Source organism: Agromyces sp. CCNWLW213, from assembly GCF_037199545.1.
Taxonomy (GTDB): domain Bacteria; phylum Actinomycetota; class Actinomycetes; order Actinomycetales; family Microbacteriaceae; genus Agromyces.
Window position 1 is genome coordinate 112386 of the sequence record NZ_JBBBDX010000003.1, and the last position, 57671, is coordinate 170056.

Genomic DNA, 57671 nt, shown 5'->3' on the forward strand with positions numbered 1-57671 from the left:
CGATGCGATGCACGGACACGGTGGTCCGCACCGCCACGGGGGTCCCGGCTCAGGTCCCTGGGCATTCCGCTTCGGCCCGGTCGCCCGGCACCGCCTGCTCGCCACGCTCGACGCCGAGGGGCGCGCGATGTCCGTCACCGAACTCGCGGAGGCCGTCGGCGTGGACCAGCCCCGCGCGAGCCGGTTGGTCCAGGGTGCCGTCGCCGACGGACTCGTCGCCCGGGAGGCCGACCCCGACGACGCGCGGCGCACGCGCGTGCGCCTGACGCCGGCCGGAGCCGCCGCGGTGCGCGCCGCGGGAGCGCGGCACCGGCAGGCGATCGAGGCGGCGCTCGCCGACTTCTCCGACGACGAGCGCGAGGTGTTCGCCGACCTGCTCGGACGCTTCTCAGCCGGGCTGCGTCGCGGCCGCGAGCACTGAGGTCAGGCCCGAGCGTCTCCGGGGTCCGGGACGGGTGCGGATGCGGCATCCGTCACCCGCTTCGGCACGCGCACGAAGAGCATGAGCACCAGGCCGGCGACCAGCACGAGCACGATGCCGAGGATGCCCCAGTAGGTCGCGCCGAACAGCGCGATGAACGACGACCAGAGCAGTGGCGAGAGGAAGCTCGCGGCGCGGCCCGTGGTCGCGTACAGCCCGAAGATCTCGCTCTCGCGGCCGGCCGGCGTGACGCGGGCCAGGAACGACCGCGACGCGGCCTGCGCCGGCCCGACGAACAGCGTGAGCACGAGGCCGAAGATCCAGAAGGGCGTCGTGCCCGCGTCGTGCAGGAAGAACACGACGAGACCGGCGCCGACGAGTCCGGTGAGCGACGTGAGGATCACCGCGCGCGGTCCGAAGCGGTCGTCGAACCATCCGGCCACGATCGTCGACACGCCGGCGAGCAGGTTCGCGGCGATGCCGAAGATCATGACCTCGTTCGCCGTGAAGTGGAACACCACCGCCGCGATCACGGCGCCGAAGGCGAAGACCCCGGCGAGGCCGTCGCGGAATACCGCACTCGCCAGCAGGAACCAGAACGTCGGGCGGGCCTCGCGCCACAGGCGGGCGATGTCCTGTGCGAGCACGCCGTAGCTGCGGAGGAATCCGACGCGCTCGCGACCCGGTGCCGGCGGCGCCTCGGGAACGAACACGAGCACCGGCCACGCGAAGAGCAGCGTCCAGACGCCGCAGCCGACCGCGATCACGCGGTAGACGAGGCCGTCCTCGGTGGGCATGCCCCACCAGTCGAACGTCGTCGCGACGACGACCAGGACGAGTGCCACGATGCCGCCGAGGTAGCCGAGGCCCCATCCGAGCCCCGACACCTTGCCGACGGTGCGCGGCGTCGACACCTGCACGAGCATCGCGTTGTAGTTCACGCCCGCGATCTCGCTGAAGACCGTGCCCGCTGCGATGAGCGAGATGCCGAGCAGGAAGTACGGCGGCGAGCCCTGCACGAAGAACAGGGCGAACATGCAGGCGACGAGCGCGGCCGTCGCTCCGCCGAGCCAGAGCTTGCGCCGGCCCGCGGCATCCGCACGCTGCCCGAGGACGGGGGCGAGCACGGCGATGAGGATGCCCGCGATCGTGATCGCCCACCCGAGCCCGCTCGCGAGGTCGGCGAGCCCGCGCTCGTACGCCGGGTCGCCCTCGCCGAGCTCGGCGATCGCGGGGTCGAGGAACCAGTCGCTCGTCAGGTAGAGCGCGGTGAAGACGAACGTGAGGATCACCGAGTTGAACGGCTGGGTCCCCCAGTCCCACAGCGCCCACGACCACACCTGCCTGCGGGGCACCGGGCGGTCGGCCGCCAGCTCGAGGCCCGTGAGGACGCGGAGCTCGCCGGTCGACAGGTGCGGGGCGGTGACGGTCGCGTGGCGGTCCGCCGGCGGCTGGGGATCGGTCATGGGGGGAGTCTTCCGGCGTGGGGTGAACGGGCGGTGACGGCGCGCCCGGCCGAGCCGATCCGCGTCGATCCCGTGCAGGCTAGCGCCTCCGCGCCGCAGTGCGACAGCCCCTCGCGGCATCCGCCGGCGCCATGGGCGCGGGCGCGCCCGCGCGGGGCGACCCGACGCGCCGCGCGGCCGTGCGCGCCGACGGCGTGTCGGGTCCCCGCCGACCGGATGCCGCGACTCAGCCGGTCACGTCGCCGACGAGTTCCGCGAAGAGCTCCTCGGCGTCGCACTCGAGCCGCTGCCGCGTGAACCAGTCGCACACGTTCACGCAATCGCGGTGCAGGAGGTCGAACCCGTTCGGGTTCGCGACCACGTCGACGACCTGCGGCAGGTCGATCGCGACCACGCGACCGCGGTGCACGAGGAGGTTGTACGGCGAGAGGTCGCCGTGCGCCAGCCCGGCGAAGGCGAGCGTGTGCATGAAGTCGACGACCTGCCGGAACAGGTCGCGCAGCTCCTCGCTCGAGGCCCGGACCTGCGCGAGGCGCGGTGCGGCGACCCGCCCCTCGCCGATGAACTCCATGAGCACCTCGGTCTCGCCGACCTGCACCGGGTACGGCACGGCGGCGCCGAGTTCCGCGAGCCGGCTCAGCGCGGCGAACTCGGCGTACGCCCACTCGGTGCGTGCGACCTCGCGACCGTACGTCGACGAGCGCTGCACGGCTCGGACGTCGCGGCTCCGACGCGGCGCCGCACGGCCCTCGGTGTAGACCGTCGAGCGATGGAACAGCCGGTGCTCGGCGCCGCGGTACCGCTTCGCGGCGAGCAGGGTCCGGTTGCCCGGCACGTCGGCGGGCGCGCCGGGCACGGCGCGCTCGATCAACCAGAGGTCGGCCTCCTTGCCGGTCTTCACGATGCCGAGCTCCGTGTCGATCGCGGCAGCGGACGTGACGACCCAGTCGGGCCGCGGCTCGGGGCCGCGTTCGCTGGGCTGGGTGGCCGGCCAGGTCGACCAGCGCTGGTCCTCGCCCGGCTCGACGTCGGCGAAGGCGAGGGAATCGGTCGCGGCGCCGAACAGCGCAGCGGATGCCGCGCGCGATCGCGCGGCGGAATCGTCGAGTGACGACAGCATGTTCACGGTGGTGTCTCCGAGATCGTGGAGGCCACCGCGCGGATGCTAGCGGGCGGCCTCGCAGGGAAGGGTGTCTGCGAAACGCGCGACAAGGACGGTGTTCATCGCTCACTCCTTCCGGTCTCGAGCCCACTGGGCCGGGGTGCGCCCCCGATCGAGGCGACGGATGCCGCGTGGCGCGGCCCGCATGAGCATACGCCTCCCTCGGCCGGCTGTCCATGGCGGGGCTAGGGTCGGAACGTGCGCGACGCCGCGACGACCACGTCCGGCGCGGTGGTGCTCGTCGAGGGCGAGAGCGACCACCGCGCCGTCCTCGCGCTCGCGAGCCGGCTCCGCGTCGACCTCGGCGCGGCGGGGGTTCGCGTCGCGGCCATGGGCGGGGTCACCAACATGCGGCACTGCATCGGCGCGCTCGACGCCGAGCTCCCGGCGCCGCGCGTGCTCGGCCTGTTCGACGTGGGCGAGTTCGACGTGGTCCGGCGCATGCTGGACGAGTCCGGTCGCGGCCGGCCGGCCGACCTCGCCGAGGCCGAGGCGCTCGGCTTCTTCGCCTGCTCGCTCGACCTCGAGGACGAGCTGATCCGGGCCGCCGGACCCGCCACGGTCGAGGCGGTGCTGTCCGAGGCCGGCGAGCTCGCGAGGTTCCGGGCGTTCCAGGGGCAGGTGCTGCAGCGCGACCGGCCGGTCGAGGCGCAGCTGCGGCGCTTCGCGGGCACGGCGGGCGGCCGCAAGGCGTGGTTCGGCGCGGCCGTGATCGATCGGATGCCGCTCGACCGGGCACCCGCGGGGATCCTCTCGCTGCTGAGGGAGGCGGTGCGCTCCTGAGCGCGGGCGGGCGGCGGGCCGTAGGTCCCGGTCGCCGGGGCCGCCCGCGTGCTCGGATGAGCCATGGCCACGGCATCGTCCGGAGCGGCGGCCGCGCCATCCGGAACCGGCAAGTTCAACCTCGCGCTCGCGATCCTGCTGGCGATGGCCATGTTCGTGCTCGTGGTGGACACGTCGATCATGAACGTGTCGATCTCGGCCGTCGTGCGCGATCTCGGGACGACGGCGAGCGGCGTGCAGGGCGCGATCGCGCTCGAGGCGCTCGTCTCGGCCGCGTTCATCCTCATCGGCGGCAAGACGGGCGACCTCATCGGGCGCAAGCTCGCCTACATCCTCGGCCTGCTCGGCTACGCGATCGGCGCGGTGGCGATGACCCTCGCGCAGGGCCTGACCGCCATCATCGTGTTCTGGGCGATCATCGGCGGGATCGGCGCATCCCTGCTGCTGCCCTCGATGCAGTCGCTGATCCATGGCAACTTCAGCGGAGCGCACCAGAAGCGCGTCTACGCGCTCGTCGGCGCGGCGGCGGCGATCGCGGCCGCGGTGGGCCCGCTCATCGGCGGCGTCATCACGACCTTCCTGTCGTGGCGCGTCGGGTTCCTGATGGAGGCCGTGATCATCGCGATCGTGCTGTCGGGGATCCGGCTCGTGAAGGACGTGCCGTACACCGGCTCGCGCGCCGTCGACTGGGGCGGGGCGGCCCTGTCGGTGGTCGGCATGGGCGGCATCGTGCTCGGCATCCTCGTCTGGCAGGAGGGCGGCCAGTACGTCGGACTGCTCATCGGCGTGGGCGCGATCGCGCTCGTGACGCTCGTCTGGTGGCTGCGCGTCCGGAAGCAGCGGAGCCGGCCCACGCTGATCGATCCGGTCCTGTTCGAGTCGAAGGGATTCCTGACCGGCGTGAGCGGACAGCTGCTGCAGCAGGTCGCGCTCGGCGGGACGATGATCGTGCTGCCGCTGTACCTGCAGCTCGTCCTCGAGTACGACGCGCTGTGGGCGGGCATCTCGATCGCGCCGCTCTCGCTCACGATGTTCGTCGTGGCACTGCTCGCCGGCCGGCGCACGCTCGGCCGTCCGGCGAACGTCATCCTCTGGGGCTTCGGGCTGCTCGTCGTCGGAGTCGCCGCGCTGCTGCCGATCGTGCCGCGCGCCGACTCGGGCTGGTGGCTCGCGATCCCGCTGGTCGTGGCGGGCGCCGGCCTCGGCCTGCTCGTCTCGCAGCTGAACAACTACACCCTGTCGCCCATCTCGGACGAGCGCGTGAGCGAGGCGGCGGGCGTGAACTCGGCCGCCGGATCGTTCGGGCTGTCGTTCGGGCTCGCGTTCGCCGGCGCGATCATGCTGGCCACGCTCGCGTTCGCCTTCGGTGCACGAGCGGATGCCAGCACCGTGCTGTCCCCGGAGCAGCAGCAGCAGGTCGCGACGGTCCTCGAGGAGGACGCGCAGCTCATGTCGAACACCGGGCTCGAGGAGCTCCTGGCCGACGAGCCCGAGGAGGTGCAGGACGAGATCCTCGCCATCAACACCGAGTCGCGCCCGATCGCGCTGCAGGTCGCGCTGCTGGTCCCGCTCATCGCCGGGGTGCTCGGCCTCCTCAACGCGCTGCGGATGCGGCGCCTGCCCGACCCGGCTCCGTCGTCGTCAGCCGAGGGCATGGCCCTCGGCTGAGCCGGGCCCGCCGATCCGGAGGATGCCCGAGGAGCGGCGCGGTCAGGACAGGTCGGCGACGGACGTCAGGACCTCGGCGGTGCTGACGAAGTACGTGACCCCGTCGGCGTGCACCATCGACGGGACGTAGTTCGCGTCGTAGTCCGCGGGCGCGGTGAGCGTGCCGGGGAACGGTGCGTCGGCCTCGGTCCACCCCGCGGCGAGCAGCTCGGTCCGACGCTCCGCCCACGCCGCATCCGACTCGGGGAGTCGCGCGACCCACAGCGCCACGTCGCTCCGGGGCGCCGCCCAGGTGCAGTCGAGCGCGCCGTCGGCGATCAGGTCCGACGCCGCGGGGCCGAGCGGGAAGGCGTCCTCCTGCAACGCCAGCCCGCTCGAGGCGAGGCGCTCGTACTCGTCGTCCGTCAGGACGTCCTCGCACGTGACCTCGTCGGCCGGTGCGCTCGTGGGGTCGCGGGCCCGGTCGTGGGCGGCGGCGCCGCGGACGTCGTGGGCGAGCCGGGTGCCGGCGTGGCATCCGTTCGGACCTCGGGGGTGCACGCGGTGACGAGCACGGCGACGAGCGCGGCGCCGACCGCTGCGGGCAGGAAGCGGGCGGTCATGGACGAATGGTAGGGCTGCGGCGGGGAGGGCGGCTCAGGAGCAGCCCGGACCGGCGCCGATCGCCGGGTTCACGCCGGCGTCGCGGCGGCGGCGGCCGCATCCTCCTCGGTGGCGACGAGCTGACCGCAGGCGCCGTCGATCTCCTTGCCGCGCGTGTCGCGGATGGTCGTCGGGATGCCGGCGTCGGAGAGCCGCCGCACGAACTCGTGCTGCACGTCGAGATCGGACGCGGTCCAGATCGAACCGGGCGTCGGGTTCAGCGGGATCGGGTTGACGTGCACCCAGCCCCGGCCGCGCTCGTTGAGCTTCTCGGCGAGCAGGTCGGCGCGCCATCCGTGGTCGTTCATGTCCTTGATGAGGGCGTACTCGATCGAGACGCGGCGCCCGGTCTTCTCGAAGTACTCGCGCGCGGCGTCGAGCGCCTCGTCGACCTTCCAGCGCGAGTTCACCGGGATGAGTTCGTCGCGCAGCCCGTCGTCGGGCGCGTGCAGGCTGAGTGCGAACGTGACGGGGATGTGCTCGTCGGCGAGCTTCCGGATGGCGGGCACGAGGCCCACCGTCGAGACGGTGATGTTGCGCGCCGACATCCCGAGGCCGTTCGGCGCGGGGGCGGCCATGGTGCGCACGGCGCGCATGAGGCGCGCGTAGTTCGCGAGCGGCTCGCCCATGCCCATGAAGACGATGTTCGACACGCGGTCGGGCGTGCCGTCGTCGGCTCGCTTGCCGCCCAGCGCGCCCGACGCGATCACGCGGTTCGCCGCGACGACCTGGTCGAGGATCTCGGCCGCCGACATGTTGCGCGTGAGGCCCGCCTGGCCGGTCGCGCAGAACGGGCAGTTCATGCCGCAGCCGGCCTGGCTCGACACGCACAGCGTGATGCGGCCGGGGTAGCGCATGAGGACCGACTCGACGAGCGCGCCGTCGTGCAGCTTCCAGAGGAACTTGATGGTGTCGCCGCGGTCGGTCTCGAGACGGCGCACCTCGGTGAGCAGCGGCGGGAGCAGGCCCGCGACGAGCTCCTCCCGCCCGGCGGCCGGGAGGTCGGTCATGTCGGCGGGGTCGCTCGTCCAGCGCGTGAAGTAGTGGCGCGCCACCTGCTTGAGCCGGAACGCGGGGACGCCGAGCTCCTCGGCCTTCGCCGTCCACTCCTCTGGTGCGAGGTCGGCGAGGTGGGCCGGCGGCTTGCCGCGCTTGGGCGACGCGAACTGGAGCAGCGGGCGCCCGTCGGGCCCCTTGGCCTGCTGCCATCCCTCGGTCTTGGGCCGCACCTGGCGGGGCTTGGTCGAGCGGATGCCGCCGGCCCCCGCCTCGCGAACCGCGCCGTCGCGCGGGGTCGCTGCGGCCTCCGCGGGGCGCGCGGGCGTCTCGGGCGTGTCGGTCGGCATGCCCCCAGCGTACGCGGAGCCGCCCGAGCATCCGCTGGGCGCCCCGCCCGCCCCTCGTTCCGCCCCGACGCGGAGATGCCGCTTCCGCCGGGTCCCGGACGACGGAACCCGGCGGAAGCGGCGACGCGATCCCCAGCGGGCGCTAGGGAAGGGTCCAGGTGGCCGGGGGCTTCACCTGGTCGCGCAGCCAGATGTCGAAGAACTCATCGAGGTCCTGACCCGAGACCTCCTCGTAGATCTGCTGGAAGTCCTCCGACGTGCCCGTCGAGTCGTCGTAGCGCTCGAGCCAGAGGTTCGCGGCCTCGAAGAACGCCTCGTCGCCCACCTCGAGTCGGAGCGCGTGGAGGGTGCCCGCGCCGCGGTCGTAGACCGGGCCGGCGAACAGGCCGAGCGGGCCCGGGTCGCCGATCCGGATCTCCCAGTACGTCGCAGGCCGGTTCAGGTTGTACCAATTGTTGTACGCGGTCTGGGCGGTCCGGATGCCGCGCTCCTCGTTCCACATCCACGTCGCGTAGGTCGCCCAGCCCTCGTTGAGCCAGATGTCCTGCCAGCGCTCGGGACTGACGGAGTTGCCGAACCACTGGTGCGCCAGCTCGTGCGCGACCGTGCCCTCCGACGCCTGGGACGAGTACACCGGCCGCGTCTGCGTCTCGAGCGCGTAGCCCACGCTGTCGTTGTCGACGATCGAGCCGTATTCGACGAACGGGTAGGCGCCGAACTTCGACTCGAAGAAGTCGATCATCGCCACCTGCCGGGAGAGGCTCGTGTTCGTGGTCGCGAGGCGCGCGGCGGTCAGCTTGGTGTCGACGGCGTCGATGATGGGCACCCCGCTCGTCGAGGTGTAGGCGTCGCGCAGGTCGAAGTCGCCGACCGACGCGGTCGTGAGGTAGCTCGCCTGCTGGTCGGGGGCGTCCCAGAACCAGGTGGTCCATCCGTCCGCGGTGACCGGGTCGGCGGCGGGAAGGCCGTTCGCGACCGCGACCTTGCCCTCGGGCACCGTGATCTCGAACGAGTAGGTCGCCTTGTCGGTCTGGTGGTCGCTCACCGGATACCACGTCATCGAGCCCTCGGGCTCGCTCGCCACGATCGCACCGTCGCGAGTGGTCACCCACCCGTAGAGCGCATCCTCGATGTCGGTCGGCCGGGTCGTGGTGCCCCCGTACTCGACGACGACCTCGACGCTCTGGCCCGCCTTGATCTTCGGTCGCGGCTGCACCGTCAGCTCCCAGGTCCGCGCCTCGTCGTCCTGCACGTGCCAGAACGCCGCGCCGTCGACCTCCTCGCCCGCGCCCGGCGGTTCGACGGATACCGCGGGCTTCCCGTTCACCGTCACGGAGTGCACGTCCATGCCCCGCAGGTCGAGGTTGAATCGATCGAGGTCCTGCGTGGCCTCGAGGTCGATGGTCGCGACCCCCTCGAACTCGCCCTCCAGCGGCGCGGGCGCCGGTGCGGGCGGCGTGTAGCGGATGTCGAGGTCGTAGTGCTGCACGTCGTACCCGCCGTTGCCGGCGAACGGGAAGTACTCGTCGCCGACGCCGGCCGAACCCGCCGTGTATCGCGGCCCCGTGCTCTCCGGACCGTTGCCCGGAGCGGCCATCGCCGCCGAGGCGCCGAACGCTCCCACGACCACCATCGCCGCCGTCGTCCCGGCGACCACCCTGAAGTTCCTGCGGACCATGCTCTCCCCTTCGTCCCGGTGGGGGAACCCTAAGCGAGTGCCGCCGTCGCGCAACAGACCTCCGTGCGGAAGACGCACGAATCCTGCGCGTCGCGATGACCGCGCGGCGCGTCGTCAGCTCGCGGGCCGGATCCACTGCGCGAACGTCGGCGCGCTGACGAAGGTCACGGTGCCGTCGGCGACGACCACGACCGGGCTGAGCCCACTGCCCGGCTCGACCGGGCCGGTCCAGGCGCCCGTCACGGGGTCGTCGGTGCGGCGATACCCGGCGGACGTGAGCGCGTCCGTCCACCCGGCCTCGTCGGCGCCGACCTCGGCCTGCCGGACGTGGAGCAGGATGTCCGACTGCGGCTTCCCCCAGTTGCAGGCGAGCCCGTCCTGCTCGGCGATGCGCCGGGCGATCGGATCGGCCGTGTCGAACTCCATCGGCACGAGGCCGTCGGACTCGAGCTGCGCGTACGCCTCGGGCGTCATGAGGTCGTCGCAGGTCGCTGCGGACGTCGCGGGGTCCTCCGTCGGCGTCTCGGTGACGGGCTCGGCCGACGGCGTCGACGCGGGACTCGGCTCGGGGGCGGCGGTCTCGCCGGGGTCCCCGGCGCTGCAGCCGGCGAGTCCGATGGCGATGGCGAGGGCAGCGGATGCCGCGAGCAGGCGCGGCACGACGGTCGAGGTCATGTCGCTCAACGTAGCGGCGCGCGGCCCGGTCGCGCGCCGGTGCGCGCCCTGAGTCCACGCTCGCACACGTCCCCAGCCGCCCGCCGGCGTGCCGCTTCCGCCGGGTGCACGCCGGAGCGTCGAGGTTGAGTCGACCGCGCTCAAGTTTCACCGCGCCGACTTGACATCGATCGGATGCCGCTGCGAGACTTGAGCGGTCGAGGCTCAAGTCTCGACGAGCAGACTTCGGCCGCGGGCGGGCACCGCCGGGCCGATCGCCGGAGGGCAGACATCGCACCCCCCTCGGCAGAAGGAGAGACACACATGTCACGTGCAGTCGGAATCGACCTGGGCACCACCAACTCGGTCGTCAGCGTCCTCGAGGGCGGCGAGCCCGTCGTCATCGCGAACGCCGAGGGCTTCCGCACCACCCCGTCGGTGGTCGCGTTCACGAAGGACGGCGAGGTGCTCGTCGGCGAGACCGCCAAGCGCCAGGCCGTGACGAACGTCGACCGCACCATCGCGTCGGTCAAGCGCCACATGGGCACCGACTGGAAGCGCGAGATCGACGGCAAGCAGTACACGCCGCAGGAGATCTCGGCGCGCATCCTGCAGAAGCTCAAGCGCGACGCCGAGCAGTACCTCGGCGACACCGTGACCGATGCGGTCATCACCGTCCCGGCGTACTTCAACGACGCCGAGCGCCAGGCCACCAAGGAGGCCGGCGAGATCGCGGGCCTCAACGTGCTCCGCATCATCAACGAGCCCACCGCGGCCGCGCTCGCGTACGGACTCGACAAGGGCAAGGAGGACGAGCTCATCCTCGTCTTCGACCTCGGCGGCGGCACGTTCGACGTGTCCCTCCTCGAGGTGGGCAAGGACGACGACTTCTCGACCATCCAGGTGCGCGCCACGGCGGGCGACAACCGCCTCGGCGGCGACGACTGGGACCAGCGGATCGTCGACCATCTCATCAAGCGCTTCAAGGACTCGACGGGCGTCGACGTCTCGAAGGACAAGATCGCCCTGCAGCGCCTGAAGGAGGCCGCGGAGCAGGCCAAGAAGGAGCTCAGCTCGAGCATGAGCACGAGCATCCAGCTGCCCTACCTCTCGCTCACCGAGAACGGCCCGGCGAACCTCGACGAGACGCTCACGCGCGCCCAGTTCGAGAACATGACGAGCGACCTGCTCGACCGCACCAAGAAGCCCTTCGAAGACGTGATCCGCGAGGCCGGCATCAAGGTGTCGGACATCGCCCACGTCGTGCTCGTCGGCGGTTCGACGCGCATGCCCGCCGTCTCCGAGCTCGTGAAGAAGGAGACCGGTCAGGAGCCCAACAAGGGCGTGAACCCCGACGAGGTCGTCGCCGTCGGCGCGGCCCTCCAGGCGGGCGTCCTCAAGGGCGAGCGCAAGGACGTGCTGCTCATCGACGTCACCCCCCTGAGCCTCGGCATCGAGACCAAGGGCGGCATCATGACCAAGCTCATCGAGCGCAACACCGCCATCCCGACCAAGCGCAGCGAGACGTTCACGACCGCCGACGACAACCAGCCGTCGGTCGCCATCCAGGTGTTCCAGGGCGAGCGCGAGTTCACGCGCGACAACAAGCCGCTCGGCACGTTCGAGCTGACCGGCATCGCCCCGGCCCCCCGCGGCATCCCGCAGATCGAGGTCACCTTCGACATCGACGCCAACGGCATCGTGCACGTGTCGGCGCGCGACAAGGGCACGGGCAAGGAGCAGTCGATGACCATCACCGGCGGCTCGAGCCTCCCGAAGGACGACATCGAGCGGATGGTGCGCGACGCCGAGGAGCACGCGGCCGAGGACAAGAAGCGCCGCGAGTCGGCCGAGACCCGCAACCAGGCCGAGCAGCTCGTCTACTCGATCGAGAAGCTGATCAAGGAGAACGACGAGAAGCTCCCCGCCGACGTCAAGAACGAGGTGCAGGGCGACGTCGACGCGCTCAAGACGGCGCTCGCGGGCGACGACGACGACGCGGTGAAGTCGGCGTTCGACAAGCTCAACCAGTCGCAGGGCAAGCTCGGCGAGGCGATCTACGCGCAGGGCCAGCAGGCCGACGCGACCGCCGGCGCCAACCCCGGTGAGGACGCCAACCCGTCCGGCTCCGAGGGCGCCGAGTCCTCCGACGAGGACGTGGTCGACGCCGAGGTCATCGACGACGAGGACGAGAAGAAGTAACCATGGCTGCCGATGAGGACCGGAACCACGACGAGCCGATCATCCGCGACAAGCGGCGGATCGACCCCGAGACGGGTCAGGTTCGCAAGCCCGGCGCCGAGGGGTCCGAACCGGCGACGGATGCCGCAGCCGACGCTGCTGCGGCATCCGCTGCCGACGAGCTCGACGAGGAGTCGATCGACGAGGAGACCCTCACGGTCGACGACATCCTGAACGCCGCGCAGGCCGAGGTCGACGACCCGACGGCCGAGCACCTCGCCGACCTCAAGCGGGTCACCGCCGAGTACGCGAACTACCGCAAGCGCACCGAGGCGAACCGCGAGATCGAGCGCGAGCGCGCGATCGGCGCGGCCGTGGCCGTGCTGCTGCCCGTGCTCGACGACCTCGACCGGGCCGAGAAGCACGGCGACCTCGAGGGCGACACGCCGTTCGCGACGATCGCGGCCAAGCTGCGCGCGTCGGTCGAGAAGCTCGGCCTCACGCCGTTCGGCGAGGTCGGCGAGCCGTTCGACCCGCAGCGCCACGAGGCGATCTTCCAGCAGCACTCCGACGAGGTGGAGGTCGACACGGTCGGCGACGTGGTCGAGACCGGCTACCTGCTGGGCGGCACGCTGCTGCGGGCGGCGAAGGTCGTCGTGAAGACGCCCGCCTAGCGAACGTGCGGGTCGAGGAGCGGCGCCGGCCGCGTCTCGAGACCCCCTCGTCCGAGGTCTCGAGACGCTCCCGGCTCAGCCGGGTGCTCCTCGACCCGCAGCCGGACCACTAGATTTCGAGGAAGGAGGCGCCGATGGCCAGCCAGGATTGGTTCGACAAGGACTTCTACGCGATCCTCGGCGTCTCGAAGGACGCGAGCGACGCCGACATCAAGAAGGCCTACCGAAAGCTCGCGCGCAAGTACCACCCCGACCAGAACGCCGGGGACGCCGCATCCGAGGCGAAGTTCAAGGAGATCAGCGAGGCGCACTCGGTGCTCTCCGACCCCGAGGAGCGCAAGGAGTACGACGCGGTCCGCGCCATGGGCCAGGGCGCGCGGTTCACCGCGCCCGGCGGCGGCGCCGGCGGCTTCGAGGACGTCTTCGGCGGCATGTTCGGCGGTCCCGGCGGGCGCGGTGGCACGCGGTACACCTCGACGCAGGGCGCGCAGTACGACGACCTCCTGAGCGGCCTGTTCGGCGGAGGCCGCTTCGGCCAGCCCACGGGCGGCTACGGGGGGTTCGGCGGACCGACGCGCGGCCGCGACGTCACTGCGACCACGACGCTCGACTTCGTCACCGCGACCAAGGGCGATCGCATCACGCTGCAGACCGCCGACGGCCGCGAGATCACGGTCAACGTGCCCGCGGGCGTGGCCGACGGCCAGAAGATCCGCCTGCGCGGCAAGGGGCACCCGTCTCCCGACGGCGGCGAGGCGGGCGACATCGTCCTCACCGTGCGCGTGCGCAAGCACCCCGTCTTCGAGCGCGACGGCCTCAACCTCCGCGTCAACGTGCCCGTCACCTTCGCCGAGGCCGCACTGGGCGCGACCATCCAGGTGCCGACCCTCGGCGGTGAGCCGGTGAGGCTGCGCGTCGCACCCGGCACCCCCAGCGGGCGCGTGCTGCGCGTGAAGGGCCGCGGCGTCGAGACGAAGAAGGGCACGGGCGACCTCCTCGCCGTCGTGCAGGTCGCGGTCCCGTCGCACCTGTCGAAGGAGTCGGAGGAGAAGCTGCGCGAGTTCGCCGCGCTCCTGCCCGACGAGAACCCCCGCGAGGACCTCCTCGCCAAGGCGAGGGGCGCATGATGCAGGTCGACGGCGAGAGCCCCCTGTTCGTGATCTCGGTCGCGGCCGAGCTCGCCGGGATGCACCCGCAGACGCTCCGCCAGTACGACCGCATGGGGCTGGTCTCCCCGAAGCGCACCGCGGGCAAGTCCCGCCGCTACTCGATGCGCGACGTGGCGCAGCTCCGCGAGATCCAGCAGCTGTCGAGCGAGGGCGTGAGCCTCGAGGGCATCCGGCGCGTGCTCGGCCTCGAGAACGAGGTCGCCGACCTGCGCCAGCGCGTCCGCGAGCTCGAGCGCGCGCTCGCCGACGAGATGCTCAACCGCCCGGGCCGGCGCGTGTTCGCGGCCGGAGCCGAGGGCGAGGTGGTCTCGCTCAAGGCCGGCACGCGCGTGCGCCGCGAGAACGCCGTCGTCGTGTGGCGGCCGCTCGAGCGGGGCTGAGGTCCCCGGGTCGGGCGGGTCGCGTCCCTCGACCACCGGCGACCGCCCTTCAGTCCGGCGCCGGCCCGAATCCCTCGCTGTCGCGATCGCGAGCGGCCTCCTGCGCGACGACCGCGTCGCGGTCCGACAGCCGCCGGAGCCCGGCGAGCGGCTGCGCCATCCGGTGGTTGCCGCGCAGTCGGGGCTCCGCGCGGTCGAGGAACGCCCAGTATCCGGCGGTGACCGGGCAGGCGTCGGGACCCAGGCGCACCTTGGGATCGAAGCGGCATCCGCCGCAGTAGTCGGTCATCTTCGAGATGTACGCGCCGCCCGCCGCGTAGGGCTTGGTCGCGACGACCCCGCCGTCGGCGTGCTGCGACATCCCGACCACGTTCGCGGGCATGACCCACGGCGTGCCGTCGACGAACGCGCCCGCGAACCAGTCCGTGAGGGCGGCCGGATCGACCGCGCGCTGCAGCGCCCAGTTGCCGAGCACCATGAGCCGCTGGATGTGGTGCGCCCAGCCGCGGGTGCGCACGTCGTCGAGCGTGTGCCGGATGCACGCCGCGTCCACGCCGGAGGTGTCGAGCGCCGCGAACGGGCGGGGGACGGGCCGGGTCGACTCGAGGCGGTTGTTCGAGCGCGTGTAGTCGGGGCCGAGGTGCCAGTAGAGGTGCCACATCCAGTCGCGCCATCCGATCACCTGCCGCACGAAGCCCTCGACGCTCTGCAGCGGCGCACGCCCGGCCGCGTGCTCGGCGGCGACGCGTTCGGCGAGGGCGAACGGGTCGATGAGGCCGAGGTTGAGCGGCACGCTGAGCAGCGAGTGCGCCATGACCCAGTCGTGGGTGAGCACCGCGTCCTCGTACGGGCCGAAGTCGCCGAGGCGCGACCCGATGAAGTCGGCGACCGCCTGCTCGGCCTCGGACTCCGTGACCGCGAAGCGCCGGGGGCCGTCGTCGCCGATGAGCTGCACGTGCCCGTCGGCCTGCCACCGGTCGAGGTCACGGCGCACCTCGCGGTCGAGGTCGTCCTCCTCGGGCCACCACGGCTCGGGCAGGCCCAGGGTGACGGCGCCCTTCGGCGGGGGCTGCCGGTTCTCGCGGTCGAGGTTGAAGCGCCCGCCCTCGGGCTCGGGCCCGCGCATCAGGATGCCCGTGCGCTCGCGCGTCCAGCGGTAGAAGTCCTCCATGCGCGGCCGACGACCCTCGCGCGCCGCCATCCACCCGGCGAAGTCGGCCTCGGAGGTGACGAAGCCCCGGCTCGGCAGCATCCGGATGCCACGGCGCCGCAGGGCCGCCCTCGCGGCCCACGACACGGGCGCGATCGCCTCGAGGTCGTCGCGCCCGTCGACGGCGTCGCCGAACCGCTCCACCTGATGGAACTCCACGCGGTCGCCGAGCTCGGCGGCGCGGTGGCGGATGGCGGAGAGGTAGAGGTGCGCCTTCCGCCGGTGCATCGGCCGCCGGCCGAACGCCGAGCGGGCCTCGACGAGCAGCATCGGCCCGCCGTCGTCGAACTGCGATCCGAGCTGCTCCGCGAAGATCCACCGGACGGTCATGGACGAGTCCGCTCCGCTCAGCGACCCCAGGCCGACGGAGGAGCCGGCACGACGGGCACGGGTGCGGTCGACCACCACGCGCCGTAGCCGTAGTGGCTCTCGGCCCACGGCGAGGCCCAGACGGCCCGCGCCGTGGCATCCGCCGACGTGCCCGCCTCGAGCGCGGCGACGATGTCGGCGTAGAAGGTGCGCTTCTGCAGGTTGGACGCCGCGTACCGGGCGGCGTCGACGAGGGTTCCGTAGCTGCCGAGGCCGCTGCCGCCGCCCGACCCGTAGCCGTTGTTGAGCGGGTTGTTGCGGTTCCACCAGTTGTCGGGGCCGTTCTCCTCGCGCATCCACTCGACCATGAACCTCACGTTCTCGTCGGTCACGGGCCAGTCGCCGAACACGAGCACGAGCTTCGCCCAGTCGTAGTTGGTGCCGGATGCCACGAGCGTGTCGGGTCCGGTCGCCGTGGCGTAGCTCTCGCGGGAGACGCCCGCGACCGCGAGGTCGCCGGGGACGGCGTAGTCCTGCACGTCGCCGTGGAACGGCGACACCGAGGTCGACGCGGGGCCCGCGAGGGCGATCGACGGCCGCGGGAGCGGCGCGAGTGCGACCGTCGCGAGCATGCCTCCCACGGCGGCGACCGCCGCGAGCGCCGCGATGCCCCGACGCCGCGCCAGGCGGGGCCGATCGGCGCGCTCCGCCCGGTCCGCGGCCCGGCGTCCTCCGCGCACACGAGCGGGGCGCCGCGCGGTCGCTCGAACGGCCGCGCGACGCTCCCCCTGGTGCTGCGCCGGATGTCGCATCGGGGGCCGAGGGTAGCAAACCCGGCTGGACGTCGTCAGCCGCGGCGTCGTGCCGTGGCGCGTCGCGCCCAGAGGACGACGGGCACGAGCAGCAGCGAGAGCAGTCCCCCGACGACGGACAGCGTCGCGTAGTCGGTGGCGGCGAGCACGAGTCCGGAGAGCGCGCTGGCGCCCGCGCCGGCGAGGGCGATGAGCACGTCGATCGAGCCCTGCGTCCTGGCCCGGTGGGTCGGCGAGGTGGCGTCGACCACGAGCGCGGTGCCCGCGATGAGGCCGAAGTTCCAGCCGAGGCCGAGGAGGACGAGGGCGGTGATGAGCAGGCCGAGCGAGTCGCTCGGCGCGAGCGCGGCGACCCCGCCCGCCAGCAGCATCGTCACGGCCGCGGCGACCGCCATCGGGATGCGGCCGATCCGGTCGACGAGCACGCCCGTCACGAGCGAGGGCAGGTACATGGCGCCGATGTGCAGGCCGATGACGATCCCGACCGCCGAGAGCGCGTGGTCGTGCACCCGCATGTGCACGGGCGTCATCGTCATGATGGCGACCATGCTCGCCTGCGTGAGGATCATGATCGTCGCGCCGAGCACGACGCCCGGCGCGAACCGGTCGCCGCCGCGACCGCGGGCGGGTTCGGCCGCGATCCGGGTGGCGGATGTCGCGGGGGAGTCCGGTTCCCGGGTGGCGTCCGGGCCCGCGGCGGTGGCGGGCGGCGGCTCGGGGTCGAGGTGCTGTGCGACGAGGAACGGGTCGGGCCGCAGCAGCGCGAACAGCACGCTGCCGGCGGCGAGGTACGCGAGCGCGGCGAGGAGGAACGGTCCCGCCAGCGCGGGGATGCCCAGCGTGACGGCGAGCGTTCCGAGCGGCTCGACGAGGTTGGGGCCGGCCACCGCGCCGAGCGTGGTCGAGACCATCGCGACGCTGACCGCGGTGCCCCGCTGGGTCGGCAGGGCGAGGTCGGTGCCCGCGTACCGCGCCTGCAGGTTGGTGGCGGTGCCCGCGCCGTACACGAAGAGGGAGACGAACAGCAGCGCCACGTTGCCGGTGACCGCGGCGACCACGACGCCGACGGCGCCGGCGCCGCCCGCTGCGAAGCCGAGCCCGAGGCCGGTGCGGCGGCCGCGCCGCTGGGTGATCCGGCCGACGAGGAACGCGGTGAGGGCGGATCCGAGCGTGAACAGCGCGGCGGGCGCGCCGGTGACGCTGTCGGAACCGAGCATGTCTCGCGCGAGGAGCGCGCCGACCGTGATGCCGGCCGCCAGTCCGGCGCCGCCGAGCACCTGGCTCGCGACCACCACCGCGAGCGTTCGGCGCTGGACGCGGCGCCGCACGGCCTCGTCGGTGCCGATCGCGCGGGCGAGGCCGACGAGGTCAGTCGTTGGCATAGGGCGAGCGTACTCGCGGCACGGACCGTGCCGCCGCGAAGGGCGCGTACCGAGCGGACTCGATACGCGCCCTTCACGTGCTCCTCGGCCCGGGTGTCGTTTCCGCGCCCTTAAGGTGCTCGTCGATCCCCGGTGCGAACCGCTCGAGGGTCAGCCGACGGGCACGTCGCCGATCGTCAGCCACCAGGACTCGTCGGCGAAGTCGGCGGGATCGATCACGCCGCGCTCCTGGGCCCAGTCGATGAGCAGCTGGCGGATCTCCTTCTGCTCGTCGTACACCACCGGCGCCGACGCGATGTGCGGGAACCCGCCGCCGCCCGACCGACGGTAGTTGTTCACGGCGACCACGACCTCCTGGTCGTCGGCGAGGGGCGTGCCGTCCGAGAGGACGAGGTCCTCGATGCGCGAGCCGACCGGCTGCGACAGGTCGATCTCGTACTCGACGCCCGCGACGATGTCGAGGTTGTAGTCGGGCGTTCCGGCCGCGCCCGTGTGCACCTCGGGATCGAACGTGCCGCCCACGGGCACCTGGGCGTAGTACTTCGCCGAGTACTCGAGGTAGTCCTCCACCTGGGCCCCGGTCATGGTGACCGCCTGCAGCGTGTTGTCGTAGATGTAGAGCCCGGCGATGTCGCGCACGGTCACGTCGCCCTGCGGGAAGACGGCGGTGCGGCTGAACGGCGCGGCGATCGAGAGCACGGGCAGGTCGGCGTACGCCGTGCCCGCGAGTGAGCTCGCCACGGCATCCGTCTGCACCTGCTGGATGAAGTCGATGATCGCCGTGTCCTCGTAGCGCGAGGTGACGGCCGAGAGCTCCTCGGTCGACTGGGCCACCACCTGGTTCACGTAGGCGACCGTCGTGGCGTGCTGGTCGGCGACGAGGTCGACGATCTCGGGCGACTCCGGGTAGGCGGCGGTGCGGATGGCGGACGCCTCCGCGTCGGCGACATCCCACTGCCCCTTCGCCTTCTCGAGCGACAGGTCGACGCGCGTCACCGTCGAGCCCCAGCGGTAGGGCTGCGTGAGCAGGACCTCGTCGCCCGTGACCTCGTTGACGACGACCTCGCTCGGCCTGTCGAGGTGGGTGTGGCCGACGACCATGACGTCGATGCCCGGCACCCGGCGGGCGATGTCGGCCGTGGCGTTCTCGGGCGGCGCGATCGACTCGTCGTACGACGACGGGCCGTTGCCGGAGTGCGAGAGCACGACGACGACGTCGGCGCCGGCGGCGCGCACCTTCGGGACCCACTCCTCGGCCGCGTCGACCATGTCGCGGAACTCGAGCTCGCCCTCGACGTTGGCCTTGTCCCAGATCATCGAGCCCGGCGTCGTGAGGCCGAGGATGCCGACGGTGACGGGCTTGTGCCCCTTCACCTTCTTCGTGACGAGCGTGTACGGGTCGAACGCGGGCTCGCCGGTCTCGGCGTCGAGCACGTTCGCCCCGAGGAGCGGGAAGCCGAGGTCGTCCTCGTAGGCGCCGAGCAGGTCGAGGCCGTAGTTGAACTCGTGGTTGCCGAGGACCTGCGCGTCGTACCCGATCGCCGCGTAGGCGGCGGCCATCGGATGGTCGGCGCCGGTCTCGTGCACCGGTTCCTGCACGGCGTAGTAGTAGCTCAGCGGCGTGCCCTGGATGGCGTCGCCGTTGTCGACGACGAGCAGCCGGTCGTCGCCGACCTCGGCGCGGACCTCGTCGACGACCGAGGCGACCTTGGCGAGGCCCACCGAGTCGCCGGCGCGGTCGCTGTAGGCGCGATCGCTGAAGTAGTCCCAGTTCAGCACCCGGCCGTGCAGGTCGGTCGTGGCGAGGAGGGTCAGGTCGAGGTCGTGCGCCTCGTTCGGCGCGGCGGCGGCCGGCAGGACGGCACCGCTGCCGAGGAGGAGGGCGGCGGTCGCCGCCGCTCCGAGGAGTCGGGTCTTCACGTGTGGGGGTTCCTCTCGCAGTCGTGACGGTGGGCGGTCGCCCGCCCGGGCACACGCTGCCACGGCGGTTCCCCGCGGGTGAACGGTCGCGGACGGACGCGCGTCGGGCGATCATCGCGCCGACCACCGACGATGCGGAAGATCTTGACGGCCCGGACCCCGGTCCGGTACGCCCCGTCCGTACCGCGCGCTCGCGGCCGGGTCAATCCCGTGCCGCGGCGCTGGTGACGTGCCTACCGTGACGCTGTGGGTCGGGCGACGGATGCGGCGGAACGGAGCAGGAGCTTCGTGGCGGCGCAGCGCTCGCGGTTCGTCGAGGAGCTCGCCGAGTGGGTGCGCATCCCCTCGGTCGCAGGGGACCCGGACCGGGCGGAGGCGATGCGCTGGTCGGCGGCGCACCTCGCGGCCAGGTTGCGCGCCGTCGGCTTCCCGCGGGTCGAGGTCTGGCCGCAGGGCGAGACCTTCGCGGTGTTCGGCGAGTGGATGCCGCACCCGGGCGGGCCCACGGTGCTGGTCTACAGCCACCACGACGTCCGCACCGTGCATGCCGAGGACTGGAAGGAGACCGCGCCCTTCGAACCCGCGGTCCGCGACGGCGTGATGTTCGGCCGCGGGTCGTCCGACGCGAAGGGCCAGGTCGCGGCGCACCTCCTGGGCCTCGCCGCGCACGTCGCCGTCGACGGCGGTCCGGCGGTCAACCTGCGGTTCGTGGTCGACGGCGAGGAGGAGCTCGGTTCGCCGCACCTCGCGGATCTCCTCGAGGCGCACCGGGATGACGTGGCGGCCGACCTCGTGGTCTACTCCGACACGCTCCTCGCGGACGCCGAACGGCCGGCGGTCTGCACCAGCGTCCGCGGCATGATCGGTGCGACGCTCACCGTCCATGGACCGGACGTGGACGTGCACAGCGGCACGGTCTCGGGCACCGCGCCCAACCCGATCCACGACCTCGCGGCGGTCATCGCCGATCTGCACGACGACGAGGGCCGCATCGTCGTGCCGGGCATCGGCGACGTGCCGTCGCCCGATGAGCACGATCGCGACGAGTTCGACGGGCTCGGGCTCCGGCCGGAGGATTGGGCCGAGCAGACCGAGACGGCCCGCGTGGTCGGCGACGGGGAGCACTCCCTGCCCCAGCGGCTCTGGGCCCGGCCCGCGATCGAGGTCATCGGCATCACCGGGGGAGACACCGAGGGACTGCCGCGTTCGGTCATCCCCGCGACCGCGAGCGCCGACCTGAGCATCCGATTGGTGGGCGACCAGGACCCGCAGGCCGTGGCCGCGCACCTCGAGGCGTGGATGGCCGACCGGTTGCGCGGCATCCGCTACGACCTCGAGTTCGACCACCTCACCGCGGAGGCGCCGTATCGGACGCCCGAGCACCCGGCGCTCGACGCGCTCGCCGCGGCCATGGCCGTCGGCTTCGACGTCGACCCCGACGAGGTCGGACGCATGGGCAACGGCGGCGGCGGTCCCGCGGCCCTCGTCGCCCGTGCCACGGGGGCGCCCGTCGTGTTCTTCGGCACCGGCCTGCCGAGCGACCGGTGGCACGCGCCCGACGAGCGCGTGCGGCTCGACGTGCTCGAGCGCGGCGCCCTCACGCTGGCGGAGTTCTGGCGCCGCGCGCCCGGCGCCCTCACGGGGGCGCCGGACACGGACGACGCCGTCAGCGACGGTCGTTGACGGCCGGCCGGGCAGTGCCGACCCGGCGGCCGAGCAGGACGCCGAGCAGGATCATGCCGACCGCGAGGACGAAGTGCAGCCAGTCGTCGGCGGTGTTCATGGGCACGAAGTTCGCGACGCTGTCATCGGCGATGAACAGGCCGTACAGCCAGAGCAGCGCGTAGACGGCTCCGCCCCAGATGAGGTAGTTCCTCGCGCCGCCGGACGTGCGTGCCAGTGCGACGCCCGCGACCCCGAAGAGCAGGTGCACGATGTTGTGCAGGATGGACACCTGGAACACCCCGAGCAGCAGCGCCCCGGACTCGTGTCCGGCGAACTGCATGACGGCCACGTCGGTGGTCACCCCTGGGATGAATCCGGCGACCCCGACGACGAGGAACACGATGCCGACGATGAGCGCGGCCTTCTGGACCGGCGTCTCCGCGTAGCGGACCCCGGCCCGATCGTTCACGGTCATGATTGCCTCCTTCTCCGCGATGGTCCGGCGGTCGTCGTCCCGCCGACAGGGGCTTGACGGCGCCCGACGATCGTGGGCCGCCCGGACCCGCCCGGTACCATCTGGTGTGGCCATCGACCTCGGCGCCCTGCGGCGGTTCCCCGACCTGGAGGGGCCGGGTCTCATGGCGGCGGATGCCGCGGACCGGCTGATCCTCGACGAGGCCGCCGACGCGCTCGCCGAGGTCGGCGCGACGCCGGGCGCGGTCGTCGCGATCGACGACGCCTACGGCGCGCTCGCGCTCGGGGCCGTCGATGCCGGTGCTCGGGGCGTGCGCGTCCATCAGGACCCGATCACGGCGGAACGGGCGCTGGCCGCCAACGCCGAGCGGCTGGGCGTGCCCGACGGCGACCGCCCCCGCAGCGTGCCCCTCGACGCCGGGCTCGTCGAGGACGCCCGCGTGGTCCTCATGCGGCTGCCCAGGTCGCTCGACCGGCTCGACGAGGTCGCCGCGCTGGTCGCCCGGTCCTGCGCTCCCGACGTGCGCGTCTTCGCGGGCGGCCGTCTGAAGCACATGTCGCTCGCGATGAACGAGGTGCTCGGCCGCCGGTTCGGTCGCGTGGACGTGTCGCACGCGCGGCAGAAGTCGCGCGTGCTCGTGGCGTCGGCGCCGATCGATCCGGCGCCGGCCTCCGGCGGGTGGCCGCGCGAGGGACGCGATGCCGAGCTCGGCGTCACGGTCGTCGCCCACGGCGGCGTGTTCGCGGGCACGTCGGTCGACATCGGCACGCGATTCCTGCTCGGCGTGCTGGCCGGCGCCGTCCCGGATGCCGCGAGCGCCGTCGACCTCGCGTGCGGGTCCGGGGTCGTCGCGGCGTGGCTCGCGCGCGAGCGGCCCGGGCTCGTGGTGCGCGCGTCGGACCGGAGCGCCGCGGCCGTGGCATCCGCCGCCCTCACCGCCGCCGCGAACGACGTCGCCGGACGCGTGCACGTGACGCGCGCGGACGGCCTCGAGCACCTGCACGACGCGAGCGAGCGCCTCGTCGTGCTGAACCCGCCGTTCCACTCGGATGCCGCGGTGCACACGGGCATCGCGACGCACCTGTTCGCCGAGGCCGCACGCGTGCTCGAGCCCGGCGGCGAGCTGTGGTGCGTGTGGAACTCCCACCTGCGGTACCGGCCGCTCCTCGAGCGGATCGGGGGCGAGACCCGGCAGATCGCCCGCAACGCGAAGTTCACGGTCACGGCGTCGGCGCGCTGAATCCGCCCCGCCGCCGGGCGCGGGGGATGCGGCGGAGCCGTCGTCGTGCCACCCTCGAAGGGTGACCACCACGGCGTCGCGAAGCCGTCGTCGTCTCCCGACGGGGACGGTCACCTTCCTGTTCACGGATGTCGAGGGATCGACCCGCCTGGTGCAGGCCGCGGCCGATCGCTGGCCGGCGCTGCTCGCCGAACACGACCGCATCGTCCGGGAGGCCGTCACGGGGAGCGCCGGCACCGTCGTGAAGACGGAGGGGGACGGCTTCTTCGCGGCCTTCGGATCGGCGGTGGACGCCGTCCGGGCCGTCGTCGACGCGCAGCGCGCGATCGCCGCGCACGAGTGGCCCGCCGGACTCGCGGTGAAGGTGCGCATGGGACTGCACACGGGGCTGGGCATGCTCGGCGGCGACGACTACGTCGGCATCGACGTGCACCGTGCCGCCCGCATCGCCGCGGCTGCGCACGGCGGCCAGGTGGTGCTCTCGGCGGCGACCGCGGCGCTCGTCGACCACGGACTCCCCGACGGCGTCGCGATGCACGACCTCGGGCGGCACCACCTCCGGGACCTCTCGCAGGCCGAGCGGATCTTCCAGCTCGACATCGACGGACTCGAGCGCATCTTCCCGGCGCTGCGCTCGCTCGGGGTCGTGCCGAGCAGGCTGCCCCTGCCGGTCACGCACTTCGTCGGTCGCCGCCGCGAGAGCGCGCGCGTGCGCGCGCTGCTCGAGTCCTCGCACGTGGTCACGATCACGGGCACGGGCGGCACGGGGAAGACCCGGCTCGCCCTGCAGGTCGGCGCCGAGATCGGCGCTCGGTTCCGGGACGGTGCGTTCTTCGTCGACCTCGCGCCGGTCGACGATCCGGACGTCGTCCCCTCACAGGTGCTCCGGTCGCTCGGCGAGGACTCGGCACCCGGCAACCGGCCGCCGCGCGAGGCGCTCCTCGACCGGCTCGCGGACCGGGAGATGCTGCTGATCCTCGACAACTTCGAGCAGGTCATCGGCGCGGCGCCGGTCGTGGCCGACCTCGTGGCGGCATCGCCCGCGTCCCGATTCCTGGTGACCTCGCGCGGCCCGCTCCGCATCGCCGCCGAACAGGAGATGCCGCTCGAGCCCATGGGCCTGCCCGACCGGCACGACCCCGGCGCGGCGACCGTCTCGGACGCGGTCGCGCTGTTCGTCGACCGGGCGATGGCGGTGCGACCGGACTTCGCGGTGACGCCCGAGAACGTCGAGGCGGTCTCAGAACTGGTGCGCGGCCTGGACGGCCTCCCGCTCGCGATCGAGCTCGTCGCCTCGCGCGTCCGGCTGCTGCCCGTGAACGAGATCCTGGCGCGGCTCGACCCCGCGCGCCCCGGCACCGGGACCATCGACCTGCCCGAGCGCCAGCGCACGATCGAGGGGGCGATCGCGTGGAGCCACGACCTGCTCGATCCGCCCGTGCGTCAGCTCTTCGCGAGGCTCGGCGTCTTCGCGGGCGGCGCCGACCTCGAGCAGATCGAGCGCGTCTGCGACGACGTCGAGGTGGACCTGCTCACCGGGCTCGCCGAACTGGTCGACCAGGGGCTCCTGCGCCAGGTCCCGGCGCCCGGCGGCCGGGCCCGGTTCCGGACCCTGCACGTGATCCGCGAGGTGGCCCTCCTGAAGCTCGAGGCCGGCGGCTCGGCACCGGACGTCCACCGCCGCCACCTGGAGGCGTACGTCGCCTGGGCCGAGGAGATCGCCCTGCACGTGCTCGGCGAGGACCGCTCGGAGTGGCTCGACCGGTTCGATGCCGACCACGACAACGTCCGCACCGCGCTCGACTGGGCGGCGGTGCACGGCGAGACGGACTCGGCCCAGCGCCTCGCCGCCGCCTCGTGGCGGTTCTGGCAGTCGCGCGGCCACCTGCACGAGGGCCGGAGCCGGCTCGAGACCGTCGTCGCGCTGCAGGGCGGCGAGCCGCTGCACCGGGCACGGGCGCTCGAGGCCCTGGGCGGCGTCTACTGGTGGCAGGGCGAGATCGACCGCTGCGTCGCGCCGTACCGCGAGGCGCTCGCGATCCAGCGCGAGTTCGGCAGCCCCGCGGACATCGCCAACGCGATCTACAACGTCGCGATCGGGCAGTCCGTGGCGGCCGCCTCGGCGGGCATCACCGACGAGGTCCGGCGTGAGGTGTTCGCCCTCTACGACGAGGGGGAGGCGATCTACCGCGGACTCGGCGACGACGACGGGCTCGGCAACATCGCCTGGGGACGCGGCCAGTCCGTCGCCGACCTCGAGGACGACCGGACGGGCGCGCTCGCGCTCTTCCACGAGAGCATCGAGCACTACCGACGCGCCGGCGACGAGTTCGGCATGGGCTGGGGCATGTTCGAGGTCGCCGTCTTCAGCGCCCAGATGGACGACCTCGAGACGGCGTGGGACTACCTCGAGCAGGGACTCGAGCTCTTCACCCCGCACCGCGACGTGTCCGCGGTCGTCATGTTCCTCTCGCTCGCCGCGTCGCTCGCGCAAGCCGCCGGCGACGAGGAGCGAGCGGCTCGGCTCCTCGGCGCCGCGCGCGGACTCAGGAACTCGTCGGGTGCCAAGATCGTCGACCACGAGGTGACACGGATCCGGGGACTCTCCATCGACGAGCTGGACCCGACGAGCGAGGACCTCGCTCCGCAGTACCGGGCGGGCCTGGCGATGGACCTGCCGCAGGCGGTCGCCTTCGCGCTCGGGCGCGACGTCACGGGGGACGTGCGATCGGCCCCGAGTCCGTGACAGTCTGGAACGGTGGCGACCACGATCGAGCAGCTCGACGCCGACCTCGTCACCGACGAGGTCGTGCGACCCGACGTGCCCTGGCAGACCGTCGTGTGGGACGACCCGGTCAACCTCATGACCTACGTCACCTACGTGTTCCGCAGCTACTTCGGCTACCCGCGCGAAGAGGCCGAGCGGCTCATGCTGCAGGTCCACAACGAAGGGCGGGCGGTCGTCGCGACGGGCAACCGCGAGGCGATGGAACGGCACGTCCACGCGATGCACGGGTACGGCCTGCAGGCGACGGTGTCGAGGGCCGAGCCGTGATCGTCGCGGGCCGCGAGGGAGGCGCCGACGGCGTCCGCCTCGTCCTCGAGACCGAGGAGGCGATGCTCCTGTCCGAGCTCGCCGACCAGGTCGACTCGGTGCTGCTGCTCGGCGGCGAGGACGACCCGGCGCTCGACCGGCTGTTCCCCGCCGCGTACCGCGACGACGAGGCATCCGCCCGCGACTTCGAGCGGTACACGCGCGACAGCCTCGTCGACGGCAAGCGCCAGGCGGCGCAGGCGGTCCGGGATGCCACGGCGGTGCGCCGCGGCGACGGCGTCGTCGAGATCGAGCTCGACCAGGCGCAGGCGTGGGGGTGGCTGACGTTCCTCACCGACCTGCGGCTGATCCTCGCCGAACGCGTGGGCGCCACCGACCCCGATGAGGCGGAGCCGGCCGACGACGAACGCGACGACTACCTGCGCGCGGCGTACGAGTGGGCGGGCGTCGTGCAGGGATCGATGCTCGAGGTGCTCGACCCGATCGGCCGGTAGCTGGCAGTCTGGTCCCGCGAGCCGCGTACACGCGCCGGGGAACGGCGGGGCGCGGCCGCTGAGCGGAGGCCCACATGTCCCAGCCGGCGTCCATCCTCGGCATCCTGAGGGAGCCCACGCGCACGACGGAGTCGGTCGAATCATCGGCGCTCATCGTCGGCTCCGCGGTGTTCGTGCTCGCGGCGCCGCTCGGGCTGCTGCTGTTCTGGGGGCAGGCGCTGCCGATCGCGGGCCGGGGCTCGCTCGGCATGGCGGTCGCGCTCGGCGCCGCGATCGCCGCCGCGCTCGCCTTCGTCGCCGGCCGGCTCGTGCTGCGTCGCCGGTTCGGCGCGCCGTCCGCCGCCGAGGTCGACACGGGCGGCGTGCGGGCCGCGACCGGTTCACCCGGCGCTCCCGACCAGCCGGGACCGCGACTGCACTGGTTCGACGTGGCGGCGCTCGCGTTCGCCCACGCGGTGATCGCCCTGCTCGGCTGGACCGGCCTCGCCGACGTGCTCGAGCAGAGCTTCCAGGGCGCCGAGGTGTTCACCATCCCCGCGGCGCTGCTGTTCGGCGTCGCGCTCGCGGTGACCGCCTACGTGTGCTTCCTGTCGTCGGTGCGGATGACGCCCATGCTGCTGTCGATCGTGCTCGCCGTGTTCCTCGTGGTCGGGGTCATCACCGCCATGCTGAGCGCGAGCGATCCGCTCTGGTGGCAGAAGAACCTCAGCGCGCTCGGGATGACCGACGACCTCTCGTCGCTCGCGTTCAACCTGACGCTCATCATCGCGGGCGCGATCGTCACGATCGTCGCGCGCTACGCCACGAGCGGGTTGCCCGCCGGCACGGACCGCGAGCGGCGCGGCCGGGACCTCGTGCGATGGGGGCTCGTGCTCATCGGCATCCTGCTGGCGCTCGTGGGCGTGTTCCCGGTCGACCGGTTCTTCCTCGTGCACAACACCGTCGCGACCGGCATGGCCGTGGTCTACGCGGTCCTGGTCATCGGCCTGCCCCGGTTCCTGCCCTCGATGCCGCGCGTGTTCGTGGTGCTGGGCTGGGTCTACGTCGGGGTGATCGTGCTGCTCGGGGTCTTCTTCGCGACCGGCTACTACAACCTCACCGCGGTCGAGCTCGTCGCGGGCGTACTGATCTTCAGCTGGATCATCCTGTTCCTCCGCAACACGGGATCGGTCGCGCCGAAGCGGGTGGTCGCGGTCACCGCCTGACGCACCGGCGGGCGACGAGCGAACGCCCGTGCCGAGAACCGAGCGGCTCTCGACACGGGCGCTTCGCGTCGGCTCGACCACCGGGCGGGCGCGTCGCGTCCCGCCCGGCAACCGGAACGGTGTGTCAGGAGTGGGCGAGTGCCCTGGTCTTCAGTGCCTCGTACTCCTGCGGGGTGATGGTCCCGGCGTCGAGGAGCGCCTTGGCCTTGGCGATCTCGTCGGCGGGGCTGTGGGCGCCCGCGGTCTGCCGGATGTACTGGTCGGTCGCCGCCTGCATCTCCGAGGCCTGCTTCGCGGAGCGACGCGCCATGCCGTCGCCGCGGGCGATGAGGTAGACGAGCGCCGTCAGGAACGGCAGGAACACCAGGAAGATGATCCAGACCGCCTTGAGCCACCCGCTGAGCTCGTGGTCGCGGAACAGGTCGCCGATGATCGCGAAGAGGGCGAACAGGTAGGCGATGAATGCGAAGCTCCAGAAGAAGATCCACACGAAGTTCCAGAAGTTGTCCCAGAAGTCCACGGACGTGCGCCTTTCTCTCGGTCGTGAGGGACTGAGGACCTGCTCCCTCGAGCGTCACACTACCCACCGGCCCGCGACCCTCCGGGACTTTCGGCACGCGGGTCTCCGGCCCCGTCCTAGGGTGGTGCCGTGGACGCCAGGGGCGCTCGCGCGGAACCGGCGCCGAGCATTCGCAGCATGGTCACCGTCATCGCGGTCATCGCCGCCCTGGGCGCGCTCTGGTTCGCGCGCGAGATCGCGGCGCCGCTCGCGCTCGCCGCGGTGCTCGTGATCATCGTCCACCCGATCCGGCATCCCCTCGAGCGCCGAGGCTGGCCGCGCTGGCTCGCGACGACGGTGGTCGTCGGGGTCGCGTACCTGATCCTGGCGCTGCTTGCGGCCCTGCTCGTCTTCGCGGGCTTCGAGTTCGGCGCGCTCGTGACCGACGTGCTCGACGAGCTCGAAGCGGCGGCCGTCTCGTTCGGCGACTGGCTGGTGTCGATCGGGCTCGGCGGGCAGGCGGCGGATGCCGCGGCATCCGCCCTCGACCCCTCGGTGCTGCTCGACGTGGCGCAGGGGGTCAGCGGCTGGCTCATCGGATTCCTGACCGCCGCGTTCTTCGTGCTCGCGTACATCATCTTCATGGCGGCGGACGCCGCCCGGTACGGGCGCGCCGAGCGCGCGTTCGGGCCGGGCATCCGCCCCACGGTGGCGCGCATCCGCGACTACAACTCCTCGGTGCGCCGGTACTACGTCGTGAACGCCTCGTTCGGCGCGGTCGTGGCGGTCGTCGACGGGCTCGCGCTGTGGGCGCTCGGGGTGCCCGCGCCGGTCGTCTGGGCGATCCTCGCCTTCGTCACCAACTTCATCCCGAACATCGGGTTCGTGCTCGGCCTGGTGCCGCCCGCCGTCCTCGCGTTCGTCGTCGGCGGGCTGCCGCTCATGCTCGCGGTGATCGCGGTCTACGCCGTCGTGAACGTCGTCCTGCAGGTCCTGGTGCAGCCCAAGTTCGTGAGCGACATGGTGGATCTCTCGCTCACCCTGAGCTTCTTCTCGGTCGTGTTCTGGACCTTCGTGATCGGCCCGCTGGGCGCCATCCTGTCGATCCCCCTGACGCTGCTCGTCCGCGACCTCCTGCTCGACCGCGACCCGGGCGCCCGCTGGCTGCGCTGGCTCTCGGGCGACGCGCGCCCCGACCCCGTCACGCCGTGGGAGGCGCCCGGCGTGCCCCACGGCCCCGAGCGCACCCAGCACACTCCCGGCCGCGATCCCTAGACCCGCGCGCGGCCCGCTCGTTAGTCTGCAATCGGGAGAGGGGGCACCCATGCCGCAGCCAGGTACCGACCCGGGGACGACGGCGTGAGCGCGGGCGTGACCCTCCGCGGACTCTCGACCGTGGTGCCGCGCACGGAGCTGCCGCAGGCCGCCGTTCGGGACGTGTTCGCCGCCCAGCCCGGCCTCAACCGCCTCGCGCAGCGCATCATCACGACCTCGTTCGACGTGTCGGGCATCGAGCGGCGGTACACCGTGCTCGACGAGCTGACCTTCGAGGACGTCGAGGGCGAGCCGCTCTTCTTCGACCGCACCACCGGCGAGCTGCTCATGCCGGGCACCAGGACCCGCAACGACATCTACGCGATCGAGGCGACGAAGCTCTACGTCGAGGCGGCACGGGCGGCCATCGCGGCGACGCCCGGCGTCGAGGCATCCGACGTCACGCATGTCGTGACCGTCTCGTGCACGGGCTTCTACGCGCCGGGACCCGACTTCATGATCGTGCGCGAGCTCGGCCTCGGAGCCGCGGTGCAGCGCTACCACCTCGGCTTCATGGGGTGCTACGCGTCGATCCCCGCGCTCCGCACCGCGAAGCAGTTCTGCGAGGCCGACCCCGACGCGGTCGTGCTGGTCGTGAGCGTCGAGCTCTGCACGCTGCACCTGCGCTCGTCGAACGACCCCGACACGATCGTCGCGTCGTCGCTGTTCGCCGACGGCGCCGGGGCCGGCATCGTGACCGCGCGTCCGCTGGACGCGGGCGAGCGGGCGCTCTCGCTCGATCGCTTCGAGACGCGCATCACGCCCGTCGGCGAGGGCGACATGGCATGGAAGATCGGCGACCACGGCTTCGAGATGGTGCTCTCGAACGCGGTGCCCTCGATCATCGACGACCACATCACGGGTGCGCTCGAGCCGCTGTTCGCTCCGGACGACGACCTCGCCCGGGCGCTGGCGACGGATGCCGCGGGCGAGCACGTCGCCCACTGGGCGATCCATCCGGGCGGCCGCAGCATCCTCGACAAGGTCGAGTCGCGCCTCGCGCTCGCCGAGGAGCAGCTCGTGCCCGCGCGGTCGACGCTGCGCGACTTCGGGAACATGTCGAGCGTGACGGTCCTCTTCGTGCTGCGGAACATCCTCGACCAGGCCTCGTCGGTCGACGGCGACCGGGTCGCCGCGATGGCATTCGGGCCCGGGCTCACCGTCGAGTCCGCGCTGTTGACGGTGCAGGGCTGACGGATGCCGCGTCCCGCCGCCAGCGAGCCCGGCCTGCTGCGCGCCCTGGGCGGGATGCACCGGCGCGACGAGCACGCGATCGAGCTCATGGACGACCCCGCGGCCGACCCGGTCGCGCTCGACCGCACCTACCGCCGGTTCGGGATCGTGAACCGCATCGTGTCGCGTCCCGCGGCCGTGTACGAGGAGTGGGTGCGGCCGCATCTCTCGCCGACGCGCACGTCGCGACTGCTCGACGTGGGCGCCGGCGGCGGCGACCTGCCGCTGCAGATCCTGCGGCACGCGGAACGCGACGGGCTCCGGCTCGAGGTGCTCGCGATCGATCCCGACGAGCGAGCCGTGCGGTACGCGGCGCGTCACGCGGAACCCCGACTGCAGGTTCGCACGGCGACCACCGCCGACCTCGTCGCCGAGGGCGAGACGTTCGACGTCGTCTGGTCGAACCACGTGCTGCACCACCTCACGCCCGCCGAGCTCGGCGCGCTGCTCGCCGACACCGAGCGGCTCGTGGCCCGAGGCGGCATCGCCGTGCACGGCGACATCGAACGCAGCCGCGGCGCCTACCTGGCGTTCTGGGCGGCGACCCTGCCGTTCGCGCGGACCGTGTTCCGCGGGTCGTTCATCCGGCCCGACGGGCTCACCTCCGTGCGACGGAGCCACACGGCGGCCGAACTGGCCCGCGTGCTCCCGAAGGGCTGGCGCGTCAAGCGCGGGTTCCCCGCCCGCCTCGAGCTCGTATGGGGCAGCGAGATCGCCGATGACTGATCCGGCCGAGGCCGAGCGCCCCGACACCCGCATCCACGACGTCGTCATCGTCGGCGGCGGCGCGGTCGGGCTCCTGCTCGCGTGCCTGCTCGGCCGCCGGGGCCGCGACGTCGTCGTGCTCGAGCGTCGCGCGGCGCCGCCGCCGCCCGGGTCGACCTCGCGCGCCATCGGCGTGCACCCGCCCGGACTCAAGGTGCTCGACCACGCGGGCATCGGCGATGCGGTGCGGGAGCGCGCGGTCGTGATCCGCGAGGGGCGCGTCACGTGCGAGGGCCGCACGCTGGGTTCCCTGCGGTTCCCGCGGTCCGCACTCGTGCGCTCGCTGCCGCAGCGCGAGGTCGAGGCCCTGCTCGAGGCGCGCCTCGCCGAACTGCCGGGCGTGCGGCTGTGGCGCGGGGTCGAGGCGATCGGGCTCCGCGACCGCGGCACGCACGTCGTCGTGGCCGGCAGGGAGGGCGGTGTCGAGGTCGCCGTGCCGGCGCGGTACGTGGTGGGCGCCGACGGGGTGCGCAGCGGCATCCGCTCGATCATCGACGCACGCTGGCGACCGCGCGGGCGCGGCGCGACCTACGTCATGTGCGACACGCGCGACGACACGGGCGCGCGGGAGACCGCGTTGCTGCACTTCGAGCCGAGCGGCGTGGTCGAGTCCTTCCCGATGCCGGGCGGCATCCGTCGCTACGTCGCGCGCGTGCGGCGCCGCCCGTCGGTGCTCGACGCGTCGGCCGTCGCGGCGATCGTCGAGGCGCGCACCGGCCGGGGGTTCGACACGGATGCCGCCGGCGAGCCGACCGCGTTCGACGCGCGGCAGCACCTCGCGCAGCCGATCGCCGCCGGGCGGGTGGCCCTCGTCGGCGACGCCGCCCACGAGGTCAGCCCCATCGGCGGGCAGGGCATGAACCTCGGGTGGATCGGTGCGCAGCAGCTCGACCACGAGCTCGACGCGGCGCTCGCCGCCGGTGCTCCGCTCGACGTGTTCACCGCCTACGAGCGCGCACGGCGCGCCGCGGCCACCCGGGCCATGCGGCAGGCGGCGTTCAACATGCGCATGGGCGCGCCCGTCTCGGGGGTGCGCCTGCGCGTGCGGAACGCGTCGGTGCGGCTGCTCGGGCTGCCGCCGGCGCGCTCGGTGCTCGCGCGCGCGTTCACGATGCGCTGGCTCTGAGCGGCGCCGGAAGCGGCGCTACGCCTCGGCCCCCGGGTCGAACGGCGTGAGCACGAAGAGCGGGATCTCACGATCGGTCCTCGCCTGGTAGCGGTCGTAGTCGGGCCAGACCTCGGTCGCGCGCGCCCACCACGCGGCCTTCTCGTCGCCGGTGACCTCGCGCGCGAGGTAGTCGCGCTTGACGGGGCCGTCCTGCAGCTCGACGTGGGGCTCGCGCTTCATGTTGAAGTACCAGGCGGGATGCTCGGGGTCTCCGCCCTGCGAGGCGACCACCGCGTACTCGCCGTCGTGCTCGACGCGCATGAGCGCGGTCTTGCGCAGCTTGCCGCTCTTCGCGCCGACGGTGGTCAGCACGATCACGGGGCGCCCGCGCAGCAGGTTGGCCTCCTGCCCGCCCGTCGCCTCGTAGGTCTCGGCCTGGTCGCGCGCCCACTTCGACGTGCTCGGTGCGTACTCGCCCTGCAGCGGCATCCGTTCCTCCTCGCTTCGGTCCTGTGGGACGCCAACGCCTCGGCGGGCCGGGTGATTCCCGCGCTGGGCCGGACGCTTCCGAAACCCCCGCCGCCGGCACCGCCCGCCGCTTCCCGCACCGCCCGCCGCTTCGGGCACCGCTGCCGGAGGACGCACGGCGCGCGGCGGCTACCGCGATCGGGCGGGAGACGCAAGCCCGGGACGACCGGGCCCCGGCGAGCCTACGCTGGCCGCATCGCGGAAGCGGAGGAGCGGGCATGGGCACGATGGGCGAGAGCGACGAACGGTACCGGGACGATGCCGAGGCGAGGAGCGTCGGCCAGCCGGCATCCGCCGACGATGCGACGGAGGCCACGTACGACGGCCGCGACGACGACCACCGCGGCCTCGTGGCCGGCGGACCGATCGACGCGACGGGGGATGCCGGCGGGTCCCGCGCGGGTGCGGGCGAGGTCGAGGCCGACCGGGCGCGGGCCGATGACGCCGATCCCACCTTGGAGATGGACGCCGAACCCGGCGAGTCCGGCTGAGCCGCTCGCGGCCGACCACTGGAATACCCCTCGCACGGCGAGAGTTGAGCGTAGTAGACTCAAGTTCGTCGAAAGGTGTCTTCGTGGCCAACATGCAGGGCGCGCCGAGCTCGCAGGAGGAGCAGAAGTCGGCGCTCGAACAGTACGGCGTCAACCTCACCGAGATCGCGCGCCAGGGCAAGCTCGACCCGGTGATCGGGCGCGACGCCGAGATCCGCCGCGTCAGCCAGGTGCTGACCCGGCGCACCAAGAACAACCCCGTGCTCATCGGCGAGCCGGGCGTCGGCAAGACCGCCGTCGTCGAGGGGCTCGCGCAGCGCATCGTGGCCGGCGACGTCGCCGACTCGCTGAAGGACAAGCAGCTCGTCGCCCTCGACATCTCGGCACTCGTCGCCGGCGCCATGTACCGCGGGCAGTTCGAGGAACGCCTCAAGGCCGTGCTCAAGGAGATCAACGACGCCGAGGGGCGGATCATCACCTTCGTCGACGAGCTGCACCTGCTCATGGGCGCGGGCGGTGGCGAGGGCTCCGTCGCGGCATCCAACATGCTCAAGCCCATGCTCGCCCGCGGCGAGCTGCGGCTCATCGGCGCGACCACGCTCGACGAGTACCGCGAGTACATCGAGAAGGATGCCGCGCTCGAGCGCCGCTTCCAGCAGGTGTTCGTCGGCGAGCCGAGCGTGGAGGACACCATCGCGATCCTCCGCGGACTCAAGGGCCGGTACGAGGCCCACCACGGGGTGACGATCACCGACGCCGCGCTCGTCGCCGCGGCATCCATGTCGAACCGCTACATCTCCGCGCGCCAGCTGCCCGACAAGGCGATCGACCTCGTCGACGAGGCCATGTCGCGCCTCAAGATGGAGATCGACTCGAGCCCCGTGGAGATCGACCAGCTCAAGCGCCAGGTCGACCGCATGAAGCTCGAGGAGCTCGCCCTCAAGAAGGAGAAGGACGACGCCTCCAAGGAGCGCCTCGCCGCCCTGCAGGAGACGCTGGTCGGGCTGGAGCGCGAGCTCGTGCAGCTCGAGGAGCGCTGGGCGCGCGAGCGGATGTCGCTGAACCGCGTCGGCGAGCTGAAGAAGGAGCTCGACGAGGCGATCACCCAGCGCGACCGCGCGATGCGCGAGGCCGACTACGCGACCGCGTCGCGGCTCGAGTACGAGACGATCGCCCGGCTGCAGCGCGACCTCGAGGAGGCCGAGCGCGCCGAGCAGGCCCCCGACGAGCCACGCATGGTCAACGAGCAGGTCACCGAGGAGGACATCGCCGCCGTCATCGCCCAGTGGACCGGCATCCCGGTCGGCCGGCTGATGCAGGGCGAGACCGAGAAGCTGCTCCACCTCGAGCAGGAGCTCGGGCGTCGCGTGATCGGCCAGAAGCGCGCCGTCGGAGCCGTCGCCGACGCGGTGCGCCGCGCGCGTGCGGGCGTCTCCGATCCCGACCGGCCGACCGGCTCGTTCCTCTTCCTCGGTCCGACGGGCGTCGGGAAGACCGAGCTCGCGAAGGCGCTCGCCGAGGTGCTGTTCGACGATGCGCACGCCATGGTCCGGATCGACATGTCGGAGTACGGCGAGAAGCACTCGGTCTCCCGGCTGGTGGGCGCGCCTCCCGGGTACATCGGCTACGAGCAGGGCGGCCAGCTCACCGAGGCCGTCCGGCGGCGGCCCTACTCGGTCATCCTGCTCGACGAGGTCGAGAAGGCGCACCCCGAGGTGTTCGACGTGCTGCTGCAGGTCCTCGACGACGGCCGGCTCACCGACGGCCAGGGTCGCACGGTCGACTTCCGCAACGTGATCCTCGTGCTCACGTCGAACCTCGGCTCGCAGTTCCTCATCGAGCCGACCCTCTCGTGGGAGGAGAAGGAGGCCGCGGTCATGGCCGCGGTGCGCCAGGCGTTCAAGCCCGAGTTCGTGAACCGCCTGGACGACCTCGTGGTGTTCTCGACCCTCACCGAGGAGGAGCTCGGCGAGATCGTGAACCTCCAGATCGACCGTCTCACCGCCCGGCTGCACGAGCGCCGGCTCGAGGTCGGCGTCACGCCCGACGCGCGAACGTGGCTCTCCGAGCGCGGCTACGACCCGCTGTACGGCGCGCGGCCGCTGCGCCGCCTGATCCAGACCGAGGTGGCCGACCGGCTCGCGCGGGCGCTGCTCGCAGGCGACATCCGCGACGGCGACACGGTCGTGGTCGGCCTCGACCCGAGCGGCGAGCACCTCACGGTCGCACGGGCCGAGGCCGCGGGCGACGCGCCGATCGGGGGCGACCACGACGTGATCGACGCCGAGATCGTCGAGGAGTAGGCGACGAAGGATGCCGCGGGGCCGGACCCTGTGGCATGCGCGGCCCGCGCGTCAGCGGGACTCCGACGAGGGTTCCCTCGCTCCGCCGACCTCGCCGTCGGCCGTGTCGGGGCCGTCGGTCACGCCGTTCGCCGGGGCGGGCACGCGGCGTTCGAGTGCCATCGCGAGCAGTGCGATGACCGCGCAGCCGGCGACCATGGTCGCGACGTACCAGGCGTCGAGCCCCTCGCCGAGCAGGAGGCCGGCGACGATCGGACCGGTGATCGCTCCGCCCTGGAAGGCCGCCGAGTTGATCGCGTTGACCCGCCCGCGGTTGCGGTCGGTGGCGAGGTCGTTGTACATCGCCGGCACCGTCGGCTGCAGCATCGTCTCGCCGAAGGCGAAGACGCCCATGAACGCGAGCACGCCGATCGCAGCGGCGAGCGTGTCGGGCAGGAGCCCCGTGGCGCCGAGCACCAGCCACGAGGCGGCCCACACCAGCGCCATCACCTGCATGACGCGCGTCCGCCGGTGGCCGGCGATGAGCTTCAGCACGGCGAACTGCAGCAGCACGATGACGGCGGTGTTGACGGCGAAGGAGAAGCCGATGACGCGCGTCGAGACCTCCGAGACCTGACGCGCGAATGCCGGGAAGCCCGCCTCCAACTGCCCGTACCCGATGAACATCGCGATGAAGGTGAGCAGCGTGAGCCACAGGATCGCGGGGCGGCGGAGGATGGCGCGGTAGCTCGCCGCGCCGGCGGAGTCGTCGGGGTGCTCGCCCGGCGCGGCCTGCGTGCGGACCCGGCGGAGCGGTCCGAGCAGCAGCGCGACGGGGACGAGCGCGCTCGCCGCGTCGATCAGGAAGATCGCGGTGAACGTCGCGGGCTCGTCGACGTCGACGAAGAAGCCGCCCACGATGCCGCCGACGCCGATGCCGAGGTTCACGAGCGCGAAGTTCACGCCGAAGTACTGCTGGCGCAGTTCGCCGTCGACGACGGTCGCGATGAGCGCGTTGAAGCCCGGCCAGGAGACGCCGAAGTTCACGCCGATGAGCACGAGCGCGACGGCCGCGACCGCCGGGTGCGTCGCGAACGCGAGCAGCGTGCACCCCACGATCATCGACGCGAGTCCGACGAGCAGCACCGGGCGGGCGCCGTACCGGTCGATGAGCGTTCCGCCGGGACCCGTCACGAGGAGCCCCGTGATCGCGATGAGGCTCATCAGCGCGCCGGAGAGCGCGAGGTCGAAGCCGCGCACCTCGTGCAGGTAGATGATCGTGAACGGCAGTGTGAGTCCGCGCCCCAGCGTCGAGACGGCGACCGTCGACAGCAGCCAGCGCCCCTCGGTCGGCAGGGCGCGCCAGAAGGCCGTCATTCCGGTCACTCGAAGCATTCTGCCCGAGCCGACCGACACGGGCGGCCGCACGCCATCGGTCCCCGCGCAGCGGATGTCGTCCGCGCCGCCGCGCCGGCGCCGCGCGCGGTCCGCGTAGGCTCGCAGCATGCTCGCCACCGTCATCCACGCTGCCCGTGACATCCGCGTCGAGGAGGTGCCGGACCCCGTGCTCTCGACGGGCGGGGACGCCGTCGTGCGCGTGGTCGCCGCGTGCGTGTGCGGCTCCGACCTGTGGCCGTACCGCGGCGTCACGCCGACGCACGAACCGCACCGCATCGGGCACGAGTTCGTCGGCGTCGTCGAGTCGGTGGGCGCCGAGGTGGCGCAGGTGAAGGAGGGCGACTTCGTGATCGCCCCGTTCTACGTCTGCGATGGCACGTGCGCCAACTGCCGCAACGGCGTCAGCACCTCGTGCCTGCAGGGCAGCTGGTGGGGCGGCGACGACAAGGTGGGCGGCAGGGCCGACGGCGGCCAGGGTGAGCGCGTGCGCGTGCCCCTCGCGGACGGCACCCTCTTCGTCGTGCCCGGCCCGGTCGGCGACGACGAGGTCCCCGGGCTGCTGACGCTGTCCGACGTCATGGGCACCGGCCACCACGCCGCGGTCTCGGCGGGCGTCGGCCCGGGCGACTCGGTCGCGGTCGTCGGCGACGGCGCCGTGGGGCTGTGCGCGATCATCGCCGCGAAGCGCCTCGGTGCGACGACGATCATCGCGATGTCGCGGCACGCCGACCGGCAGGCGCTCGCGCGGGAGTTCGGTGCGACGCATGTCGTGGAGGAGCGCGGTGACGAGGGCGTGGCCGCCGTGCAGGAGCTGACGGGCGGCATCGGCGCCGACCGCGTGCTCGAGTGCGTCGGCACGAAGGAGTCCATGGACCAGGCGCTCCGCTCGGCGCGACCCGGCGGCATGGTCGGCTACGTGGGCGTCCCGAACGGCGGGCCCGAGCTGCCGATCCGGCAGATGTTCAACCGCAATGTGGGCGTGAACGGCGGCGTCGCCCCGGTGCGCGGGTACATCGCCGAGCTGCTGCCGGACGTGCGCTCCGGCGCCATCCGCCCCGGCCTCGTCTTCGACCTCGACCTGCCGCTGACGGATGCCGCTGAGGCGTACGCCGCGATGGACGAGCGCCGCGCGACCAAGGTGCTCCTGCGCCCCTAGCCCTGCGCGCCCCACCGGGGATCCCGCGGCCGATGGCGGGGGATCCCCGCCGGCCGATCGGGGGGCCGGCGGGATGGGACGCCGCTGCGCCGCTCCGTAGCGTCGAGGACATGAGTGAACTCCGTCATGCTCCCGACCGATCCGCCCGCCGAGCCCCCGTGCTCGGCCTCCCCGTCCTCGTGGTGCTCGGCCTCGTCGCCATCGCGCTGCCGCGCGTCGTCGTGCACGACCTCGGCCTCGTGCCGCCGCAGGGCGTCGCCGCCGCGCTGCTCGCGATCGTGCCCCCGCTGGTGTGGATCGGCGTCGCCGTGGTGTGGTCGACGCGGCCGTTCCGCTCGCTGCTCGCGGCGGGGGCGGGGTACGGCATCGGCCTCGCGGCCATCCACAACCTGATGTGGGGCGTCGTGTTCGCCGGGGACGCCCCGCGCCTCGGCGGCAACCTCGCGGAGGTGCCCCAGGGGATCGCCGAGGTCGGCATGCGCATCGCCGCATCCTTCAGCAGCCTGCTGGTCGGGCTCGCCGTCGGCGCGCTCGCGGGGCTCGTGGCGTGGGCCGTGCGCGCCGTCGTCTCCCGTGCCGGCGTCTCGCGCCTTCCCCTCGCCGCGGGGTCCGCGCGGAGCTGACTCAGGCCGCGGCGATGACGATCTCGTCGAGCGGCTTCCGGCTGCGCGGGGCGATCTCGCGCTCGCGAAGCGGTTCGGGAAGGGTCGAGGCGTCGCCGACCTTGCCGACGGCGGTGATCGAGACGACCTCGAGGCCGTCGCGGAGATCGAAGGCCTCGGCCAGGCGCGCTGAGTCGAACCCGCCCATCTGGTGCGTGTGCAGGCCGTCGTGCTGGGCCTGCACCGTCAGGTGCGCCACGGCCTGGCCGAGGTCGTACGTGGCCCAGCGTCGAGGACGGCCGGCCTCGTCGGCGACCTCGGCGATGTTCACGATGAGGGCGGCGGCCGAGTCGGCCCACGCCCGGTTGAATCCGGCGAGCGCGTCGTGCACCAGGGCGAACTCGGTGGACCCGCGCCGGGCGACGATGAAGCGCCACGGCTGGCTGTTGTTCGCCGAGGGAGCCCAGCGCGCGGCCTCGAGGAGGGTGCGCACGTCGAGCTCGGTGAGCTCGGCCGCAGGGTCGTAGGCGCGAGGGCTCCAGCGCTCCACGAGCGGAGCGATGAGCGGCGCGTCGGTGTCGGCGTGTCGGTGAGCGGTCTCGATGAGCGTCATGGCGTCTCTTTCCGGTTGATTCGTCAGAGGGACGCCGTCGGCCCGTTCCATTGCAACGCATGGACCTGGGCGGTATTCCGAGGCGTGCAACTCCGTCGCCCGGGTACTCCGGCATCAGAGGCGGTGCTGTGCCTCGAACGGGGGTCATGCCCGGCCATCCGTGCCGCCCCTATGCTTCGAGAGCCCTTCACAGACAGGAACCCTCCCTCCTTGAACCCGAACACCCCCGGGCGGCGGCCGCGGTCGCTCGTCGCCCTGCTCCTCGCCCTGCTCACGATCCTGACCATCTCGCAGCCCATCGCGGCCGGTGCAGCCGAGATCGCCCCCAACCTGGTCTCGCTCGACCGGACCTCCGCCGACATCGTCCAGCACGGCGATGAGGTGGTGATCGCGTGGGAGTTCGACGCCCCGGTCGACTCGGTGAGCGTGATCCTGCGCGACGGCCTGGGCGGGCAGCAGTACCTCTACGGCGGTTGGGAAGCCGCGACGTCGGGTGAGACCCGTGGCATCGTCGACACCACGGTGTGGCCGGGTGGCGCGGCGGCCTTCGACGGGCTGAGCTACTCGTGGACCTCGGGCGAGACCTCCCACTGGGTCGAGCTGGACGCCGACGGCGAGGTCCGGTGGGCCAGCGACGGGCTCGAGACGATCCCGCCGGCCGGCGCCGCGATCGGGACGGTCGGCTTCGACGTCCAGTCCGATGTCGACCTCTCGACGCCGCCCGCCCTGCAGAGGGTCACTCGCACGTCCGGCGATGTCGTCGTCGACGGTGAGCAGCTCGTGATCGAGTGGGAGTTCGATCGGGCCGTCGACTCGGTCGCCTTCCAAGTGCGCGACTCCCTCGGACGGACCCATCGGGCCGAGTGGCGCTCATGGCTCTCGGGAACCGGTCCGTCGACCGCTGGAACGGCGGCCGTGGCGATCGACACCCCCCTCTGGAGCGGGGGCGAGGTCGTCTTCGACGGGCTCGACTACGCCTGGAACGGCGGCTCGATGTCGCTGGATGCCACGGGGACGGTGTGGTCGAAGCAGCCCCAGGGGATCGCGGACGCGACGCTGCCGCCGGGTGTGAGCGATTCCCTGCGATTCATCGTCGACTCCGAGTTCGACCCGACGGCGGTCCCGCTCCTGACGTCGCTCACCCGGACCTCCGCCGACATCGTGCGGGAAGGCGACGAGATCGTCGTCGAGTGGGCATTCGACGCGCCCGTCGACGATGTCCACGTCGTCCTGCGCGACTCGCTCGGCGGGCAGCACCGCCTCTGGGGCTGGACCTTCGGCCCGGCTCAGGCAGGCGACGCCCGCACCGTCGTGGACACGAGCGGATGGCCGAGCGGCGAGGTCGTCCTCGATCACATCACGTACTCCTGGGGGTCCAGGTCGGTCACGCTCGACGCGAACGGCGATGTCGCGTGGGCGTCCGAGGGAGTCTCCGAGATCCCGTCCGCGGCCGAGGCGATCTCCGTGCCGGCGTTCCAGGTGGAGTCGGACGTCGACCTGTCGCTCCCGCCCGCGCTGTCGAGCGTGACCCGCGCCTCACCCGACGTCCTGACCGACGGGGAGGAACTCCAGGTCGCATGGGCGTTCGACCGGCCGGTGGATTCGCTTCACCTGCGCTTCCGCGATTCGCTCGGCGTGCGCCACTACGTCTACTGGTCGATGTGGCAGGAGGGCACCGGCCCGGCGAGCGAAGGCATCGCGCGCGCGCAGATCGACGCGAACGCCTGGTCCGGAGGAGCGATCGTCTTCGATGGCATCGAGTACTCCTGGGGGAACTCCTCGATCTCGTTCGATGCTGCGGGTGAAGTGGAACACCGGTACCCGTCCGGCCTCCAGACGGTGCCGCTCCCGATGGCCGAGCTCTCCGCGCTCGAGTTCGTCGTCGAATCGGACGTCGACCTGACCGCGGTGCCGTCGGTGGTGTCCGCAGGCCTCGTGTCGGGGCCGGTGCTTCGCGACGGCGAGGCTCCCGCGATCGCCTGGGAGACCGACGCCCCTGTCCAGTGGATGGCGTTCCGGTACTTCGACGGCCTCGGCCGCGAGCAGCAGGTGACCTGGAGCGGCGAGCCGGCGACCACGGGCGTGGCCGCGGAGCAGTTCGAGGGCGCGTCCTGGGCACCGGGCGTCGCCGAACTCGCGGGGGTCGCGTACTCGATGCCCGGCGGCGACCGCTCGATCGGCCTTGCTCGCGACGGCTCGGTCTCATCGAAGCGGCCGGCGGGCCTCGACGACCCGATCCCGTACGCGCCCGGATTCACCGCGCTCGACTTCACGGTCGAGACCGACGCGGTGTTCGAGACCGTCACGGTCCCGAGCCCGGTCTTCACCGATGCGACGTGCGATGCGCCCGCCGACCTGCTCCTCGAGGACTTCGATCACGGCAGCTGGAGCTGGTATCCGGGTGGCGGCGGATACGGCGGCGGCGGCGAATCGCACGACGGCGAGCCGGGGGGCATGGTCGTCGGTCAGACGTACACCGTCACGGCCCACTTCGAGGACGGATGGGGCACCACGGGCGAGTCGCAGTGGACGCATCGGTACGCCGACCCGGGTTCCTGCGAGCCGCTCCTCGAGTTCTCATCCGCGCCGGTCCCGGCGATCTCGGGCGACCCGGTCGTCGGGTCCACCCTCGCGGTCGCGGCCGGGGCGTGGGAGCCGCGGCCCGTCGAACTGTCGATCCAGTGGCTCCGCGACGGAGTCCCCGTGGTCGGCGCCACGGCACCGACGTACGACCTCACTGCGGCCGACGCGGACGCGGTGGTCACGGTCGAGGTCACGGGAGCGAAGGACGGCTACGCCACCACGGTCAGGTCGAGCGATCCGGTGAACGTGACCGAACCGGCGCCGGTCGCCGATCCCGTCACCCGGGTGTCGGGCGAGGGCCGCTCCGGAAGGGCGGTGGCGGTCTCGGCGGCCGGCTGGGAGCCCGGGGTCGAGGTCGCGTTCGTGGTGAACGGAACGGACCAGACCTCCGCGATCGCCGGCGCGGCGCTGGCCGGAGCGTCGGGTGGGCCGCTGCTGCCGGTGAGGGCCGCGTCGATCCCCGCCGACGTGCAGGCGGAGCTCGAGAGGTTGGCCCCCGCTCGGATCGTGGTGCTCGGCGACGCGCGCTCGGTCGGCGACGCGGTCGCGGACGAGTTGGGCGAGTACACGGATGGTTCCGTCGATCGAGTGGCCGGCGAGGGCCCCTTCGGGATGTCCGCGGCGATCTCGGCCGCGGGATGGCCCGCGGGCGTCGAGGTGGCCTTCGTGGTCGACGCCGCCGACGAGGCGTCCGCCCACCCCGGCGCTGCCCTGGCGGCCACGGCTGATGGGCCCCTGCTCGCGGTCCGGGAGTCCTCCGTGCCCGAGGAGATCGCCGCGGAGCTCGAACGACTTGAGCCGGAGCGCATCGTCGTGCTCGGCGGCACCGACGCGATCGGCGACTCGGTGATGACCCGACTCGACGCCTTCACCGACGGTTCGGTGACCCGTGTGTCGGGCGACCGCCGCTTCGGGATGTCGGCGGCCGTCGCGGAGAGCGGATGGTCGTCGGGGGCCGAGGTCGTGTTCGTGGCGAACGCCTCGGACGACGCCTCCGCCGTCGCGGGAGCAGCACTCGCGGGCTCGTCGGGTGCGCCGGTCCTCTCCGTGAAGGACACGTCGATCCCCTCCGAGATCCGCGCCGAGCTCGACCGGCTCGACCCGAAGCGGATCGTCGTGCTCGGCGGCACCGATGCGGTCGGCGTCGCGGTCTTCACGGAGCTGGCGGCGTTCGTCGTGAGATGACCGAGCCCGCCGACGAACGCCTCGGGACCACGAGGTCTCGATGGTCCCGAGGCGTTCCGGGCGGGTCGTCCGGCCCCGCGTCAGGCGGTCGCCAGCTCCTCGCGGATCCCCGCGACGAACGCGTCGATGTCGTCCTCGGTCGTGTCGAACGAGCACATCCAGCGCACCTCGCCGCGCGCGGCATCCCAGTCGTAGAACTTGAAGCCGCGGTCGCGCAGGCGGTCGGCGACGCCCTGGGGCAGGACGGCGAAGACGCCGTTCGACTGGGTCGGCTGCGTGAAGGAGAGACCGGGGAGCTCGCCCGCGGCGATGCCCGCGTCGAGCGCATCGCGGAGGCGGCGGGCCATGGCGTTCGAGTGCGCGGCGTTCCGCAGGTAGAGGTCGCCGTCGAGCAGCGCGATGAGCTGCGCCGACACGAAGCGCATCTTCGACGACAGCTGCATGTTGAGCTTGCGCAGGTACTTCAGGCCCTCGGATGCCGCCGGCTGGAGCACCACGACGGCCTCGCCGAGCAGCGCCCCGTTCTTGGTGCCGCCGAAGCTCAGCACGTCGACGCCCGCGTCGCGCGTGAAGGCGCGGAGCGGCACGCCGAGCGACGCGGCCGCATTCGAGATGCGGGCGCCGTCCATGTGCAGCTTCATGCCGCGCTCGTGAGCGTGGTCGGCGAGGGCGCGGATCTCGTCGACGGAGTACGCCGTGCCGAGTTCGGTGGTCTGCGTGATCGACACGACGAGCGGTTGCGCGCGGTGCTCGTCGCCCCAGCCCCACGCCTCGCGGTCGACGAGCTCGGGCGTGAGCTTGCCGTCCTCCGTCGGGACCGTCAGCAGCTTGATGCCGCCGACCCGCTCGGGTGCGCCGCCCTCGTCGACGTTGATGTGGGCGGTGGACGCCGAGATGACCGCGCCCCAGCGGGGGAGCATGGACTGCAGGGCCGTGACGTTCGCTCCGGTGCCGTTGAAGACGGGGTACACCTCGACCGGGTCGCCGAAGTGCCGCGCGAAGACCGCGTGCAGGTGGGCGGTGTACTCGTCGTCGCCGTAGGCGACCTGATGCCCGCCGTTCGCGGCAGCGATCGCGCCGAGCACCTCGGGGTGCACGCCGGAGTAGTTGTCGGAGGCGAAGCCGCGGACGGCGCGGTCGTGCAGGGGCTCGAACTCGTGGGTCACCGGTCGATTCTCCCAGATGCGCCCGGGCGCCCGGGCCGCAGGCGGGCGGGCGCGGCCCCCGCGCGCCTCCGGTCGGCGGACGCCGCCGCACGTGAACGACAGCTGAACCGTTACCGCAACGGGTTGACTCCGGCGGCGCGTGAGGCTAAGCTAAGTAACGACCCCGCATCGCGACGGGTCCTCACCTTCCACCGACCGATGGAGTCTGCACGCCCATGCGCGCCCACCGCGGAATCGCCCTCGCCACGACCGGACTCGCCGCCGCGCTCGCCCTCGCCGGCTGCGCGACCGACCCCGCCGACGAGGAGGGCGCGCTCACGGTCTACGTCGGCCGCGACGAGGAGCTCGTCGGCCCGCTCATCGAACGGTTCGAGGAGGAGTCCGGCATCGACGTGGAGGCGCGCTACGCCGCGACGCCCGAACTCACCGCCCTGCTCCTCGAGGAGGGCGAGCAGACGCCCGCGCAGGTGTTCCTCTCGCAGGACGCCGGCGCCCTCGGCGCGCTGACCGACGCCGGCCTCGCCGCCGAGATCCCCGCCGAGCTCGCCGACCTGATCCCCGAGGGCTTCACCTCGCAGGACGGCTCGTGGATCGGCGTGACCGGCCGTGCCCGCGTCATCGCCTACGACGGCGAGCAGCTCGCCGAGGACGACGTGCCCGACACCGTCGACGCGCTGACCGGCGAGGAGTGGGCCGGCCAGGTGGCCTTCGCCCCCGGCAACGCGAGCTTCCAGTCGTTCATCACCGCGCTGCGCGTGCTCGAGGGCGAGGACGCCGCGGCCGAGTGGGTCGAGGGGATCGCCGCGAACGACCCCGAGCTCACCGAGAACAACCTCGCCTCGCTCGACCTCGTGAACAACGGGCAGGTGCAGCTGGGCCTCATCAACCACTACTACTGGTTCCGCCAGGCCGCCGAGGTCGGCGCCGACGAGATGCGCGCGCAGCTCAAGTTCCTGCCCGGCGACCCGGGCGGCATCGTGAACGTCACGGGCGCGGCGATCCTGGAGGGCGCGGCCGACGACCCCGACGCGAGGGCGTTCGTCGAGTTCCTCGTCTCCGAGGAGGCCCAGCGGTACTTCGTCGAGGAGACCTTCGAGTACCCCCTCCTGCCCGGCGTCGACGCGCCCGAGGGCCTGCCGGCGATCGAGACCCTCGTGAACCCGGGCCTCGACCTCTCCGACCTCGACTCCGTCGAGGAGTCCCAGCGACTCCTCGCCGACAACGGCCTGATCTAGGCATGGGCGGGGCGGATGCCGCGGTCGGGCCCTCCCAGCCGGCGCACGCGTCCCCCGGCCTACGCTTGAGCACGAGATGACTGCCCAGGTCGCGACACCGAGCCCCCGCCGCCCGTGGGGGCTCATCGCGGCATCCCTCGTCGCCGTCGCGCTCGCCGCGATCCCGGTCGTGCACCTCGTCGTGCGCGTGGTCTCGGCCGACCCGGCCGAGCTCGCGGCGGTGTTCGAGCGTCCCCGCATCCCGATGCTCGTGGGCAACTCCGTGCTGCTCGCGACCTCCGTCACGGCGACCGCCGTCGCGCTCGGGGTGCCCAGCGCGTTCCTGCTCGCCCGCACCCGCCTCCGCTGGCGGGGTCTGTGGGCCGTGCTCGCCGCGCTGCCGCTCGCGATGCCGTCGTACCTGGCCGCGTACGGGTGGCTCGCGTGGCAGCCGTCGATGAAGGGGTTCTGGGCGGCCTGGCTCGTGCTGAGCTTCGTCTCGGTGCCCTACGTGACACTGCCGGTCGCCGCCGCGCTGCGCATCGGCGGGACGGGGCTCGACGACGTCGCCCGCACGCTCGGGCGCGGTCCGCTCGGCTCGTTCATGCTCGGCACGTGGCCGCAGATCCGCCCCGCGGTCCTCGCGGGCGGGCTGCTCGTCGCGCTCTACACGCTGAGCGACTTCGGCGGCGTGGCGCTGTTCCGGTTCCCCGTCCTCACGACCGCCATCCAGCAGGCGTACTCGGCGAGCTTCAGCCGCGACGAGGCCGCCGTGCTCGCGGTCCTGCTGGTGACGCTCGCCCTGCTCGTGGTGGTCGGCGAGCAGTTCGCGCGCGGCCGGGCCGCCCGCCGCATCCAGGCCGCGCCGACGGCCGGCCGGCGACGGATGACGCCGCTCGGCCGCTGGGCGGTGCCCGGGACGGCCCTGCTCGCCCTCGTGCCCGCGGTGGCCGTCGTGGTTCCCGTCGCCGTGCTCGTGTCGCGCGTGCTCACGGCCGAGACCCTGCGCGAGTTCGACCCGGCGAACCTCGCGAGCGCGATCGGCAACACGGTGCTGCTGTCGGCCGGCGGCGCCGTGGTGGCGGTGGCGCTCGCGCTCCCGATCGGCGTCCTGGCCGCACGGCATCGCGGCCGGATCGTGCGGGCGGTCGAGTCGACCGGCTACCTCGCGCTCGGGCTGCCCGGCATCGTCGTCGGGCTCTCGCTCGTCTTCTTCTCGCTGAGCGTCGTGCCCGCGCTGTACCAGACGGCGCTCGTGCTGGCCTTCGGGTACGGCGTGCTGTTCATGCCCAAGGCGATCGGCTCGATCCGCGCCGCGACCGGGCAGGTGCCGACCTCGCTCGAGGACGTCTCGCGCACGCTCGGCAACTCGCGCGCCCGCACCTGGCTCACCGTCACGGCGCGCCTCGCGCGGCCGGGCATCTTCGCCGCCGCGATGCTCGCCGCGGTGAGCGCGATGAAGGAGCTCCCGGCCACCCTCATGCTGCGCCCGACGGGCACCGACACGCTCGCCGTCGAGCTGTGGCAGCGAACGGATGTCTCCGCCTACGGCGCCGCCGCGCCGTACGCGGTCGCACTGCTGCTCGTCGCCGCGGTCCCCGCGTTCCTCCTCTCCGACGCGCGCGCCGGGCGGGAGGCCACCCGGGAGGCGATCGCCCCCGACACGCGCGCCGGGCGCGAGGCGAACAGGGAGGTCATCGCATGAGCCGGCTGGAGGTCCGCGACCTGACCGTCGGATACGAGGGCGGTCCGGTGCTGCACGCGGTGGACGTGGAGGTGCCGCACGGCGAGCTGCTCGCCATCGTCGGTCCCAGCGGCTGCGGCAAGACGACCCTGCTGCGCACCATCGCGGGCCTGCTCCGCGCGCAGTCGGGCGAGATCCGGATCGGCCACCGCATGGTCACGACGCACGGCATCCACCTCGCCCCCGAGAAGCGCCGCATCGGCTGGGTGCCCCAGGACGCCGCACTGTTCCCGCACCTCACGGTCGCAGAGAACGTCGCCTTCGGGATGCTCGCCGGCCGCGGGTCCTCGCGCGCCGCCCGGCGCGCGGCGAAGTCCGACGAGGTGCGCCGCCTGCTCGACCTCGTCGACCTCGGCCCCCTCGCGAACCGGGCGCCCGGACAGCTCTCGGGCGGGCAGGCGCAGCGCGTCGCGCTCGCCCGTGCGCTCGCGGCCGGGCCGGAGCTCGTCCTGCTCGACGAGCCGTTCGGAGCCCTCGACCCCATGCTGCGCGCCGACCTGCGCGCGTCGGTGCGCGAGCTGCTGCGCGCCGAGGGCGTCACCGGCATCCTCGTCACCCACGACCAGGCCGAGGCACTCTCGATCGCCGACCACGTCGCGGTGCTACGCGGCGGCGAGGTGCTGCAGCTCGGCACGCCCGAGGAGGTGTACCAGGTCCCCGCGACCCCGTGGGTGGCCGGGTTCGTCGGCGACGCGGTCTTCCTCCCCGGCGTGCTGCACGGCGACGAGGTCGCGACGTCGATCGGCCGGCTGCGTGCGGTCCCGGTGACGGATGCCGCGGGCCTCGCGCCCGCCGACGGCGACGACGTCACGGTCCTGATCCGCCCGGAGGAACTCCGCGTCAGGCCCGCCGGTTCCGGTGCGGCCGCCGAAGCGGCGCCGGACGGCGCGGCCGCCCGCGCGGCATGCGCGGCCCTCGAGGGCATCGTGACCGACGTGGAGTACACCGGGCACGACGCGATGCTCGCGGTGTCGCTGGCCGACGGCATGCGCCTGAGGGCGCGGGTGACGGCGTCCGGCCTCGTCCCGCGCGGCACCGCGGTGCGCCTCGCGGTCGCCGGCGCGGTGCTGGCGTACCGGCCGGAACCCGCCTGATCCGGCGCCCGGCCGCTGCACCGGGCTCTTCCGTCGTCCCCTGAAGCGCGCCAAGATGGACCGTGATGGGTCGCGTCGCGTCGAGCAGCCGCACATGACCGCCCCCGGCACGGCGGATGCCCCGGGGCGGGCCGCCCGGCGAGTCCAGGGCACCTACTACACGCTGACGCTCGGCAACACCCTCGCCGCGTCGTTCATCTGGGGCATCAACACCCTCTTCCTGCTCGACGCGGGGCTCACCAACCTCGAGGCCTTCGCCGCCAACGCGTTCTTCAGCCTCGGCATGTTCCTGTTCGAGATCCCGACGGGAGTGGTCGCCGACACCCTGGGTCGTCGTGCCTCCTACCTGCTCGGCACCCTCACGCTCGCCGCGACGACCGCGCTGTACTGGCTGCTCTGGGTGTGGGAGTCGCCGTTCTGGGCCTGGGCCGTGGTGTCGATCCTGCTCGGGCTCGGCTTCACGTTCTTCTCGGGCGCGGTCGACGCCTGGCTCGTCGACGCCCTGCATGCGACGGGGTACCGGGGGAGCCTCGAGGCCGTGTTCGGCCGGGCGGTCATCGTCGGCAACGTGGCCATGCTGGGTGGGTCGGTGCTCGGTGGCGTCGTCGCGCAGCTCACGAATCTCGGCGTGCCGTTCCTGCTCAGGGCGGGGATCCTCGTGATCATGTTCGTCGTCGCGGCCCTGCTCATGCGCGACCTGGGCTTCACCCCCGAACGCGGCGTCGGACCGCTGACGGCGACGCGCACCGTTTTCCGGGCGTCGGTGCGGTACGGCCTCGGCAACCGCCCGGTGCGCTGGCTCATGCTCACGACGCCCTTCACGACCGGCGTCGGCTTCTACGCGTTCTACGCGCTCCAGCCGTACCTGCTCGAGCTGTGGGGCGACGAGGGGGCGTACTCGATCGCGGGACTCGCCGCCGCGCTCCTCTCGGGGGCCGGCATCGTCGGCGGGCTGCTCGCCCCGGTCGTCCGGCGTCGCTTCCGCAAGCGCACCTCGGTGATCCTGCTGTCGACGCTCACGAGTGCGGCGGTGCTCATCGCGCTCGCCGTCTCGGCGAACTTCTGGGTGGCGGTGGCGCTCATCGCCCTCTGGGGCATCTCGTCGTCGATCGACGACCCCGTGCACCGCGCGTACCTGAACGACATGATCCCGTCGAAGCAGCGGGCGACGGTGCTCTCGTTCGACTCGCTGCTCGGCAGCGCCGGCGGGGCCGCGATCCAGCCGATCCTCGGGCGCTCTGCGGACCTCGGCGGCTACGGATTCTCGATGCTCTGGAGCGGCGTCATCCAGACGTTCGCCGTGCCGTTCATCCTGCTGAGCCGCGCCCAGCACGACCCGGCCGACACCGCGCGCGAGGTGGCCTCCGCGCCGGAGCCCGGCGGCGGGTCGGCGACCGATGCCGCGCTGCCGCCCCCGGCCGACTGACCCGCGCGATCGCCCCGCAGGCGCGGCCGACCGCGCGGCCGGCGGTGCTCAGGCGGCGAGCGTGGTGACGCGCCCGTTCAGGTCGGATGCCGCGGCATCCGTCGACCACAGCGCCACGATCTCGTCGGCGAGACGGCCCTCGAGGCCCGAGAGCGACTTCACCCGGAACGTGACCGCGGCGGCGGGCGACTCGGCCTTGCGGAACCCGTCGGCGAGCGAGCGCATCCAGGACTCGCTCGCGGCCTTGATGGCGGTGTAGTTGGCACCGCCTGCGGTGGGCCGCTCGACCGTCGTCGATGAGACGATCGCGATGCGGCCGGCGTCGGAGTGCACGAGATCGTCGAAGAACACCCGGCTCACGTAGCGGAGCGCCGTGAAGGAGCGCTCGAGGACCCGGTAGTCCTCCTCCGTCTGGCCGGCGATGCCGCCCCCGCCGCGCCATCCGCCCACCAGGTGGACGACGCCGTCGACGTCGCCGACCTTGGCGTGCACGCGCATCGCGGCCTCGAGCACGTCGTCGCCGTCGGTCAGGTCGGCGCGCTCGCCGATCACTCCCGGGATCTCGACCTCGAGCTCGTCGAGCCGGCCCTGGTGGCTGCCGACGGCGACGACCCGGGCTCCCACGTCGACGAGGGCGCGCGCCACGGCGCGTCCGGCGGCGCTCGTGGCGCCGGCGATCACCACGACCTTGTCTTCCAGCTCAGTCACGGTAGGGAATCCTCTCATGCCGTCTCGGTGCGCATGCTGCACGCGCGACTCGGCCACCGGCGGTGGCACCGGTGGCCGAGTCGGGCACGTGCGGTCGTCTCGAGAGCCGTCAGGCGTCGGCGGCCGTGATCCCGACCGTCGACTCGATGACGGGCTTCATCTTCTTGTCGAGCGCCTCGTAGAACATCGACAGCGGGAACTCGTCGTCCATCACGAGGTCGGTGTAGCCCTTGGGCGGCCCGGCGAGCACCTCGCGGGGCAGGCCCTCGGCCCAGACCGACGCCGGGTTGGGCGCGAGCACCGACCGGACCAGCTCGTACGCGGCGAGCCAGTGCGCGGTCTTCGGCCGGTCGATCGACTTCCAGTAGAGCTCGTCGATCGCGTCGCCGAGCTCGACGACCGCGTCGGGCACCGCGTCCCAGTCGAAGCTGAGCGACACGTCGGTCCACTCGAGCACGTGCTTCTGGTGCAGCCACGCGAACAGCAGCTGGCCGCCCACGCCGTCGTAGTTGCGGACGCGCGACCCGGTGATCGCGAACCGGAAGATCCGGTCGAAGATCACCGCGTACTGCACGAGCTTGGCGTGCTCGAGCATCTGCGCGTCGACCGCGTCGAGGGTCTCGCCGTCGTCGACGCGCTTGCGCAGGCCGCGCTCGATCTTCACCGACTCGCGGAACGCGGTGAGGTCGCACCGCAGCTCCTCGAGCGAGTAGAGGAAGAACGGCATCCGCTGCTTGATCATGAACGGGTCGAACGGCAGGTCGCCGCGCATGTGCGTGCGGTCGTGGATGATGTCCCACATCACGAACGTGCGCTCGGCGAGCTCCTGGTCGTCGAGCAGCGACGCCGCGTCATCCGGCAGCTCGAGCTTGGTGATCTCGGACGCCGCGCGCACGACGCGCCGGTACCGGGCCGCCTCGCGGTCCTGGAAGATCGCGCCCCACGTGAACGGCGGGATCTCGCGCATGGCGACCGTCTCGGGGAAGAGCACCGCCGAGTTCGTGTCGTAGCCGGGCGTGAAGTCGACGAGGCGCAGGCTCACGAAGAGCTTGTTGCCGTAGTCGCCGGCCTCGAGGTGCGCGATGAACTCGGGCCAGATCGTCTCGACGACGAGCGCCTCGACGTGCCGGTCCGACGAACCGTTCTGCGTGTACATGGGGAACACCACGAGGTGGCGGATGCCGTCGACGCGGTGCAGCTGCGGCTGGAACTCGACGAGCGAGTCGAGGAAGTCGGGCACGCCGAGACCCTCGGACTGCCACCGACGGAAGTCGGCCTGCAGCGCCTCCAGATAGGCCGCCTCGTGGGGGAACCGCGGCGCGAGCGCGGCGACCGACTCGACGATCGCGTCGACGAGCGCGGATGCCTCGGGCCGGTCGGACTCCTCGGGGACCGAGCCGTCCTTCACCTGCAGGGACTGGAGACGCGTCGCGGACTCCTTCAGCCGGAGCCAGGCCGGGTCGGACTCCACGTCAGCGGCGAGGGCGATGAGCTCGGGGGTGATCTCGATGCCCGCCTCGTCCTCGAGAACCTCGGGCTCGCCAACGATTGCAGACAGGGTGTTCTGTGACATCGGAACCTCCGTTCTCAGGGGATCGGGCCTCGCGGCGCATCGTGGGGCGGGCGGAATCGCCTCGCTCGTCCAAGGCTACGTGCAGGCTCTTCGCGATTGATTGCGGGCGGACGCGGGATTGTTGCGTGCGCGCAAGATTCTGCGCTCGCAAGCTGCGACCCGGCGTAAGGCGGGACGGATCGGCAGACCCGCGGTGGCGGACCGGCCGGGGACACGACCGCGGCACGCGGCCGGAACCGCCGCGCGGGGTTAGCGTGGTGGAATGCGGGCGGCTCGCGTCGACAGGACGACGCGGCCGGCGCGGGGGGTCGCGCCGGCGGTGGCCGCCACCGCGCTCGCCGCCGCCCTCGCCTCGTGCAGCATCCTCCCGCCCGAGGCCCCCGGGGGGACCGCGACGCCGGCCCCCGCGCCCGCCTCGACCGGGCCGCCGGCGGCCCCGGCGGAACCCGACCTCCCTCGCGTGGTGCCGGGCCCGCCGCGGTTGTCCGAGTCCGATGCGCCCGGCCTGGTCTCGCGGTTCACGGCGACGGCCGGAAACGAACTCGCCATCGCGGTCCGCTGGGCGACGCCGCCCGGCCGCACCGCACTCGGCGACCTGCTCGACGACCGCGTCGAGCGGGAGGCGCGCGACTTCGCCGCCGCGCACGGCGCGGACTGGATCCCGGCGCCCGACGTGCTGCCGGGCGCGGACCTCGGCCCCTGTCGCGGCGCCACGCTGGGCTCGAGGGCGGGGTCGACGCTCTCGGTCGACTGCCGCATCGTCACCGCCGCGGGCTCGCTGCTCGGCGAGCGCCTCACGATCATCCGCCGGGAGGCGGGCGCCGCGGCGTCCGCGACCCGCGAGGTCTGGTACGCGGATGCCGCGACCGGCGCCCTGCACGAGGGGACGGCGCTCTACGAGCCCGGGCGCGAGCCGCGCGTGCTGGCCCTCGTGGCCGAGGGCCTCCGCTCGACGGGACGCATCGGCGCGTCGGACCCGTTCGCGGGACTCGATGACGCTGCGGCGCGGGCGCTGCTCGCCGACTCGGCGGTGACCGCGTCCGGTGTCGTCGTGAGCGTGCCGGTCGCCGGGGCGGTCGCGCCCGTCGCGGTGCTCGTGCCCGCGCACCTCCTGCACCCCTTCCTCTCCGAGGCGGGCCGCGCCGCGTCCGCGGCCGCGAGCGCCGACGAGCCCTTCGTCGCCCCGCCGGCCCCCGTCGGCGACGATCCAGTGGACTGCGTGTTCCTCGCCTGCGCCTCGATCACCTTCGACGACGGTCCGACCCCGCTCACGCCCGGCCTGCTCGACCTGCTCGACGAGGCCCGAGCGCCCGCGACGTTCTTCGTGCAGGGGTCGTCCGTGCAGCGCGACCCCGACACCGCGGCGCGCATCGTCGACGGCGGGCACGAGATCGCCAACCACACCTGGGCGCACCCCGACCTGACGAAGATCGAGGACGACGAGGAGCTGCTCCGCGAGGTCGAGCGCACCCAGGATGCCATCCGCGCCGCGACCGGTGTGACGGCCCGCAGCATCCGCCCGCCGTACGGCGCCTCGGACGAGCGCGTGCGCGAGCTCGTGGACCTGCCGTTCGTCGTGTGGGACGTCGACACCGACGACTGGCGCGATCCCGGCTCCGACGAGGTCGTCGCCCGCGCGGTGGGCGAGAGCCGACGAGGCAGCGTCGTGCTGATGCACGACACCCACGAGCAGACCGTCGCGGCCGTCCCTGACGTCATCGCCGGCCTCCGCGCGCGCGGTCTCACGCTCGCGACGGTGGCCGACCAGTTCGGCGGCTCGCTGCCCGGATCCGGCCTCGTGAGCCACGGCCCTCGCTGACCGGCGTGGGTGCAGGTCCGGATGCCGCGTGGTGTCCGCCCTCGGTCGCCTCGGTGCGCCCACTCAGGCAGGCGGCCGGCACATCGGCGGGTCGGCACTGATCCCGGTGGAGCTGAGGATTCCTAACCTCTGATCATCCCCGCACCAGAGCGTCGGGTCATGAAGGAGAAGGAACCATGGACACCACACGATCCACCCTCATCGGCGGTACCGCAGCCCTGCTGCTGTTGCTGACCGGCTGCGCGGGCGCGGGCGGTCAGTTCGCCGACAGTGCTCGCGGCGATGCCGCCGCGGAACGCGCCGCGAGCGTCGAGCTCCGGCTCAGTGCCGCGCAGGCCGCGCAGGCCCGCGCGGCGTACGAGCGCATCCGCGAGGTGAAGGCCGCCGAATCGCTCGGGCAGACCGTCCAGCGCGGACCGGTGGACTTCAGCGTGAACGAGGGCATCCGCCAGGCCAAGCAGACCGAGTCGGCTCCGGTGACGAGCCTCCAGGATCGGATCCGCGAGGTCAAGCAGGCGGAGTCCGAATCGACCACGCCGACCGCGGAGTCCGTCACGCCCGAATCGGTGCGCGAGTTCAAGGCATCGCAGGTCCAGTGAGGGAGCCCGCGCCCGCGAGAAGACGACCCCGAGGGGGCGCAGCCCGGTGGGAGATCACCGGAATGCGCCCCTTCGTCATGCCCCCGGCCGTTCGCCGGTGACGACGCGCCCGGCGTTCGTGACCTTGGTCCGCCATCCGCCGCACGTTGCCCGCCATGATGCAGAGATGGACGAACCCGCGGCGCGGCCGGACCGCACCCTCCTCGTGCTCCTCGCCGTGATCGCCGGGCTGGTGATCGTGGCGCTCATCGTCGTGTTCTCCCGGGGCGAGCCGGCCCCGCTCGACCGGTCCACGCCGGAGGGCGTCGTGCAGGCGTACTCGGCCGCGGTCATCGAGGGCGACGAAGCCGAGGCGACCCGGCACCTGGTGCCCGAGCTCGCCGAGGACTGCATGCGCATCGAGGGGCCGCCGACGGACGGCATGCGGGTGACGCTGGCGTCGACGACCGAGCGGAACGACACCGCGGACGTCGAGGTGCTCATCTCGTGGTCGTACGAGGACGGGCCGTTCGGGGGCTCGGGCGTCGAGGAGCGGGGGGCTTCGACCTCGTGCGCGACGGCGACGGCTGGCTCATCGAGACGGCGCCATGGCCCCTCACGATCTGCGAGCCGGGGGTGTCGAAGGGATGAGCGCATCGACGCCGGGGCCCGTTCCCCCCGCTCCACCGGTGCAGCCGGCACCGCCCGCGCCCGCCGGGGCGCAGCGGACCGTCCGCCGGCTCATCGTCTACGGCCTCCTGTTCGTCCTCGTCGTGATCACCGCGATCGGCCTCGCCGGCCTGCTCGAGCAGGTCGTCGACACGCGGACCCCGATCGCCGGCGGGGGGCCGTCCGACCTCGCGCTGTGGCTGGCCTTCTCGCTTATCGGCGGCCCGCTGGCCGCGATCCTCTGGTGGGCGGTGTGGCGACGCCTCGCGGAGGAGGCGGAGCGGACCTCGCTCGCCTGGGGCCTCTACGTCGCCGCGATGTACACCGTGTCGCTCGTGGTGGCGACGGCGGCGCTGCTCGCCGCCGCGGCCGGGGCGGTCGAGGGCCGATGGCTGCCCTCCGAAGTCGCCACGGGCGTGGTGTGGGCGGCGGTGTGGGCGTGGCATCGGTGGATGTCGCGCCACCCGTTGAAGGGACCGGTGCGGATGCGCACCGTGCCCTTCGTCATCGCCTCGGTCTACGGCCTCGTGCTGCTCGTGTCCGGGTCGGTCGGCGCGCTCGGTGCGCTCTTCGACGAGGCGCTCCTCGGTGCGGCAGCGCCGCCGCTGGCGGGCGCCGCGTGGTGGCAGGGCGTCGCCGAGTCGATCATCACCGCCGCCGTCGGCGCGCTCATCTGGTGGTGGCACTGGTTCCGCGACGGCACCCGCGGAGACCGCACGGGCTTCGCCGCCGTCGGACTCGTCGCCGTGGGCGTGCTCGGCGGCGCCGCCGTGAGCCTCACGGGCGCCGGCACGGCGATCTGGGTGGGCCTCCGCCTCGTCTTCGACCGCAGCGAATCCATCGGCGAGCTGCTCGACCCGCTCGGCACCGCGCTCGCCGCAGCGGTCGTCGGCGCGCTCGTCTGGCGGTACCACGTTCGCATCGCTGCGACGCGCTCCGACGGCACGCGCCGGGCGGCGGACTTGGTGCTGTCGGGCCTCGGGCTCGCGGCGGCCGCCTCGGGCATCGGCGTGATCGTGAACGCCACGCTGGGAGCACTGGTCAGCCCACTCGTCGCGGACGACACGCGGACGCTCCTGCTCGGCGGAATCGCCGCGCTGGCCGTGGGCGCGCCCCTCTGGTGGTGGAGCTGGCGCCCGACCCGGCGCCTCGCGCCCGAGGAGATCGCATACCAGGGTCGCCGGGTGTACCTGATCGCGGTGTTCGGCATCAGCGCGGTCGTCGCGCTCATCGCGCTGCTCGTCGTCGGCTTCCGGGTGTTCGAGTTCGTGCTCGACTCCGCCACCTCCGCAAGCCTCGTCGATCGGGTGCGCGCGCCGCTCGGCCTGCTCCTTGCGACGGCGCTCGTGTTCGCGTACCACTTCGCGGTCTGGCGGCGCGATCGCGCGCTGATCGCGGAGCACGGCCTGGCGCCCGTTCGCCGCATCGGCCGGGTGGTGCTGGTGGCGGCGGATGACGCGGCCGAGCTCGTCCGGGCCATCGAGGAGGCGACGGGCGCCTCGGTCACGGTGTGGCGGCGCGAACCGCTCGCGGGCGCGCCCGCCCCGTCGACGCAGGGTCCGGATGCCGCCGCGGTCGCCGCGGCGTTCGACGGCGTGGCCGCACGCCGGGCGCTCGTGCTCGCCGGTCCCGGGAGCCGCTTGGAGGTCGTCCCGCTCGTGGACTGACCCCGCGGCGGGGTCAGGAGTAGTCGGCGGTGACGGTCCGCGCCGCACCGTCGAGCCGGATGGTGCCGCCGTGCGGGATGATCCACTGCGGGCGGGTGTGGCCGAACGGGACGCCGACGCACACCACGGCGGACGCGTTGTACCGGCCGACCTGCTCGACCACCGCGTCGCGCTGCTCGGCACGGTGCCGGGCGCGCTCCTCCGCGCTCCCGCGGACCGACTCGATGGCGCTCGCCGGCGGCCGGGCGACGAGCACGCCGGCGAC

49 protein-coding genes (1 of these 49 only partly in view) are annotated in these 57671 nt (G+C 73.0%); 29 read left to right on the plus strand and 20 right to left on the minus strand.

The window, feature by feature from the left end:
* Positions 1-7: 7 nt before the first annotated feature.
* Positions 8-421, plus strand: a complete 414-nt coding sequence (locus WBQ80_RS07800) for a MarR family winged helix-turn-helix transcriptional regulator (protein ID WP_336571465.1) — start codon at positions 8-10, stop codon at positions 419-421.
* A gap of 2 nt (positions 422-423) precedes the next feature.
* Here the strand turns inward: WBQ80_RS07800 and WBQ80_RS07805 are convergent, their stop codons facing one another.
* Positions 424-1887 (minus strand): MFS transporter, encoded by a 1464-nt coding sequence (locus WBQ80_RS07805; RefSeq protein ID WP_336571464.1) that lies wholly within the window; start codon positions 1885-1887, stop codon positions 424-426.
* Between the two features lie 226 nt (positions 1888-2113).
* A complete protein-coding gene (locus tag WBQ80_RS07810; RefSeq protein ID WP_336571463.1) occupies positions 2114-3007 on the minus strand; it encodes a serine protein kinase RIO in 894 nt (297 codons plus the stop codon).
* Between the two features lie 240 nt (positions 3008-3247).
* Between WBQ80_RS07810 and WBQ80_RS07815 the strand changes: the two genes are divergently transcribed.
* Together WBQ80_RS07815 and WBQ80_RS07820 are read left to right on the plus strand one after the other, a co-directional pair.
* A complete protein-coding gene (locus WBQ80_RS07815) occupies positions 3248-3832 on the plus strand; it encodes a TOPRIM nucleotidyl transferase/hydrolase domain-containing protein (protein ID WP_336571462.1) in 585 nt (194 codons plus the stop codon).
* 63 nt (positions 3833-3895) lie between these two features.
* The gene (locus WBQ80_RS07820) at positions 3896-5500 is read left to right on the plus strand and encodes an MFS transporter (RefSeq protein WP_442892683.1); all 1605 of its coding nucleotides are present in this window, start codon (positions 3896-3898) and stop codon (positions 5498-5500) included.
* Between the two features lie 42 nt (positions 5501-5542).
* Here the strand turns inward: WBQ80_RS07820 and WBQ80_RS07825 are convergent, their stop codons facing one another.
* From WBQ80_RS07825 to WBQ80_RS07840, 4 genes are all read right to left on the minus strand, one after another.
* Positions 5543-6040, minus strand: a complete 498-nt coding sequence (locus tag WBQ80_RS07825; RefSeq protein ID WP_336571461.1) for a hypothetical protein — start codon at positions 6038-6040, stop codon at positions 5543-5545.
* A gap of 131 nt (positions 6041-6171) precedes the next feature.
* Positions 6172-7488: a 23S rRNA (adenine(2503)-C(2))-methyltransferase RlmN gene (gene rlmN / locus WBQ80_RS07830; protein ID WP_336571460.1), complete on the minus strand. Its 1317-nt coding sequence runs from the start codon at positions 7486-7488 to the stop codon at positions 6172-6174.
* A gap of 142 nt (positions 7489-7630) precedes the next feature.
* A complete protein-coding gene (locus WBQ80_RS07835) occupies positions 7631-9166 on the minus strand; it encodes a M1 family metallopeptidase (protein WP_336571459.1) in 1536 nt (511 codons plus the stop codon).
* Positions 9167-9280: 114 nt separating this feature from the next.
* A complete protein-coding gene (locus WBQ80_RS07840; RefSeq protein ID WP_336571458.1) occupies positions 9281-9841 on the minus strand; it encodes a hypothetical protein in 561 nt (186 codons plus the stop codon).
* A 303-nt stretch (positions 9842-10144) separates the two neighbouring features.
* Here WBQ80_RS07840 and dnaK point away from each other — a divergent pair, with 303 nt between their 5' ends.
* From dnaK to WBQ80_RS07860, 4 genes are all read left to right on the plus strand, one after another.
* Positions 10145-12022, plus strand: a complete 1878-nt coding sequence (gene dnaK, locus WBQ80_RS07845) for a molecular chaperone DnaK (protein ID WP_336571457.1) — start codon at positions 10145-10147, stop codon at positions 12020-12022.
* Between the two features lie 2 nt (positions 12023-12024).
* On the plus strand, positions 12025-12675 hold the full coding sequence (locus tag WBQ80_RS07850; RefSeq protein WP_336571456.1) for a nucleotide exchange factor GrpE: 651 nt from the start codon (positions 12025-12027) through the stop codon (positions 12673-12675).
* A 134-nt stretch (positions 12676-12809) separates the two neighbouring features.
* Positions 12810-13802 carry a DnaJ C-terminal domain-containing protein gene (locus WBQ80_RS07855; RefSeq protein ID WP_336571455.1) on the plus strand — a complete coding sequence of 331 codons (993 nt, stop codon included), beginning with the start codon at positions 12810-12812 and terminating at the stop codon, positions 13800-13802.
* On the plus strand, positions 13799-14224 hold the full coding sequence (locus WBQ80_RS07860; RefSeq protein ID WP_336571454.1) for a heat shock protein transcriptional repressor HspR: 426 nt from the start codon (positions 13799-13801) through the stop codon (positions 14222-14224). The genes WBQ80_RS07855 and WBQ80_RS07860 overlap by 4 nt, the downstream gene beginning before the upstream one ends.
* A gap of 49 nt (positions 14225-14273) precedes the next feature.
* Here the strand turns inward: WBQ80_RS07860 and WBQ80_RS07865 are convergent, their stop codons facing one another.
* From WBQ80_RS07865 to WBQ80_RS07880, 4 genes are all read right to left on the minus strand, one after another.
* Positions 14274-15764, minus strand: coding sequence for a cryptochrome/photolyase family protein (locus tag WBQ80_RS07865; protein WP_336571453.1), 1491 nt, complete (start codon positions 15762-15764; stop codon positions 14274-14276).
* Between the two features lie 17 nt (positions 15765-15781).
* Positions 15782-16555 carry a hypothetical protein gene (locus WBQ80_RS07870; protein WP_337282510.1) on the minus strand — a complete coding sequence of 258 codons (774 nt, stop codon included), beginning with the start codon at positions 16553-16555 and terminating at the stop codon, positions 15782-15784.
* A gap of 35 nt (positions 16556-16590) precedes the next feature.
* On the minus strand, positions 16591-17937 hold the full coding sequence (locus tag WBQ80_RS07875; protein WP_336571451.1) for an MFS transporter: 1347 nt from the start codon (positions 17935-17937) through the stop codon (positions 16591-16593).
* 150 nt (positions 17938-18087) lie between these two features.
* On the minus strand, positions 18088-19857 hold the full coding sequence (locus WBQ80_RS07880; protein ID WP_336571450.1) for a bifunctional metallophosphatase/5'-nucleotidase: 1770 nt from the start codon (positions 19855-19857) through the stop codon (positions 18088-18090).
* Between the two features lie 246 nt (positions 19858-20103).
* Here WBQ80_RS07880 and WBQ80_RS07885 point away from each other — a divergent pair, with 246 nt between their 5' ends.
* Positions 20104-21540 carry a M20/M25/M40 family metallo-hydrolase gene (locus WBQ80_RS07885; RefSeq protein WP_337282511.1) on the plus strand — a complete coding sequence of 479 codons (1437 nt, stop codon included), beginning with the start codon at positions 20104-20106 and terminating at the stop codon, positions 21538-21540.
* Here WBQ80_RS07885 and WBQ80_RS07890 read toward each other — a convergent pair.
* Positions 21524-21997 carry a DUF4383 domain-containing protein gene (locus tag WBQ80_RS07890; protein ID WP_336571448.1) on the minus strand — a complete coding sequence of 158 codons (474 nt, stop codon included), beginning with the start codon at positions 21995-21997 and terminating at the stop codon, positions 21524-21526. The genes WBQ80_RS07885 and WBQ80_RS07890 overlap by 17 nt on opposite strands.
* A 106-nt stretch (positions 21998-22103) precedes the next feature.
* Here WBQ80_RS07890 and WBQ80_RS07895 point away from each other — a divergent pair, with 106 nt between their 5' ends.
* From WBQ80_RS07895 to WBQ80_RS07915, 5 genes are all read left to right on the plus strand, one after another.
* Positions 22104-23237, plus strand: coding sequence for a class I SAM-dependent methyltransferase (locus WBQ80_RS07895; protein WP_442892682.1), 1134 nt, complete (start codon positions 22104-22106; stop codon positions 23235-23237).
* A gap of 61 nt (positions 23238-23298) precedes the next feature.
* Complete coding sequence (locus WBQ80_RS07900; protein WP_336571447.1) at positions 23299-25983, plus strand: adenylate/guanylate cyclase domain-containing protein; 2685 nt, start codon at positions 23299-23301, stop codon at positions 25981-25983.
* Between the two features lie 12 nt (positions 25984-25995).
* Positions 25996-26292 (plus strand): ATP-dependent Clp protease adapter ClpS, encoded by a 297-nt coding sequence (gene clpS, locus WBQ80_RS07905; protein WP_442892681.1) that lies wholly within the window; start codon positions 25996-25998, stop codon positions 26290-26292.
* A complete protein-coding gene (locus WBQ80_RS07910; protein WP_336571446.1) occupies positions 26289-26786 on the plus strand; it encodes a DUF2017 family protein in 498 nt (165 codons plus the stop codon). The genes clpS and WBQ80_RS07910 overlap by 4 nt, the downstream gene beginning before the upstream one ends.
* Before the next feature lie 74 nt (positions 26787-26860).
* Positions 26861-27991 carry a hypothetical protein gene (locus WBQ80_RS07915; RefSeq protein ID WP_336571445.1) on the plus strand — a complete coding sequence of 377 codons (1131 nt, stop codon included), beginning with the start codon at positions 26861-26863 and terminating at the stop codon, positions 27989-27991.
* A 124-nt stretch (positions 27992-28115) separates the two neighbouring features.
* On the opposite strand, the gene WBQ80_RS07920 is transcribed toward WBQ80_RS07915, so the two are convergent.
* Positions 28116-28511: an SHOCT domain-containing protein gene (locus WBQ80_RS07920; RefSeq protein ID WP_336571444.1), complete on the minus strand. Its 396-nt coding sequence runs from the start codon at positions 28509-28511 to the stop codon at positions 28116-28118.
* A gap of 177 nt (positions 28512-28688) precedes the next feature.
* Between WBQ80_RS07920 and WBQ80_RS07925 the strand changes: the two genes are divergently transcribed.
* The 4 genes from WBQ80_RS07925 to WBQ80_RS07940 all read left to right on the plus strand — a co-directional run bounded on the left by WBQ80_RS07925 (position 28689) and on the right by WBQ80_RS07940 (position 32928).
* Positions 28689-29765 (plus strand): AI-2E family transporter, encoded by a 1077-nt coding sequence (locus tag WBQ80_RS07925; protein WP_336571443.1) that lies wholly within the window; start codon positions 28689-28691, stop codon positions 29763-29765.
* Positions 29766-29849: 84 nt separating this feature from the next.
* Positions 29850-30998, plus strand: a complete 1149-nt coding sequence (locus WBQ80_RS07930) for a type III polyketide synthase (protein WP_336571442.1) — start codon at positions 29850-29852, stop codon at positions 30996-30998.
* A 3-nt stretch (positions 30999-31001) separates the two neighbouring features.
* Positions 31002-31763 carry a methyltransferase domain-containing protein gene (locus tag WBQ80_RS07935; RefSeq protein ID WP_336571441.1) on the plus strand — a complete coding sequence of 254 codons (762 nt, stop codon included), beginning with the start codon at positions 31002-31004 and terminating at the stop codon, positions 31761-31763.
* The gene (locus WBQ80_RS07940) at positions 31756-32928 is read left to right on the plus strand and encodes an FAD-dependent oxidoreductase (RefSeq protein WP_336571440.1); all 1173 of its coding nucleotides are present in this window, start codon (positions 31756-31758) and stop codon (positions 32926-32928) included. Before WBQ80_RS07935 ends, WBQ80_RS07940 begins: the two co-directional genes overlap by 8 nt.
* Positions 32929-32946: 18 nt before the next feature.
* Here the strand turns inward: WBQ80_RS07940 and WBQ80_RS07945 are convergent, their stop codons facing one another.
* Positions 32947-33399: a nitroreductase family deazaflavin-dependent oxidoreductase gene (locus WBQ80_RS07945; RefSeq protein ID WP_336571439.1), complete on the minus strand. Its 453-nt coding sequence runs from the start codon at positions 33397-33399 to the stop codon at positions 32947-32949.
* Between the two features lie 257 nt (positions 33400-33656).
* On the opposite strand from WBQ80_RS07945, the gene WBQ80_RS07950 reads away from it, so the two are divergent.
* Positions 33657-33929, plus strand: a complete 273-nt coding sequence (locus WBQ80_RS07950) for a hypothetical protein (RefSeq protein WP_336571438.1) — start codon at positions 33657-33659, stop codon at positions 33927-33929.
* Positions 33930-34021: 92 nt separating this feature from the next.
* Positions 34022-36232 carry an ATP-dependent Clp protease ATP-binding subunit gene (locus tag WBQ80_RS07955; RefSeq protein WP_336571488.1) on the plus strand — a complete coding sequence of 737 codons (2211 nt, stop codon included), beginning with the start codon at positions 34022-34024 and terminating at the stop codon, positions 36230-36232.
* A gap of 51 nt (positions 36233-36283) precedes the next feature.
* On the opposite strand, the gene WBQ80_RS07960 is transcribed toward WBQ80_RS07955, so the two are convergent.
* The gene (locus WBQ80_RS07960; protein ID WP_336571487.1) at positions 36284-37588 is read right to left on the minus strand and encodes an MFS transporter; all 1305 of its coding nucleotides are present in this window, start codon (positions 37586-37588) and stop codon (positions 36284-36286) included.
* 127 nt (positions 37589-37715) lie between these two features.
* Between WBQ80_RS07960 and WBQ80_RS07965 the strand changes: the two genes are divergently transcribed.
* A complete protein-coding gene (locus WBQ80_RS07965; protein WP_336571437.1) occupies positions 37716-38765 on the plus strand; it encodes a zinc-dependent alcohol dehydrogenase family protein in 1050 nt (349 codons plus the stop codon).
* 110 nt (positions 38766-38875) lie between these two features.
* Positions 38876-39388, plus strand: a complete 513-nt coding sequence (locus WBQ80_RS07970) for a hypothetical protein (protein ID WP_336571436.1) — start codon at positions 38876-38878, stop codon at positions 39386-39388.
* Position 39389: 1 nt separating this feature from the next.
* Here WBQ80_RS07970 and WBQ80_RS07975 read toward each other — a convergent pair whose 3' ends face one another.
* The gene (locus WBQ80_RS07975) at positions 39390-39980 is read right to left on the minus strand and encodes a nitroreductase family protein (RefSeq protein ID WP_336571435.1); all 591 of its coding nucleotides are present in this window, start codon (positions 39978-39980) and stop codon (positions 39390-39392) included.
* 210 nt (positions 39981-40190) lie between these two features.
* Here WBQ80_RS07975 and WBQ80_RS07980 point away from each other — a divergent pair, with 210 nt between their 5' ends.
* Positions 40191-43748, plus strand: coding sequence for a cell wall-binding repeat-containing protein (locus WBQ80_RS07980; RefSeq protein ID WP_336571434.1), 3558 nt, complete (start codon positions 40191-40193; stop codon positions 43746-43748).
* An 80-nt stretch (positions 43749-43828) separates the two neighbouring features.
* On the opposite strand, the gene WBQ80_RS07985 is transcribed toward WBQ80_RS07980, so the two are convergent.
* Positions 43829-44914, minus strand: coding sequence for a threonine aldolase family protein (locus WBQ80_RS07985; protein ID WP_336571433.1), 1086 nt, complete (start codon positions 44912-44914; stop codon positions 43829-43831).
* A gap of 215 nt (positions 44915-45129) precedes the next feature.
* Between WBQ80_RS07985 and WBQ80_RS07990 the strand changes: the two genes are divergently transcribed.
* From WBQ80_RS07990 to WBQ80_RS08005, 4 genes are all read left to right on the plus strand, one after another.
* The gene (locus WBQ80_RS07990; protein WP_336571432.1) at positions 45130-46149 is read left to right on the plus strand and encodes an iron ABC transporter substrate-binding protein; all 1020 of its coding nucleotides are present in this window, start codon (positions 45130-45132) and stop codon (positions 46147-46149) included.
* A 76-nt stretch (positions 46150-46225) separates the two neighbouring features.
* Complete coding sequence (locus WBQ80_RS07995) at positions 46226-47833, plus strand: ABC transporter permease (protein ID WP_336571431.1); 1608 nt, start codon at positions 46226-46228, stop codon at positions 47831-47833.
* The gene (locus WBQ80_RS08000; protein ID WP_336571430.1) at positions 47830-48966 is read left to right on the plus strand and encodes an ABC transporter ATP-binding protein; all 1137 of its coding nucleotides are present in this window, start codon (positions 47830-47832) and stop codon (positions 48964-48966) included. The genes WBQ80_RS07995 and WBQ80_RS08000 overlap by 4 nt, the downstream gene beginning before the upstream one ends.
* Before the next feature lie 94 nt (positions 48967-49060).
* On the plus strand, positions 49061-50392 hold the full coding sequence (locus tag WBQ80_RS08005) for an MFS transporter (protein ID WP_336571429.1): 1332 nt from the start codon (positions 49061-49063) through the stop codon (positions 50390-50392).
* A gap of 48 nt (positions 50393-50440) precedes the next feature.
* On the opposite strand, the gene WBQ80_RS08010 is transcribed toward WBQ80_RS08005, so the two are convergent.
* A complete protein-coding gene (locus WBQ80_RS08010) occupies positions 50441-51100 on the minus strand; it encodes an SDR family NAD(P)-dependent oxidoreductase (RefSeq protein WP_336571428.1) in 660 nt (219 codons plus the stop codon).
* Positions 51101-51209: 109 nt separating this feature from the next.
* Complete coding sequence (locus tag WBQ80_RS08015) at positions 51210-52673, minus strand: DUF6421 family protein (RefSeq protein WP_336571427.1); 1464 nt, start codon at positions 52671-52673, stop codon at positions 51210-51212.
* 463 nt (positions 52674-53136) lie between these two features.
* On the opposite strand from WBQ80_RS08015, the gene WBQ80_RS08020 reads away from it, so the two are divergent.
* On the plus strand, positions 53137-54492 hold the full coding sequence (locus WBQ80_RS08020; RefSeq protein ID WP_337282512.1) for a polysaccharide deacetylase family protein: 1356 nt from the start codon (positions 53137-53139) through the stop codon (positions 54490-54492).
* A 176-nt stretch (positions 54493-54668) separates the two neighbouring features.
* Positions 54669-55091 carry a hypothetical protein gene (locus WBQ80_RS08025; protein ID WP_336571425.1) on the plus strand — a complete coding sequence of 141 codons (423 nt, stop codon included), beginning with the start codon at positions 54669-54671 and terminating at the stop codon, positions 55089-55091.
* A 75-nt stretch (positions 55092-55166) separates the two neighbouring features.
* Here WBQ80_RS08025 and WBQ80_RS08030 read toward each other — a convergent pair whose 3' ends face one another.
* Positions 55167-55574, minus strand: coding sequence for a hypothetical protein (locus WBQ80_RS08030; protein ID WP_337282513.1), 408 nt, complete (start codon positions 55572-55574; stop codon positions 55167-55169).
* A gap of 185 nt (positions 55575-55759) precedes the next feature.
* Here WBQ80_RS08030 and WBQ80_RS08035 point away from each other — a divergent pair, with 185 nt between their 5' ends.
* Complete coding sequence (locus tag WBQ80_RS08035) at positions 55760-57406, plus strand: DUF5671 domain-containing protein (protein ID WP_336571424.1); 1647 nt, start codon at positions 55760-55762, stop codon at positions 57404-57406.
* Positions 57407-57419: 13 nt separating this feature from the next.
* Here WBQ80_RS08035 and WBQ80_RS08040 read toward each other — a convergent pair whose 3' ends face one another.
* On the minus strand, positions 57420-57671 hold the 3' portion of the coding sequence (locus tag WBQ80_RS08040; protein ID WP_336571423.1) for a S66 family peptidase. Its footprint extends 801 nt past the window's final position; 252 of the gene's 1053 nt are visible here — the last part of the coding sequence; the start codon falls outside the window, past its right edge; the stop codon is at positions 57420-57422.

Bases quoted from the DNA above. Each gene is read 5' to 3' on its own strand.
- WBQ80_RS07800 (WP_336571465.1), top strand. From the start codon at position 8: ATGCACGGACACGGTGGTCCGCACCGCCACGGGGGTCCCGGCTCAGGT.
- WBQ80_RS07805 (WP_336571464.1), bottom strand. From the start codon at position 1,887: ATGACCGATCCCCAGCCGCCGGCGGACCGCCACGCGACCGTCACCGCC.
- WBQ80_RS07810 (WP_336571463.1), bottom strand. From the start codon at position 3,007: ATGCTGTCGTCACTCGACGATTCCGCCGCGCGATCGCGCGCGGCATCC.
- WBQ80_RS07820 (WP_442892683.1), top strand. From the start codon at position 3,896: ATGGCCACGGCATCGTCCGGAGCGGCGGCCGCGCCATCCGGAACCGGC.
- rlmN (WP_336571460.1), bottom strand. From the start codon at position 7,488: ATGCCGACCGACACGCCCGAGACGCCCGCGCGCCCCGCGGAGGCCGCA.
- WBQ80_RS07835 (WP_336571459.1), bottom strand. From the start codon at position 9,166: ATGGTCCGCAGGAACTTCAGGGTGGTCGCCGGGACGACGGCGGCGATG.
- WBQ80_RS07840 (WP_336571458.1), bottom strand. From the start codon at position 9,841: ATGACCTCGACCGTCGTGCCGCGCCTGCTCGCGGCATCCGCTGCCCTC.
- dnaK (WP_336571457.1), top strand. From the start codon at position 10,145: ATGTCACGTGCAGTCGGAATCGACCTGGGCACCACCAACTCGGTCGTC.
- WBQ80_RS07850 (WP_336571456.1), top strand. From the start codon at position 12,025: ATGGCTGCCGATGAGGACCGGAACCACGACGAGCCGATCATCCGCGAC.
- WBQ80_RS07855 (WP_336571455.1), top strand. From the start codon at position 12,810: ATGGCCAGCCAGGATTGGTTCGACAAGGACTTCTACGCGATCCTCGGC.
- WBQ80_RS07860 (WP_336571454.1), top strand. From the start codon at position 13,799: ATGATGCAGGTCGACGGCGAGAGCCCCCTGTTCGTGATCTCGGTCGCG.
- WBQ80_RS07865 (WP_336571453.1), bottom strand. From the start codon at position 15,764: ATGACCGTCCGGTGGATCTTCGCGGAGCAGCTCGGATCGCAGTTCGAC.
- WBQ80_RS07870 (WP_337282510.1), bottom strand. From the start codon at position 16,555: ATGCGACATCCGGCGCAGCACCAGGGGGAGCGTCGCGCGGCCGTTCGA.
- WBQ80_RS07875 (WP_336571451.1), bottom strand. From the start codon at position 17,937: ATGCCAACGACTGACCTCGTCGGCCTCGCCCGCGCGATCGGCACCGAC.
- WBQ80_RS07890 (WP_336571448.1), bottom strand. From the start codon at position 21,997: ATGACCGTGAACGATCGGGCCGGGGTCCGCTACGCGGAGACGCCGGTC.
- WBQ80_RS07915 (WP_336571445.1), top strand. From the start codon at position 26,861: ATGTCCCAGCCGGCGTCCATCCTCGGCATCCTGAGGGAGCCCACGCGC.
- WBQ80_RS07925 (WP_336571443.1), top strand. From the start codon at position 28,689: ATGGTCACCGTCATCGCGGTCATCGCCGCCCTGGGCGCGCTCTGGTTC.
- WBQ80_RS07935 (WP_336571441.1), top strand. From the start codon at position 31,002: ATGCCGCGTCCCGCCGCCAGCGAGCCCGGCCTGCTGCGCGCCCTGGGC.
- WBQ80_RS07940 (WP_336571440.1), top strand. From the start codon at position 31,756: ATGACTGATCCGGCCGAGGCCGAGCGCCCCGACACCCGCATCCACGAC.
- WBQ80_RS07945 (WP_336571439.1), bottom strand. From the start codon at position 33,399: ATGCCGCTGCAGGGCGAGTACGCACCGAGCACGTCGAAGTGGGCGCGC.
- WBQ80_RS07950 (WP_336571438.1), top strand. From the start codon at position 33,657: ATGGGCACGATGGGCGAGAGCGACGAACGGTACCGGGACGATGCCGAG.
- WBQ80_RS07955 (WP_336571488.1), top strand. From the start codon at position 34,022: ATGCAGGGCGCGCCGAGCTCGCAGGAGGAGCAGAAGTCGGCGCTCGAA.
- WBQ80_RS07960 (WP_336571487.1), bottom strand. From the start codon at position 37,588: ATGACGGCCTTCTGGCGCGCCCTGCCGACCGAGGGGCGCTGGCTGCTG.
- WBQ80_RS07965 (WP_336571437.1), top strand. From the start codon at position 37,716: ATGCTCGCCACCGTCATCCACGCTGCCCGTGACATCCGCGTCGAGGAG.
- WBQ80_RS07970 (WP_336571436.1), top strand. From the start codon at position 38,876: ATGAGTGAACTCCGTCATGCTCCCGACCGATCCGCCCGCCGAGCCCCC.
- WBQ80_RS07975 (WP_336571435.1), bottom strand. From the start codon at position 39,980: ATGACGCTCATCGAGACCGCTCACCGACACGCCGACACCGACGCGCCG.
- WBQ80_RS07990 (WP_336571432.1), top strand. From the start codon at position 45,130: ATGCGCGCCCACCGCGGAATCGCCCTCGCCACGACCGGACTCGCCGCC.
- WBQ80_RS07995 (WP_336571431.1), top strand. From the start codon at position 46,226: ATGACTGCCCAGGTCGCGACACCGAGCCCCCGCCGCCCGTGGGGGCTC.
- WBQ80_RS08000 (WP_336571430.1), top strand. From the start codon at position 47,830: ATGAGCCGGCTGGAGGTCCGCGACCTGACCGTCGGATACGAGGGCGGT.
- WBQ80_RS08005 (WP_336571429.1), top strand. From the start codon at position 49,061: ATGACCGCCCCCGGCACGGCGGATGCCCCGGGGCGGGCCGCCCGGCGA.
- WBQ80_RS08015 (WP_336571427.1), bottom strand. From the start codon at position 52,673: ATGTCACAGAACACCCTGTCTGCAATCGTTGGCGAGCCCGAGGTTCTC.
- WBQ80_RS08025 (WP_336571425.1), top strand. From the start codon at position 54,669: ATGGACACCACACGATCCACCCTCATCGGCGGTACCGCAGCCCTGCTG.
- WBQ80_RS08030 (WP_337282513.1), bottom strand. From the start codon at position 55,574: ATGAGCACCTCGACGTCCGCGGTGTCGTTCCGCTCGGTCGTCGACGCC.